The organism is Acidobacteriota bacterium, from assembly GCA_039028635.1.
Classification (GTDB): Bacteria; Acidobacteriota; Thermoanaerobaculia; order Multivoradales; family JBCCEF01; genus JBCCEF01.
This window is the reverse complement of record JBCCHV010000015.1, coordinates 57,046-102,253: the sequence shown is the minus strand read 5'-3', so window position 1 is coordinate 102,253 and position 45,208 is coordinate 57,046. Positions and strand designations below refer to the sequence as shown.

Here is a 45,208-nt window from a genome sequence, read left to right as displayed (position 1 = left end):
GGGCTCCCCCCCGTCCTGGGGGCCGATGCCGCCGCCTCGCGCTTACGCGCTCGGAGGCCGTCTGCTGAGTAGCAGACGGCCCGTGAAACGGACCGGAATCGGTGCTCGCCTGCTGAGTAGCGGTGGCCCCGTGAAGAAGACCGGATTCGGAGCATTTGACCGCCGCGCTCGCAGGTTGTCCGCCATACGACCGGCCTTCATACCCCCGGCCATGCGGCCAGCCATTGCCGAGCCGATCTCGGCTCCCGAACCGCCCGCTTCTATCGTCAGGCTCGCTCTTCGCAGGATGAGGCCGACCCCGAGGCTGGTCGCTACTGCAGGTAGCCCAGGGCGCGGAGCTGGTCGCGGGTTTCGCTGCGTACTTTCGCGACGCCGGTGGAGGGTGGCGGGGCGGCGCGGAGCTGGTCGTCCCAGTCGGCGAGGGCGCGGCGCATCAGGCTCAAGCGCCGCGGGTCGTCTTCCGGCAAGGGCTGGAGCTCGAGGGGATCGGCGCGGAAGTCGAAGAGCTCGGTGAGGGCGCCGCGGATGGTGTAGTGGAAGCGGAACCGGCCCCAGGCGACGGTGCGCTGACGGCCGAAGAGGCGTGATTCGCTGAAGGCCGGATACTCGCCCGTGTCGCGCCCCTCCATCAGCGGCACCAGGGAGCGCCCTTGAACTCCTTTGGGGATCGGAGCGTCGATCAGGTCGAGGAGGGTCGGCATGAGGTCGATGGACTGCACCGTCTGGGTGACCACCGCGGAGCGCTGCCAGCCGGGGAAGGACAGGATCAAGGGGATGTGGGTGACCGGCGTGTAGAGCTTCTCGTGCAGCACCGAGCCGTGCTCTTGGAACTCTTCGCCGTGGTCGGAGATCACCACCACCAGGGTGGAATCGCGCAGGCCGAGCTCTTCGAGGGTGTCGAGAAACCGCCCGACCCAATCGTCGACGTAGCGGATCCCGGCGTCGTAGAGCGCCAGGGAGTAGTGCACGTCGCGCTCCGGCAGGCGGGCCTCGGGATCCCACCAGACGGCTCGCCGAACCGCCTCCAGAGCTTCGCTGGTGGGCTCGAAGCCAGGGGTCGGCGCCTCCAGTCCATCGAGGAACAGGGAACGGTACTCCGGCGGCGGATCGTAGGGCGTGTGCACGTCATAGGTGTGCACCAGCATGAAGAACGGCTCGTCGCCGTTTTCTTCCAGCCAGCTCACCACCTGCGGGCCGATCTTCTCGAGACCGGTGCGCCGGTCGACGAAGGTCTGAAATCCCTGGGCAGTGCCGAAGCCGCGGTTCATGTAGCCGCCGTCGACGAAGCCGGCCGTGCGAAAGCCGCGCCAGCGGAAGGCCTCGGCGAGGGTGACGTGCTCGCCCGAGAGTCGACGGCCGCGCCCCACCACGCCGTGGGTGCTGGGGTACTTGCCGGTCAGAATCGAGGCCTGGGACGGCGGTGTCAGGGGGGCCTGGCTGAAGGCCCAGGCGAAACGGTAACCCTCGGCCGCCAGCGCGTCGATGGTGGGACTGGTGAGGCGCTGGTTGCCGTAGGCCCCGAGGCGGTCCGCCCGCAGGGTGTCGATATCGAGCACCAGGACCGAGCGCGGCGCCGCCAGCGGACTCGACCCGGCGCCATCGGCAACCACCGCCGCGGCGGCATGGGACGCCGATGGCCGGGATCTCCCCCACAGCAACAGCGCTACCGCGAGGCCGACCAAGGCGAGGACCGCCAGCACCCTGAGGGGATTTCCGTTCACCGCTCTCCTGCCGTTTTTCGGCGGTCTCTCAGCGTCCGCGGAAGGCTCGCGCCGACCTCCTCGAGAGCCCTGTCGCGTCATGCCGCGCCATCATATCCGCCCCTTGACCGACGCTCGCCATAAAGTCATGCTCAAGTCTCGATTCGGCGAATCCATCTGGAGATTTCATGGCCTTTCTCGCTACGGACCGCTTCCAGCGCATCGTCCAAGCCCTGAGTCCAGTGCGCCTTCGCAGCCTCGTCCTGATCTTCGCCGGTGCGGCTGCGATCAAGCTGCTGATTCTGGCCGTCGATCACACCCTGGCGTTCCATTCCGACTCCGGAAGCTATCTCCAGGACGCCGTCACCCTGCGCGCCTCGTGGCCTCGCCCCCTCGGCTACGGTCTCTTCATCCGGCTGGTCTTCCTGCTCACCGGTGGGGTCCACATCAAGGCCTTGATGCTGTTTCAGAGCCTCACCGGAGCCCTGCTGGCACCGATTGTTTACTTCGTCGGTCGCCGCTTCCTCACCGCCGGTCCGCGCCTCGCTCTGGTCGCCGCCCTCCTGGTCACCCTGTCGCCGGGCAACCTGGTCATCGAGCGCTTCATGCTGTCCGACGCGGTCACCTCGACGGTGCTCGCTCTCTCCCTCGTCGGTCTCCTTCTCTATCTCGAAAGGCCTTCGGCTCGACGCGGCCTGGTGCTCGGCATCGCGGCGGTGCTTCCCCTCCTGTTCCGCGCCATCTGGGCCTATCTGCCAGCCCTCTACCTGGTGATGGCGGCCCTTCTCTTGCTGCGCCGGGAAGGTCGCCGGCAGGCTCTGCGCGGCCTGGTGACGGCGACCGTGGTCACCGTCTGCGTCTACCTCGGGTACTCCGCCGTCTTCTCCCGCAGCAGCACCGGCGAGGTCGACCTCGGGGCCGGCACCAGCGGCTTCAGCGGTTGGGTCTTGTGGGGCTCGGTGGCGCGCTTCGCCGAGGCCGGTGACCTCGAGGGCTTCGCCGGCGGCGACGTCCTGCTCTCGGACCTCGAGTCCCTGCAGCGCAACGGCAGCTATCAGATCTGGGATTTCACCAGCACCGCCCACCAGCTCCGCGAGCAGCGCTACGGCGGCAGCTTCGTCGATACCAACAAGGCTCTGCTACATGCCTCGTGGCGCATTCTGTGCCGACACCCACTGCAGTTCGGGCTGCAGTTCCTGCAAGCCGTGGGACGCTTCTTCACCGGTGAGCCCGGCAACGCCGACCTCTCACGGCCGGTCGAGATCGACCCCAGCGTCGGCCGCGACTTCGCCACCTACGGCGGTATCGACTTCAGCACCCTGCCGCAGCGACCGCCCGAGGTCGGGCCCGCCTATCGCGCCTGGCGCGGCAGCCGCTGGCTGTTCGTCAGCGCTCTCTTCGTCGGCTTGCCGATCACCCTCTGGCGTCCCTACCGCCGACGCATGCTGCTGGCCCTGTCGCTGGTCGGCATCTCCTACCTCTTGGTGGTCAACGTAGCGATCGGCTTCATCTTCGTCGAGCGCTACTTCCTGCCGGTGGAGTACATCGGCACGCTCATCTTGATGGGCTCCCTCGCCGCCCTCTGGCGGCGGCGACCGAGGGCTCATCGCCAATCGGCGGCGCGCAACGAAAACGTGTCGGACTAGCCCGCCCTTCTCACCAGCTTTCCGCTGCGAGTCCGTACGTCCCCGAATCTGCTGCGTTTTCCGTCGCCTGCTCTCCTCGCAGTACGTCGAGTACGGCGGCGTCGTGGCAGCGCCGAATGCCTTGCATCTTCAAGAACCTACGGCCTCTCGCCAGGAAACCTCGTGAGAAGGGCGGACTAGGCCGAATCGACGATCTTGCGGTAGCCGCGGTTCCAGTAGACCAGCGGTGGCGACTCGGACTGGGGAGCCCCCATCGCCTGCACCTCGCCGATATAGAGCGTGTGGGTGCCAGCGGCATGGCGCGAGTGGATGCGGCAGTCGAGCCAGGCGAGGGAGTCGAGCAGGATCGGCGCGCCGGTCTCGGCCGCGCCCCAATCGCCTTCGGCGAAGCGGTCCTCGGATTTCACCCAGGCAAAGCGGTTCGACAGATCGACCTGCCCCTCGTGCAGGATATTGACCGCGAAGCAAGCATCATCCTGCTCGAGCAGGCTCGAGGCATGGTGACGCTGATCGATGATCACCGCCACCAGCGGTGGATCCGGCGACACGGAAGCGAACGCCGACACGGTGAGGCCGTGCACCTCTTCGCCGGCTCGGATGGTGACGATGGTGACCCCGGAGGGAAAGTTGCGTAGTGCGGTGCGGTAGTCCTCGGACGTTATGGCCATCTCATTCTCCCTGCCGAATCCAGCCGGCACCACCTTCGCTCCGATGCCGGACGGCAGAATGGTTTTTGTTGCCGCGAATCATAACCTTCCCCCGGCCTCCGGCTATGATCCCTGGCGGCCATGACCAAGCCCGCCCTCTCGATCGTCATCCCGACCCACCAGACCCGCGAGCTGACCCTCTGCTGCCTCGCCAGTCTGGCCGCCGCCGAGGACCGGGAAGGGCTCGGGGAGAGCGAGTGGATCGTGGTCGATGACGGCAGCCGCGATGGCACCGCCGAAGCCCTCGCGGCGCGCCACCCCAAGACCGAGGTGGTGCGCAACCAAAGCCCCCGGGGCTTCACCCGGGCCGCCAACCAAGGCATGGCGCGAGCCCGCGGCGAGCTGCTGCTGCTGCTCAACAGCGACACGGAGGTTCGCCCCGGCGCCCTGACCGCCCTGCTCGCCGCCTTCGCTCAAGACGCGCGGCTCGGCGTCGGCGGCGCCCACCTGTTCTATCCCGACGGCCGTCCCCAATGGAGCGCCGGCGAGCTCCCCGGCTTGCTCTGGTTCTTTTCTCAGGCCAGCGCCCTACCGGCCACCCTCGCCCGCCTGCCGGGCTATCGCCGCCTCAAGCCAGCCGGGCGGAACACCTCGTCCGGCGTCGTCGGCTGGGTGACCGGTGCCGCCCTCGCCATTCGTCGTCCCCTCTGGCAAGAGATCGGCCCCTTCGACGAGACCTTTCGCTTGTATGCCCAGGATCTCGACCTCTGCCACCTGGTCGGCAAGGCCGGCTGGAAGGTCGCCCTGGTGCCCGGTTTCGAGGTCGTCCACCACCACGGGGCCACCATCCAAGAGCATCGATCGCGTCAAACCATCGACCGCCAACACTCGGCGCTGCTCTGGCAGGATCTCCTGACCTGGGCCGCCAAACACCGTGGAGCCGGCTTCGCGGGCCGCGTCCGCCGCGCCCTGCGCTGGGGATCGGGGCTCCGTCTCCTGGCGCGAAACTGCCTGCGCCCGTGGCGCTCCGCCGCCGAGCGCCAGGCTTACGACCGCGACACCGAAGCCCTGCGCGCCGCGCGCCGGGAAATCTCTCCCTTGCCCTGAAGCGTCGGCCGTTGTAGAACAGGCCCTTCGCGCCATGAATGAGCTCCTGCGATACCGCGACCTCGTCTTCTACCTGGTGCAGCGCGACCTCAAGGTGCGCTACCGCCGGTCGATCATCGGCTTCCTGTGGACGATGCTCCAGCCGTTGCTGACGATGCTCGTCTTGCAGGTCGTGTTCAGCGCTGTCTTCCGCTTCGACGTCGCGAACTTTCCGGTCTATGCCCTCTCCGGCATCCTGTTCTGGAATTTCTTCTCGCAGAGCGTCGTCACCAGCATGAACAGCCTGCGCATCAACGCCACTCTGCTCACCAAGCTACCGGTGCCGAAGGCGGTCTTTCCGGTCGCCTCGGTGATCTCCGGAGTGCTCAATCTGCTGCTGGCGCTGCCACCGCTGCTGCTCCTGCTGCTGGTCACCGGCCACCCCCTGAAGCCGGCCCTATGGTTTCTTCCGGTGGCTATCCTGCTGGCCGGCCTGTTCACCCTCGGGGCCGGTCTGCTGCTCTCACCCCTGGCCGCCTTCTTCAGCGACGTCCTCGAGCTGGTCAATGTCGTGCTGACCTTGATGATGTACTTGACGCCGGTCTTCTACCCGATGGCGATCATTCCGGAGCGCTACCTGCCGCTGGTGCGCTTCAATCCTATCCGCTCCGTCCTCGAGGTCTTCCGGGATCCGATCTATCTCGGCAAGATCCCCCCGTTGAGCCACCTCGGTGTCACCGTGATCATCACCGCCGGGGCCCTGGCGGTCGGCATCATCGCCTTCAGGCGCTCCTCCGATCGCATCGCCTTTTACGTCTGATGAGCCAGGCCTCGGTTCGCATGGAGGGCGTGTCCCTCTGCTATCGCCTCGCCAAGCAGCGCATTCCTTCGATCAAGGAGTACGCCATCCACTGGGTCAAGGGAGCCCTCACCTACGAGAAGCTCTGGGCCCTCGACGGCATCGATCTGACCGTCGGAGTGGGAGAGCGGGTGGGCGTGATCGGACGCAACGGCGCCGGCAAGTCGACCCTTCTCAAGGTCATTTCCGGGGTCCTCAAGGCCACCCGAGGCCGGGTGATGACGCGCGGCAAGGTGGCCCCCATCCTCGAGCTCGGCACCGGCTTCGACCACGAGCTCACCGGCCTCGAGAACATCTACCTGAACGCTCTTCTGCTCGGCCGCAAGAAGTCCGAGATCCAGCCCAAGGTCGAGCAGATCGTCGAGTTCAGTGGCCTCGGCGACTTCATTCGCGCCCCGATTCGCAACTACTCCTCGGGCATGCTGGCCCGCCTCGGCTTCGCCGTCGCCACCGCCTGGGTTCCAGACGTCCTGATCCTCGACGAGGTCCTCGCCGTCGGCGATGCCCGCTTCGTGCAGAAGTGCGAGCGCCGGATCCACGAGCTCTCCGAGGCCAAGACCACCATCTTCCTGGTGTCCCACAACCCGGAGAACATCCGCGCTAGCTGCGACCGCTGTCTGTGGCTCGAACAGGGCCGCCTGCGCCTGGACGGACCGCCGGAAGAGGTGCTCGCGGCCTACGAAGAGACGGCCGTCGGCGGCCTGCCGCCGGTGGAAGCCAAGTCGCCCCCGAGCGCGGCTTCGGAAGAAGAAGAGTAGCTACCCCGGCCTTTGGCTCGCGTAGAGCTCGAGGAAGCGCCGCCCCAGAGCCAGCGGATCGTGGTGCTCGGCGAGCCGACGCCGGCCTTCGGCACACAGCTCCGCCGCCACCGCCGGATCCGCCAGGCGCTCGACGGCGGCGGCGAACTCGGCACCGTCTCGGGCCAGCAGGAGGCCTTCTCCATCGCGCCGCACCAGACCTTCGGCCCCCTGCGGTGTCGACACCACGGCTACTCCGCGAGCCCAGGCCTCGAGGATCTTGATCCGCACACCGGACCCCAGGCGCAAGGGCACGGCGAGCACCGAGCCAGCCGCAAAGGCGCGGGCGATGTCGGCCGGCGCAGGGTGGGCTTCGATCCCCAAGGCCGCCTTCTCCGGCGGCAGATCTCGCGCCCGCCACAGGCCGAAGAGATGAAGCCGCGCCGCCGGGCAGCGCTGGCGGACGGCCGGCCAGACGTGATGCACGAACCACTGCGCCGAATCGCGGTTGGGCAGCCAACCGCCGCTTCCCAGCACCACCACCGCCGGCGCCCCTGGCAGCGGCTCGCCGGCCGCCATGCCGCCGGGAAACGAGGGCGGCACCACGACCACCTCGCCGCGGCCGCCGGCGAGCTGCGAAAGGCGGTCGGCGTCGATCTGCGAAAGAGCCGCCGTCAGAGGCGCAGCGGCCACCGTCTCGCCTTCCCAGCGGGCCAGGCGGCCGGCATCGGCTCGGCTCAGCCAGCCGACGGGGCCGCCGCGATGGGCCGCCGTGCGACGCCAGATGTCACTCTCGACGTTGTGGGCTCGAAGGATCAGCGGCAGCCTCGCCTCGAGGGCCGGCCGGGCCTGCGGCATCGCCTGGATGTGCTCCACCTGAACACCGTCGAAGGGGCGGCCGGCGACCAGCTCCGCGACCCGCTTCTCGACCGCCCGCCAGCGGTGCCGGGCGATCGCCAACGGCAGTCCGCTCGCCGCCCGCAGCCCGGCGACCTGACGACCAAGGCCGCGCGCTACCGGAACCCAGTGGCACTCCCGCACCAGGTCGCCCAGGCCGTCCTCCGGCGGCGCGCCGAGGAGCGGAGCCACCAGGGTGATCTCGGCACCGGCGGCGACGATGCCTTCGAGGGTTCGGAGCTGGAGCAAACGGCCACCATCGACCGGCGGCAGGATGGGCTTGGTGGTGATCCAGAGCAGTTTCATGGAGTTCTTGGGCGCGTCGGGATTGTAGCCTCGTCCGCAGTCCGCCCAGGAGAATTCTCACCCGCCGCCCTCGGCCCGACTCACGCTTCGATGATTCACCTTATGCTGCAACCCCTGTAGCTGGCAGCGAAAAGTGCTTGAAGAGACGCACTTACGCTCCGATGCCGCCTTCTCGCAGCCCGTAGAACCGGCCTTCATGCCGCCGTCACATAACTGATCAACTGCACAGAAAACGAGGCTTGACAACCGAGCCAGCCCGGCTAAAATCTTCCGGTCCTTGACGTTAAGTCATCCTCTTGCAGTTAGTTGGGATTTTTCACCGAATCGTCTTTCTGGCGCTGCACTCACGGAGTTTCAAATCCGGCGAATGAGTAGGGAACACCACACACTGATCTTCGTTCCCCACGCGCGAGCCAAGCTTCGCAAGTGGAAAATCTCCAGCCTGCAGATTCGGCTGGCGGTCGCGACCCTCGCCCTTCTCATCTTCGGCACTGCCTTCATCACCTGGGCCTACCTGTCGAAGAGCGTCGACCGCAATGAGATCGTTCGCCTGCGGCAAGAAAACGTCGACCTCCGCGACGTCAACGAAAACTTCGAGGACAGCATCCTCGAGCTCGAGACCCGCCTTGCCGACTACGAAGAGCGCACCGTGCAGCTCGCCATCGTCGCCGGCCTCGATCCTGGCGCCGAAGGCAATGAGGCCGGCATCGGCGGTGCCCTCATCCCGCGCGGTGAGGTCGATCGCCTGTCGGCCCGCCTCGAAGGCCTCGGCGGCCAGCTCGACGTCATCGAGGGTCGCCTCGAAGAGCGCCTGCGCTGGATTTCGGCAACGCCGGCGATCGCTCCCGCCAACGGCATCCTGACCAGCGGCTACGGCCATCGCCGCGACCCGATCACCGGCCAGCGTGCCTTCCACCACGGCGTTGACATCTCGGCCGCTCCCGGAGCCCCGGTCCGCGCCTCGGCGGACGGCGTGGTGGCTCGCGCCGGCCGCATCGGCGCCCTCGGCAATGCCGTCTATCTCGCTCACGGATTCGGCCTGACCACCCGCTACGGCCACATGTCGCAGCTCGAGGTCGAGGCCGGCGAGGAGGTGCAGCGGGGCGACGTCATCGGCTACATCGGCAACACCGGCCGCGCCACCGGTTATCACCTGCACTACGAAGTCCACGTCGACGGCTCGGCCGTCGATCCGCGCGCTTACATCCTCGACCGGTTCTGAGTTTCAGGGGGGCTAGGCGCCCCCCTCAGGCGAACGCACATGTCGTTCGCCTTCACCCCCATCCCCGGCGGCTTCCGCCGCCGCCTCGGGCTTCGCCCTCGGAGCCGTCTGCTAATTAGCAGACGGCTTCTTCGTTCAGGTTCCGGAGTTCCCAGGAAAGTTCAGGCCGCCCGGTCAGGCCGCCCGGCCCCGCGCGCATTTTGTGCGGCTTGCGGCCGGCCAGGCATCCCCGTTCTCAGCGGCTGCACCGCTGCCTTGCTGTGACCGACTCTTTGCCGTTGACTCGGGTACGCCAATCTCGCTGCTGCCCCGGGCTCCCGCCCCGCTGGCGGCCGGTGGCAGAGGCCTTCTCGGGGGAATCTTTTTGCTAGACTGAAGGTTCTGGTCCGAGCGGTTTCTCAATCCCGGTGCAGGCGTCGTAAGCGCAGTCCACTCCGTCGATAGGAAGCCCCTGTGGCGGCGTCCACCGCTCCTCCGATGTTTCAACTTTCCGCGAGAACGCGATGATCAACAAAGTCCTCACCAAGCTGTTCGGCAGTCAGCATGCCCGCGACCTCAAGAAGATGGTCCCGGTGGTCGAAAGCGTCAATGCTCTCGAGCCCACCATGGAGGCTCTCTCGGATGCCGAGCTGATCGCCAAGACGGACGAGTTTCGCCAGCGCCTGGCCGACGGCGAGACCACCGACGACCTGCTGCCGGAAGCTTTCGCGGTGGCCCGCGAGGCCGCCAAGCGCACCGTCGGGATGCGTCCCTACGACGTCCAGCTGGTGGGCGGTGCGGTGCTTCACCGCGGTCGCATCGCGGAGATGAAGACCGGCGAGGGCAAGACTTTGATGGCCACCTTGCCGGTATATCTCAACGCCCTGACCGGCAAGGGTGTGCACGTGGTGACGGTGAACGACTACCTGGCGCGGCGCGATTCCGAGTGGATGGGCCAGATCTACCGCTTCCTGGGGCTCTCCGTCGGCGTCATCCAGAGCAACCTGACGGACGCCGAGCGCAAGGAAGCCTACGGCTCGGACATCACCTACGGCACCAACAACGAGTTCGGCTTCGACTACCTTCGGGACAACATGAAGTTCGATCTCGCCTCGATGGTGCAGCGCGATCACCACTACGCCATCGTCGACGAGGTCGACTCGATCCTGATCGACGAGGCGCGCACGCCGCTGATCATCTCCGGCCCGTCGGAGGAGTCGACGGACAAGTACTACCGCATCAACGCCATCATTCCGAAATTGGTACGCGGCGAAGAGATCGAGGAGGAGGACGGCAACAAGCTCACCACCGGCCACTTCCTGGTCGACGAGAAGTCTCAGTCGGTGGCCCTCACGGACGAAGGCGTCGGTCGCGTCGAAGAGCTCCTCGGCCTGAGCAATCTCTACGACCCGGCCAACATGGAGATGATTCACGCCGTCAACAGCGCCCTGCGTGCCCACCATCTCTACAAGAAGGATGTCGCCTACCTGATCAAGGACGGCGAGGTGGTGATCGTCGACGAGTTCACCGGCCGCATGATGCCCGGACGGCGCTGGTCCGACGGCCTGCACCAGGCGGTGGAAGCGAAGGAAGGGGTGCAGATCAAGCGCGAGAATCAGACCCTCGCCACGATCACCTTCCAGAACTACTTCCGCATGTACGAGAAGCTCGCCGGCATGACCGGTACGGCCGACACCGAGGCCACCGAGTTCGGGCAGATCTACAAGCTCGACGTCACCGTCGTGCCGACCAACAAGCCGATGGTGCGGGACGACCGGGCGGATCTGGTGTACCGCACCGAGGGTGAGAAGTGGAGCGCCGTCGTCGAAGACATCCGCGACGCCAACGGTCGCGGCCAGCCGACCCTCGTCGGCACCGTCTCGATCGAGAGTAGCGAGATGCTCTCGAAGCGCCTCAAGGCCAAGCGCGTGCCGCACGTCGTGCTCAACGCCAAGTTCCACGAGCGCGAGGCGGCGATCGTCGCCCAGGCGGGGCGGCGCGGTGCCGTCACCATCGCCACCAACATGGCGGGCCGAGGCACCGACATCGTCCTCGGCGGCAACCCCGAGGGCCTGGCCCGCGCCGAGGTCGATCCGGAGAAGGAGCCAGAAGCGTTCGCCGAGACCGTCGCACGCTTCGAGGAGAGCTGCGCTCGCGAGCGCGACGAGGTGCTTGCCGCCGGCGGCCTCCACATCCTCGGCACCGAGCGCCACGAGTCGCGCCGCATCGACAATCAGCTCCGCGGCCGCTCCGGCCGCCAGGGCGACGCCGGCTCGTCGCGCTTTTACCTGTCCCTCGAGGACGACCTGATGCGCATCTTCGCCGGCGACCGGGTCAAGGGCCTGATGGGCCGCCTCGGCATGGAGGAAGGCGAGCCGATCGAGGCCAACATGGTCAGCAAGGCCATCGAGCGGGCTCAGAAGCAGGTCGAGGGCCGCAACTTCGAGATTCGCAAGCACCTCCTCGAGTACGACGACGTGATGAACAAGCAGCGCGAGGAGGTCTACCGCCTGCGCCGCGACATCCTCGCCGGTACCGAAGGGCGCGAGTACCTGCTCGAGATCAGCTCCGGCGTGCTCGACTTCCTGATCGACGACTGCTGCCCGGAAAAGAGCGATCCCCTCGACTGGAAGCTCTCGGAGCTCGGCACGGAAGTGCTCGCCTACTTCGACATCAACGTCCACGAGCTCGAGGTCGACCTCGAAGAGCTCGGTACAGACGAGCTGCGCGAGCACCTCTGGAAGGCCATCGAGGCCAAGTACGAAGACAAGGAGCAGCGCCTCGAGGAGCTGCGTGAGGGCCTGACCCGGATGTTCGAACGCGACGTCATGCTGCGCGTCGTCGACCAGTCCTGGAAGGACCACCTGCTCGCCCTCGACCACCTCAAGGAGGGCATCGGCCTGCGGGGCTACGGCCAGCGCGACCCCCTCAACGAGTACAAGCGCGAGAGCTTCGAGCTCTTCCAGGCGATGAAGGAACGGATCGAGGACACCATCATCAAGACCCTCTTCCGCCTCGAGCCGGCGAGCGAGGAGCAGATGGACGAGCAGCGCCGGCGGCGCCAGCAGGCGCCCAAGCCGAAGTACCAGCTCAACGCCCCGCGCAAGTCGGCGGTCCCCGAGACCGGCCCCAAGACGGTCAAGCGGCAGGGCGAGAAGGTGGGGCGCAACGCACCGTGCCCCTGCGGCTCCGGCAAGAAGTACAAGAAGTGCCACGGCGCCAAGCAGAGCGTCGGATGATGCACCGCCGTCCGCGCCGTCGGCGATGAGCGGCTCTGCGGGGCCTCCCCCGAAGTCGGCCTCCAGCAAGGCCTCGCGCTGGCTGGTGGGCCTGGCCTTGGGCTGTGGCGGACTACTGGTCGTCGCCGGCATCGCCCTCGCCATCGCTGCCTTCTGGCTCTTCGGCAGCGGTCCCCAGGTGGCCTCCGAGAAGATCCTCGGTCCGCAGTCCCAGGGCTATGTCGCGCTCCCCGACCCGGCCGGTGATGCCGGCATCGCCGAGCTGCTGACGGTGTTCATCGGCGAGGTCCAGGCGGCCGAGGGCTCGCGCTCCGACCTGCCAGAGTTCCTGCGCGGCTTCGAGCAGATGCAGCAGAACCAGGGCGCCGCCAATCTTCAGATGTGGTTACCCCGCGAGGTCACCGTCGCCTTCGAGCAACCTGCCGGAGCCGAAGCTGCAGAGATCCTCGCCGCCATCAATCTGCGCAGCTTCCCTCGCCTGATCAAGACCATCGTCGAGAGCCAAGCCGAGGTTTCGGACGCCGTTTATCGCGACCACCGGGTACAAGATCTCGGCGAGATCGTGATGGCCTTCCACGGCACTACCCTGCTCGCCGCCGCCAGCCGCGAGACCCTCGAGATCGGCATCGATCGTTTGGAGGACGGTTCTTCGGATCGGGCACCGCCCGCCCTGGCGACGGACGAGTCCTTGACCCACGGCGATCTGTTCGGTCGCCTGCCGGCCGGCAGCGGCCTGCTCGAAGCGGCCCTCGGCAAGCTCCTCGAGATGTTTCCAGCGCGCGACGCGGCCGAGTCTCTCGAACAGGTGTCCGACGTCGTCGATGGTCAGTTCAGTCTCGACCTGGTCGATGCCGACGCGCTGACCGCCGAGCTCTGGCTGACCTGTCGCGGCGCCGGAGCGGCGCAGCGCTGGGCCCGAAGGCTGAGCGGGAGCGAGCGCCTCGATCACGGCCTGACGGTGACCTCCGAGGCGCGAGCCGAGGGAGCCCGGGTCGAGACCCGCCTCGAGCTGAGAGGCCTGCGCGAGGCGCTTCGTGCGATGGTCCACGACGAAGAATTCTGAGGTCCATTCGGGGCGACCGCGACCCGCCGTCGGAAGTGTGCCGACGGTCGCCGCGAACCTCCTCAGACCCGGGCTGGACCGACGACCAGAGGGGCGATTAGAATCCCGTATGCTCGACGAGGCCATCCCCATCGCCCTCACCTTCGACGACGTTTCGCTGGTGCCCGGGCTCTCCGAAGTCCACCCCAATCAGGTCGATCTGACCACCCGCCTGTGCCGCGGCATCAACCTCAACGTGCCCTTTGTGTCCGCCGCCATGGACACCGTCACCGAGGCACGCCTGGCGATCTCCATCGCCCAGGAGGGCGGCCTGGGCGTGATCCACAAGAATCTCTCCATCGACGACCAGGCCGCCGAGGTGGACAAGGTCAAGCGCAGCGAGTCGGGCATGATCGTCGATCCCGTCACCATCCATCCCGAGGCGCGCATCCGCGAAGCCTTGGCGTTGATGTCGCGCTACAAGATCTCCGGTGTTCCGGTGACCGACGGCAGCGGCCACCTGGTCGGCATTCTGACCAACCGCGACCTGCGCTTCGAGGACGACCTCGAGCGGCCCGTCGAAGAGCTGATGACGCACGAGAACCTGGTGACCGTGCCCGAAGGCACCACCCTCGCCCAGGCCAAGGCGTTGCTCCACAAGCACCGCATCGAGAAGCTGCTGGTGGTCGACGACGACAGCAACCTGACCGGCTTGATCACGGTCAAGGACATCCAGAAGATGATGGACTACCCGCGCGCCTGCAAGGACAACCTCGGGCGCTTGCGGGTCGGCGCCGCGATCGGCGCCTCGGGGGATTTCCTCGATCGGGCCGCCGCCCTGGTGGACGCCAAGGTGGACGTTCTGGTGCTCGACTCTTCCCACGCCCACAGCCGCGGCGTTCTCGAAGCCATCACCCAGGTGCGGGAGCGTTTCCCGGACGTCGCCCTGATCGCCGGCAACGTCGCCACCGCCGAAGGCACCAAGGCCCTGATCGAGCGCGGCGCCGACGCCGTCAAGATCGGCATCGGACCGGGCAGCATTTGCACTACCCGGGTCGTCACCGGCGCCGGCGTGCCGCAGATCACCGCCGTCCTGGAGTGCGCCCGTACCGCCGCCGAGCACGACATCCCGGCGATCTCCGATGGCGGCATCAAGTTCTCCGGCGATTGTTCGAAGGCGGTCGCCGCCGGCGCCGAGGCGGTGATGATCGGCTCGCTCCTCGCCGGCACCGAAGAAAGCCCCGGCGAGACCATCCTCTACCAGGGCCGCCAGTTCAAGGCCTATCGGGGCATGGGCAGCTTGGGTGCGATGGCCCAGGGCAGCGCCGACCGCTACTTCCAGCAGGCCTCCGACATCAACGGCAAGATGGTGCCCGAAGGGATCGAGGGCATGGTGCCCTACAAGGGCAGCGTCCACCAGATGCTGCTGCAGCTGATCGGCGGCCTACGCGCCGGCATGGGCCTGTCCGGCTGCGCCTCGATCCAGGAGATGCGCACCCAGGCGCGCTTCGTGCGGGTCACCGCCGCCGGCCTCAAGGAAAGCCACGCCCACGACGTGACGATCACCAAGGAAGCTCCCAACTACTGGGTCGACCGCTAGCAGGCTGCTGAGAAGACAACCTGGAACCGAGCTTGGCGGCGAAGCCGGCTCGCGGCATTTCTTGGTTCCTCAAGAGCTCCCGAGCCCAGCGGGCGAGGCAGCGGCAAAGCCGCTGAGGACGGGGGTGAAGGCGCACGACATGCGCGTGCGCCTGAGGGGGGCGCCTTTAGCCCTCCTGGAAGGACAGTAGATGCTGATAATTTGCTACGCAAATTATCAGCATCTACTAGGGAGCGAAGCGGCCGAGCCAGGCCCGTAGCTCCGGGCGCCGCTGACGCCAGGCAATCCCGAGATAGCTGCCGCCGTAGAGCCCCACCACCAGAGCCGCCGCCAGCGCCAGCGGCCACGATGGCGGCAAGAAATACCACAGCAGGGCCGGCAGGACGGCGGCGAGCAAAGCCGCCAGCACCATACCCCCAGCCCCGCTCCAGGGCAGGCGAAAGTCCGGCATGGTGGCCTGCAAGCGGCGACGCAACAGCCCGAGCTCTCCCCAGGCCCCGGCGGCCGACCCCAAAGCCAGTCCGGCGACGCCCAGAAACAGCGGTCCCTGAGAGCCCTCGCCGAGGGCGATGCGGTCGAGCAGGAGCATGGCCGGAATGCCGACAGCCAGCGAGATCAGCAGGCGAGCGCCGGCAATGCGCGCCGGCGTCTTGGTGTCGCCGAGGGCGAAAAAGGAGTTCTGGAACAGGCGCGAAGTCGCCGTCGCCGGCAGGCCCAGGGTGTAGGCGCAGAGCACCAGGTAGACCTGCTGCTGGCTGACGGCGTCGAACTCACCGGTGCGAAACAGGCCCCCCACCAACAGCAGGCCGAAACACCAGTAGCCGAGGACCGTGGGCAGCACCAGGAAGAGCATCTGGCGCAGCGAGCCGTCGAGACGCTCGACGAAGCGCTTTCGCCCGGCCTCGCCGAGGCGGGCGAGCTCCGGTAGCTCGGAGGCGGCAACGGCCATGCCGAAGAGGCTGATCGGCAGCAAGTAGAGAAACTGCGCGTAGCGCTGCCCGGACAGGGCGCCGGCGACTAGAAAAGAAGCCAGAAAATTGTCGAGGTAGCTCGATAGCTGGTAGACGCCGCGTCCGGCCACCGCCGGCCCGAAGGCGCGCAACACCGCCGGCAGGCCCGGCACGCCAGGCGATAGCGACAAGCGGAAGCCGCGCAGCAAGCCGACTACGAAGGGCAGCTGGACGGCGAGCTGCAGAGCGCCACCGACCAACGCACCAGCGCAGGCCGCCAATAGCAGGCGGTCGCTCGGGGCCTCGCCCCCGGCCACCTGACGAGCACCGTACACCAAGCCGGCGATGATCGCCGCGCTCCACGCCACCGGCGCCAGGTAGGGCACCAGAAAGCGCCGATGGCTGTTGAGCACGCCGAGGCACCAGGCGGCGAGCACCAGAAGCCCGGCCATCGGGAAGATCCAGCGCACTGCCGCCACCGCCAAGGGAAAACGATCGACACTCATCTCGCCGGCCGCCACCCGCGCCGCGTCGCCGCTGAAGCCCGGCGTCAACAGGGCCACCAGCGGCTCGGCGAACAGGAAACCGAGGAGAGCGATCCCTCCCGCGACGCACACCAGGAGTGAGAAGACGGCGCCGGCGAGGCGTCCCGCCTCGTCGCGGCGCCCGGCCTCGAGGAGACGGCTGTAGACCGGGATGAAGGAGGCCGAGAGGGTGCCCTCGCCGAGGAGATTCTGCAGCAGATTCGGCCCCCGCAGAGCCGCCTGCAGGACGTCCGAGAGGGCTCCGACGCCGAGATAGTGGGCGATGATCCGCTCGCGCACGAAGCCCGCCATGCGGCTGGCGAAGATGCCCAGCGCCACCGTGCCGGCAGCGCTCTTGCGAGTCACCACCGCCGGGCCTCAGTCGGGCAGGTCATTCCAGTGCAAGATGAGGTTGAAGAGGAAGCGGAAGTCGGACGGATTGAGATGCCGATGGAGCGGGTTGAAGGCGTAGAGGACGACCCGCCCCTGCCCCACCGGCAGGTCGGCGATGGCCGGCTTGCCGGCCACCCGGTCCGGATGATCGACGAAGCCCGACAGCACCAAGGGGCGATCCTCGACTTCCGGTTCGGCGACCTCCTCGGGCACCGGCAGCTCCTCGACTTCGAGCTCGTTCTCGCCGACCAGGATCTCCTCCTCGACCAACAGCTCGTCGTCGAGGATCTCCTCTTCGACCACCTCCTCGGCGGCCAGAGAGGGCTTCTCCTCTTCCTCGAGGGCATCGCCGAACTGCAGCACGATGCGCGCCTCCTCACGCTCGTCGACCTCGAACAGAAGACCGTTGCCGCGGAAGACGCTGGTGCGCTCCTGATATCCGTAGGTCAGAGGATGATCCGGCCTCACCACCCGTGCCGCGAGCTCCGATCCCGGCGTCCGAACCGCCTGCCGGGCGCGCCCAACCCGCGGCACCAGCCCGCCCTCGACGGGCAGCACGGTGCCGTTGCCGAAGGCCGCCAGCACTCCCCCGTCCTCGACGAAGCGCTGCAGCTCGAGCAGGCCGGCGAAGCCCATGCCGCCGGTGATGTCCGGCGAAGAATTGGGCAGCCCATGGGAGGGAAACTCGGTGGTCTGGGTGTAGGCCAGCGGGCTCCAGCGGCGGTCGATGCCGTGGATCATGCGGCGCAGGCTCGAAACCGCCGGCGGGAAGAGCAACACGTCGAACCGGCTGCGCAGTCCGCCGCGGCGCAGATCGTCGGGGCTGACCAGCTCGTACTGCAGACCCTGCCGGTCAAGGCTGTAGCGCGCCCAGCCAGCATCCTGAGTGCGCACCCAGGTGTGGACGACGCCGACGCGCGGCAGGTCGACCACGTGCCGGCGCACCGACGGCACCGCCAGCGCCGGGCGCACCTCGAGGCCGAGCTCGGCGGCGACCTGCTCCACCAGGGCGCGCGGCGCCTGAATCAACCAGCTCCCCACCGGGTAGTCGACGCCACCGTCGGAGAAGGCCTCCTCGGCGGCATCGACCTGGTAGTCGGCGAGGTAGAGACGGGCTCTCAGCAGGGAGGTCTGACCGCGGTCGGCGAGCAGGAAGAGACCGGTGCCGAAGTCGCTGCCCTGCACTCCCCCGGCCCGCGGCAGGGGCGCCGCGACCGCCGCCATGGGAGCCTTCAACAACGCCGGATCGTCGATCAACCGGCCGCTGACGCCGTGCAGCAGAGGCCAGGTCCAGGCGACGTCGTCATAGGGCGGATTGGGCTCGTCCTTGGGAAACTCCTGTCGCGAGAGGAAGTTGAGAGCGCCGTTGCGGGCCGGTTGATCGAAGCGCACGACGTAGGAGTCGGCGGCGACCTCCTCCTCCCCGAGGGTCACCGAGTCGACCAGGCGATGGACCTCGATGCGGTGCTCGAGGAGCAGTTCGACGAGGCTCGCCAGCCGCCCGGGATCGCGCTGCTCGCGATCGAAGACCCAGCCGTGGGGAGCCTCGTCGCGGCCGTTTTCGATCGCTCGCGAGGCTTTGCGCCAGAGGTTCTCCTGCAGCTGGTCGGCGTGGAGGGCGGCATAGTCGAGGCCCGCCAACACGCCGGCCTGCATGAAGTTGGTGTTGTTGCGCATCGACCAGGTGACTTTCTCCGCCGGCGGCCAGGGGCGGTACCACTCGACCTCGGTGACCTTCTCGCCGAGGAAGCGCACCTCCGAGAGGTCGCGCTCGAAGGTTCCCGGGTGGACGTTGCCGAAAGTCTCGTAAAACCGTCCGACGGCGTTGTGGTTGTGGGCCACGGATACCAGATAGCCGGGCCACCAGCCGTCCCAGAAGCCCCACACCCAAACCCCGGGAAGACCCTGCGCCTGCAGGGTCGACGCCTCATGGTGGGCCATCTGGGTCCACTCGTTGATGGTCACCGGATCGACCGCCGGGCTGTAGGGGCCGTGGCCGGTCGAGATGTAGAGCAGAGGCAACGACTCATGGAGGTCGTGCATCACCTGCGGCCGGTAATCGAAGAAGACCCCCTGAACGGCGCGCGTCAGGGCCTGGGTGCGCTGCATGCCGTCGCGGTTGTTGTCGTGGAAGATGTAGCGCCCCCAGTAGGGCGGCGAAGCGATCTCCTGAATGTCCCGCCACTCGAGAGCGCTGCCGTCCGCCTTCGTCCGGCCGGCGAGGTGGCGGCGATACCATTCCACCACCCGGTCCCGGCCATCGGGCTCGACCACCGGCGTGATCAAGACCACCAGCCGCTGGCGCATGCGCTGGATCTCCGGGCGCTCGCTGACCGCCAGCCGGTAGGCCAGCTCCATCAGCATCTCCGGCGATCCGGTTTCGCGCGAGTGCAGCCCGCCGAGCAGGTAGTAGACCGCCGGCGTCTCGGCGACCAGGCTGCCCATTTCGACCTCGCTGGTACGGCGGGGGTCGGCCAGGCGCCGACTCTGGCCCTTGATCGCATCGAGGTTGGCCAGCTGACCCTCGGAGGAGATCGCCACCAGCACCATCTCGCGGCCGCCTTCACTCTTCCCCAGCACCTCGAGGGAAACCCGTGGGCTGGCTTCCGCGAGGCGCCGGAAGTAGCCGTGCACCTCGGCCGTCGTGCTCAGCACGTCGGGAGCGCCGGCGATGTGGCCCAAGACATCCGCCGGCGAAGGGACCGAATCCGACTCCGGTACCGACGCCACCGAGTCCGGCAGGTAGCGCTCCGCGGTGGTGGCGGCCCGAATCGCCTCCGCACTGCCGGCTTCCGGCGTGTCCACCGACTGAGCCGACAGGGGCGCGATTGCCAGAACCAGAACGAAAACCGGAAGGACCCCGATGGGGGCCATCATGTTGCGCAGCTTCATGACCGCTCTCCTCACGTCTCGATACGGGCCGGCTGCAGACGGCACGCCGGTGTCATCGCTCCGGCGCGCCCCGCGGCAGGGCACCTGATCGCACAATAGCTCTGCAATCTATCCCGAGGCTCCGCCTTCTCCAAACCTCGCCCGCCGCTTCCGTCGCCTGTCCCTCCTGCTCTATGCTGCTGCCATGGACCCAGCGATTCGGGAGCTCACCGACGCCCTGCGCCGAGCCCGCGGCCGGCCCATCGTGATCGTCACCGGCGCCGGCATCAGCGCCGCCAGCGGCATTTCCACCTTCCGCGGCAGCGACCCCGATGCGGTGTGGAATCAATACGACATCGAGATGGCGACTTTCGGGTTTTTCGAAAGGGATCCGGTGGCACAGTGGCGCTGGTACCTGGAGCGCTTCCGCCGCGCCCTCGCCGCTGAGCCCAATCCCGCTCACCACGCCCTGGTCGCCCTCGAGGGCTGGGCCGAGGGTCGATTCGATCTGGTGACCCAGAACATCGACACTCTGCACGAGCGCGCCGGTTCTCAGGCCCTGATCAAAGTCCACGGCAGCGCCGACCGGGTGCGCTGCTCGCGCGCCGGCTGCTCCCTTGGCGAGCCCATCGGCTCCCTGCCGCGACACGAGAAAGACTTCGCGCCCTTCCTCGCCGAGCCGCGGCGCGACAACCTGCCCACTTGCCCTGAGTGCGGTTCCCTGCTGCGTGCCCACGTCTTGTTCTTCGACGAGTACTACACCGCCCACCGCGACTATCGCTACCGGGAAGTGGCCGATGCCGCCGAGCGCGCCGAGCTCTTGATCTTCATTGGCACCTCGATGGCGGTCGGCGTCACCGAGATGTTCCTGCAGGCGGCGGCCCGGCGGGGAGTTCCCGCCTACTCCCTCGATCCCGCCGCCGAGCGCGTGCCACGCGGCGTCCGCCCCCTCGCCGCCAAGGCGGAAGAGCTCCTGCCGGCCGTGGCGGTCGAGCTCGCCTCCTCACGGATCGACTGACCTCGCCGTTCCCCCACCGGCCAGCTGGGGGGTGAGTACTTTCTGCTCGCCATTCGTCAGACCAGTAGTTTCTTTCCTGGTTCTTCAATGGCGATTCAAAGCAGATCGTAGGGAGGCAGTCATGAAGTCAGCATGGAGCATGTCATCGAACCGGTGGGTAACCTTCGGCCTCTCTCCACCCTGTCGGAGGGGCCTCGGGTCGATCCTGGCCATTCTCCTCTGGGGGCAGGTCGCACTGGCAGCACCTGCTCTGTCAGACACGCAGAGGCTAGGCACTGCGATGTCGCCGAATCCACCGCCGCGGGCGGAGTCTTCCAACGAGGACGTCAGGATTCGCGTTTCGCTTCAGGGATCGACGGATCAGCAGGCGGAGCTCGAGGCTGAGGCCGAGTGCCTTTCGCAGGTTTTATTGGCCGATTCTCGGGTGGTGGATCGCTTCGAGTTCACCCATGCCGTCCTGATCTTCCCCAAGGGTTCCTCGACTGTCGGACCAAGCCCGTTCAACTATCCTGTGCCGGCACCTGACACGAAACAGGAAAGGCAACGCTTCGGGGTCTTGATTCAGTGCCAAGGCAAGGCTGCCTGGCTCGGCGCCTTCGAGCTGCAGATCGTCCCCCGACCGCCGGACGATCCGAGACCACCGAGCCCGTCCCCCGAGTTGGTGATCAACGATCTCGGTCCACCAGTTCCCCCGAGCGGGAACGGCTTTCTCGACATCGAGGCCGGAGTGGAGTTCTCTCGCAACGAGAGCGGCCTTGCTATCGCCGAGTACCTATCCGCCGAGCTCGGCATCAACCTCGGCCGCGCCTCGATCTCATTGCGGTTGCAACAGCAAGATGCCGAAACCGAGTCCTCTTCCGACGAGCTTTCCGACGTGGGGTTCCGTTCCGACAGCGCGACGGGCTCGACGCTGACCACCGGAGAAATCGTCTTCGCCATGGAGCCGATGCGCCATCGTCTGGTGAGACCGCGATTCCAAGGCGCCCTGGGCTATGGAAAGATCTTAGGAAACAGTGATCGAAGGAGCGACCGCGAGGGATTCAGCCCGGCGATTTCTGCCGGATTCGTCGCCGACCTGACCTACCGCGTCTCGGCCACGGCGGATGCAACGCTGCGCTATCGCGCCAAGGCCGAAGAGCTCTCCGGAGACTTTCGGCTCGGACTGAGGTTGCGATTCTGATGGCCCGCGAGCCGGCACTCGATGAGAGTCCACCAAGCCGAGTCGAATCACGAACCCTTCGACGCCAACGCTCCCAACGTCGGGAGCGGAGCTTGACCGCCATGCAACCATCCGACTCCCGAGCGGCCGCAGAAAGTCCTGCCCCGAATTCGCAGCGTGGCGCGGACCAGGCGAAGCTCGAACGGCTGCGCAAAAACCTATTGCAGACGGTTCATCGCCTGCTCGGTTCCCGCCATCGCCAGATGGCGGAGGACATCGTGCAGGAGGCTCTCACCAGAGTCCTCGAGAAGCTCGGTCCCGATGGGCTCGTCGAAGCCTCCCCCGGCCTTCTGTACAAGACCGCCTACCACGTCTTCATCGATGATCGCCGCCGCTCCGGCAGAGTTCAGTTTCATGGCCTCGACATGATCGCAGCACCTCCGCTTCAGAGTCCCGGGCAAGAACGCAGACTCTCGGACCAACGGTTCAGCGGCATGGTGGTGTCCTGCCTGAAGCTTCTAGCCTCGGCGCGACGGCAGGCTGTGTTTCTCAAGGTCTTGGGTTTCTCGGCCAAGGACTCGGCCAGAATCTTGGGACGCACCGCGCGCCAGATTCGCAACCACATCTTTCGCGGGATCACCAACCTCAGAAGCTGCCTCGACGAGAAAGGAGTCCACGATTGAATTCCTTCGAAGCCGAGATTCAACGCCTTCGATCGGCGGTCCTGACGCACCAAGCGAACGAGCCAGGCCCCGAGTGCCCGAGCAGCGAAGAGATCTGGCGAGCCACCAGCGGTGAGTTGGCGCCGGCTCGGGGACGTGCCATCGTCGAGCATGCCCTCGGCTGCCGGGCTTGCTCGGTCGCGCTGGAAGTCGCCAACGATCTCGTCAATGGCGCCAACGCAAGCGACCGGCCAGCCGCCACGAACCGCCACCGTTCGCGACTCGCTCCTCTGGTGGCGGCCGCCGCCCTCGCGCTGATGGTCGTCCTTCTGCCTCGTCCCTGGCATGAAGAGTCGGCGTCCCGCCGCGGCACTCCTCTCCTCGAGGAGTCCCAGCGGCACAGCGAGCGGCTGCCGCGCAACCAGGCAGTGCTGCGATGGCGCGGCGATCGCAGCCTCGGTACCTACGGCCTACGAGCTCGCTGGCTCTCCAACGACTCCGCCGGAGAGCTCTGGAACGGTGAGGCGATCGCGGTGCAGTCCGACGAAGTCGAGGTTTTCTATCGCGTCGCGCCGCAGGAACTTTCACCGGTACCCGATGGCGCTCGACTGTACTGGACGGTCGAGGTCATGGTGCGCGGAACACCGGTCCGCAAGACCTTCTCCGCGGTGCTCGTCGAGTAGGGTGCGATCACTTTTCGGAGGAAAAACGTAGGTCGGAGTCTCCGATCAAGACGAAGGTCGCCCAGTCATCGGGCGGGGCTTGGGACGACCTCATCTCGACCCTCGCCCGATGCAGCGCCTCCCCCGCCGACACCCCCTTCGCGAGCTGATCGTAGAAGCTCAGCACGAGCCGCGACGCGTTGCGATCGGAGACCGGGCGATGACTCGCGATGACGCTGCGGGCGCCGGCCTGCAAGAAGGCCCGCGCCAGGCTCATGATGCCCTCACCCTCGACCAGGGAACCGTTGGCGCCCTCGCAGACTCCCAGCACCACCAGCGGCGGCACTCGCCGCAACTGGACGATCTCGTGGGGTTGCAGCAAGCCATCTTGATCCAAGCTGCCCGGTGCCAGGCAAACCGCCGAGCGGCGAGGCTTCCCGGGAACGGCCTGAGCATGGGCGGCGAAGTGCAAGATCGAGAAGCGCCCCAGATCCAGGCTCATCAGGGACTGCTCGCTGGCCTGCCGGCGCGCCAGCACGCTGCCCACGCCCAGCAGGCTCTTGACCTCACGGCCCTCGGACCTGCCGTACCGAAGCGGTTTGAGAGCGAGGCAAGGCTCCGTGATGGCGACCTCCGAAGGCGACCACTCGCCCTCTGCCAGCGGCTCGGGATCCACCAAGGCGAGAACCGAAGCCGGGGGAAGAGGGGTCCGCTCCTCCACCCGCTGGAGGAAGAGCCGGGCTGACGGCGTATAGGAGAAGCGCAGACCCTCGAAACGAGGTCGATCTTCTTCCGCCAGCAGCAGAAGATTGAAGGGAAGATGGTGCAGCGCACCATGAGGACTGATCACCAAGTGACCGATGCCAGGGGGCAGAAGCTCCAACACTGGAGCCAGGACCGCCCTCCGAATCGGTTCGACGAGGATGCCGAGCTGCCCGGCCCACTGCTCGGGCTCATTGCCCTGCGTCAGGACGTTCAAGGTCGACAAGAAATCGATCCGCCGACTCGCTTCTTCGCAGCCCTCGAGGGCGAGACCTCGACTGCCCTGCGGGGTGACCAGGATCGCCCAACAGCCGGCTCCCAGGCCCCGCAGGACAGTCTCCCCGCTGGCGAAGAGGTAGGAAACGTAAGCCTGGTCGCTTTCGAGGGCACCCTCGATCTTCTTCAGCAAGGGCGTGTCGAGGCGCAACGCCACCGCCGCTCCCCGATCCGGTCCTTGGCTGTAGACCTCCTGGTCGATCAACCGTTCCACGGTGACCCGATCTGCCGCCAGCTCGTCGAAGGAGCGTCGCGAATAATCGCGCTGGGCGATTCGGCGATTGATCTGGCTCAGTTGAGAAGACCAAGTCGCAACCTTGTCGAGCCGTCGAGTCGTTCCGCGAGAGCCCTCCGTACGGAGGCCCTGGAGCGCTTCGAGGAGAGACCGGCTGCGCATCGTCTCGACGAGAGCGAAGGCCTGCCCGAGAAGCGCGCCGCTGTCGCCCGCGAGAGACTCACGGAGCACCAGTCCAGCAACCCACTGATAGTGCTCGCCCCAGGCCGAGACGACCCCCGTACGTCCGGCGGAGCCAGCCTGGGAAGCCCGCAGACCTTCGACCTCATGGAGCAAATCGATGCCGGCAGCCATCGCCTCCTGGCGGCGCCCGAGGGCCCAAAGGACCTCGCTGCGAGCCCGCCGGACCACCAGCCTCGACCACGAGGAGTCAGCCCCAGCCACCAACTCCTCGGCCTCGCCGATCAGGTCCAAGGCTCGCCCCCGGGAACCATCGGGGTTCTCATTGGCGAGCTGAACTGCCAGGGCGGAAAGGCACTTCACCCGCTGCCGGGCATACCTGCCGCCATCCCGCGCGGTCACCGAGAGGCAGCGTTCGAGACTCTGCCGCTCGCCGAGGAGCTGCCCCTTGAGCCACAGGGAGTCGAGCACGGCACTGCGGTTCGGATGGCAGATGTCGACCTCTCCGAGGTGCCCCAGGGCCTCCTGACGGGTCGCCGAGGACCAGAACTCCCGGTCGGCGATCTCAATCCCTGCCAGCAGATTGCGAATCGTCGGCGCCGCATGGAGCTGCTCGCCGTAGTGAGAGACGATCTCTCGGCCGTAGAGCCTCGCCTGGTCATACTGGCCAAGAGCGTAGAGGGTCGTGGTCATCAGGTGGAGCCACTGTGGCCGCAGCGGCTCCAGCGCCTCGGCATCTTCCTCCACCTTGAAGAGAGACTCGGCGGCCAACAGGAGCGAGTAGGTCTTGGAGAGAAGCTGACCGGCATTCAAGTGCTCGGCTTCGGCCAGATAGGTTCTCAGCCTGGTCGCGGCGTCGAGATCCTGCTCCCGGAGGGCCACGATCGCCGCGATATCCCGATCCGCCTCGCGACGTTTTCCGATCACGATGTGGTATCTCGCCGCTCCACTCAGGGCAACGACCTCGAGGCTGGTGGCGCCTTGCCGCGAAAACGCGTCCGCCGCTTCACGAAAGAGCGCGCCCACGTCCCTGCCACTCGCGAACCAGCGAAGCTCCGCCAGCTTGTAGGGAATCCAACCGTTGTCGGCCCCCTCGGACCTGACGCTCTCGAGTCGATCGATGGTGTAAGTGCGATGGCAGCGATCGGCGGCGATGGTCAGATCTTTCGCGGCCGCCGCCGTCGGGTTGTCCCGAAGCCCGTCGATCAGCTGATCGATCCGCAACCTGGCCGCCGGCTCGTTCTCGCACCGCGGCGGCGCAGGGCAATCCATCGTCTCGCCGTCGAGCGCCACCGCAGCAAGGAAGAAAAGGGCAACAATAAGAACCCTTATTTTCGACCTTTTGAGCATTTTTCAATGCTAGCACGGCAATCCGACCCCTGACGCACGAGGCATCTCGACCGACTGCGAGCAAGTGCAGACGGTGGAAGAAGCCGTAGGTTCTTGAAGATGCAAGGCAGCCGTCGCTGCCACGACGCAGCCGTACTCGGCGTACTGCGAGGAGAGCAAGCGACGGATAGCGCCGCAGATTCGGGGACCTACGGACGCGCAGCGGAAAGCTGGTGAGAAAGGTCGGGCTAGCCCGCCCTTCTCACGAGGTTTCCTCGCGAGAGGCCGAAGGTTCTTGAAGATGCAAGGCAGCCGTCGCTGCCACGACGCAGCCGTACTCGACGTACTGCGAGGAGAGCAAGCGACGGATAACGCAGCAGATTCGGGGACCTACGGACTCGCAGCGGAAAGCTGGTGAGAAGGACGGGCTAGATGCGGCCGGCGATCAGCATCGCCATCTCGAGGGCCTGCTCGTAGTTGAGGCGAGGATCGACGAAGGAGCGATAGGCGCGCTCGAGGTCGTCGTCAGCGAGACCGCGGGCGCCACCGGTGCACTCGGTGACGTCTTCGCCGGTGAGCTCGATATGCACCCCACCGAGGTAGCTGCCCGCCGCCTGGTGGATGTCGAAGGCGGTCTCGAGCTCCGCCAGGATGGCCTCGAAGCGCCGCGTCTTGCGGCCGCGGGAGGTTTTCTCGGTGTTGCCGTGCATCGGATCGCAGCACCACAGCACGGTCTTGCCGCTCTCGCGCACCGCCTCGATCAGGGGTGGCAGCCCATCGGCGATGGCGCCGGCGCCGAATCGATGGATCAAGGTTAGACGGCCGGGCTCGTCCTGCGGATGCAGCCGGTCGAGCAGCCGAAGCAGACGATCACGGGTCATCGCCGGCCCGACCTTGACCGCGATCGGATTGCGCACGCCGCGGAAGAACTCGACGTGGGCACCGTCCGGATCCGCCGTCCGCATGCCGATCCACGGCAGATGGGTCGACAGGTCGTACCAACCCTCGCGGCGCGGCACGCGCCGCGTCTGGGCCTCTTCATAGCCCAGATGGAGCCCTTCATGGCTGGTGAAGAAGTCGACCCGCTTGAGCTGCCCGACGGTGCGCCCGGCCAAGGTCTCCATGAAGCTCACCGCTTCCCCGATGGTCTGCACCATGCGCTGGTAGTCGGTCGCCCGCGGCGAGTGCTCGACGAAGTCGAGCTGCCAGTACTCGGGGTGATGGAGGTCGGCGAAGCCGCCTTCGATCAGGCCACGGATGAAGTTGAGGGTCAGCGCCGAGCGCTCGTAGCCGCGCAGCAGGCGATCCGGCGAAGGCATCCGGTCCTCGGCGGTGAAGGCCGCCCCATTGACCAGGTCGCCGCGGTAGCTCGGTAGGGTGACGCCATCGATGGTCTCGAGATCCGAGGACCGCGGCTTGGCATACTGGCCGGCGAAGCGGCCGACGCGAGTCACCCGCTTCTTGCCGCCGTGCAGCAGCACCAGGCTCATCTGCAGCAGGATCTTGAGCTTGCTGGTGATCGAGTCCGCCCGGCAGTCGTCGAAGATTTCGGCACAGTCTCCACCCTGTAGGAGAAAGCGCTCGCCGCGCGCCGCCTCACCGAGCTGCTCCTTGAGGGAGGCGATCTCCCAGGAGGTCACCAACGGCGGCAGCGAACGCAGCTCCGCGAGGGCCTTCTCGAGAGCGGCGGAGTCCGGGTAATTGGGCTGTTGCAGGGCTTCTTTGGAGCGCCAGGATTCGGGAGTCCAGTCGAGCATCGTCATTCCCCTTCGAAGCTCGACATCCTACACCGCCGACCGGCACGGCGGAACCGCTCACCGTCGCAAGTCAATCACCCAATCGACGGCCCAGGAGATGGCCTCCACCAGCAGGGGCCTCTGGTACCTGCCGAAGGACTCCATCGGCACTGCCGCCACCGGCGGCCGTTGGCGCTGGGCCTCGCGGGCGGCGGCCACCGTCTGGCGCTCGGCGCGGTCGAGCCCCCCATCCTTGATCCAGCCCAGAATGCGGTCGAGCTCGTCGGCATCGAACCACAGGCCATGCTCCTTGCACAGGTCGACGATCACCCCGCTGCGCCGACCGTAGTTCTGCCGGTTCATCAGCTTGCCGCAGATCGGGCAGGGCCGGTACATGGGAACATCCTCCGGGCGCGCATCGACCGGGCTGGTGACGGTCCCGGAGGCAGAGCCGACGGAAGTGTCCGAAATACTGGTCGGCACGTGGCCGCCGCGCGCCTGCCGTCCGAGGCGCTCGAAGACATCGCGCTCGAGCCAGATACCGGCACAGCGGGCACACTCGAGGATCGCCAGGCGGCCGACCCGACGACTGCGCAGGCGGCGCCCGTCCTCTTCCGACGGGCAGCTCGGACACGGCACCTCGGTGGGCGTCGACTCGGCCCGCGTCGCGGTCATCGGATGGGCGCAGGAGTGGCAGTACTTGGCGCGCCGGCTGAGGCGAGTCATGCAGTGCGGACAGAGGGCCGACAGGTCGAGCTCGTGGATGGTGAAGTCGGCACCGCAAAAGGCGCAGCTCTCGGCACCGTCCTGGCGCGGCCCGCCGCACGAGCTGCAGTGGATCGCGGCCGACTCGTGGGGCTGCGGCGTCGGCACCGTCACGATCGCTCCGCAGGAGCAATGGAACCGATTGCCCGGCAATTGCCCGGTGACGTCGTATTGTCGCGCGCACTCGGCACAGCCAGCCACCAGCTTGAACTCGGTCATGGTCATCAGTCTACCTCCGCCAATCCCTTGACAGATCCTCGGGGGGACCGTAAAAAAGATTCACATCACGTTCGAAATCCGCCGCCCCGCCCACGCGGTGCGGCGCATACTGCGGAGGATCCGTCTTGCTCAAGCGCCTTGCCACCCTGTCGCTACTCGCCATCGTCGCCTTCACCTTTGACTTCCGACCGGCCACCGAAGCGGCGGTGACGGTGCGCGACGAGATCGAGGGCCTCGCCGGCCAGGCACGGGTCGAGCGCGACCGCTGGGGCGTTCCCCACATCACCGCCCAGAGTGAAACGGACCTCTACTTCATGCAGGGCTGGATCCACGCCGCCGACCGCTTCTTCCAGATGGACGTCACCCGACGCCAGGCCAGCGGCACCCTCGCGGAGATCCTCGGACCGCCGGCGATGGGCAACGACGTGCAGCTCCGCACCCTCGGCTTGCGGCGCGCCGCCGAGCGCTCCTGGGGCGTCCTCACGCCGGTTTCCCAGGCCCACTTGGAGGCCTACGCCCGCGGCGTCAACACGTGGCTCGCGACTCATCCCCTGCCCATCGAATACGGCGCCCTCGAGCTCACCCAGACGGCCCCCTGGACTCCCGTCGACAGCCTGGTGATCGCCAAGGCCATCGCCTTCAACCTGTCCTTCGATCTCGACATCGAAGCCTCCCTCACCCTGGCGGCCTATCAGCAGGGCCTCGGCGCCGCCGGTGCCGCCCTCTACTTCGAGGACCTCTTCCGCAGCGCGCCCTTCGACCCCGCCTCGACGGTGCCCGACGCCGCCCGCGCCGCGCTGCCGGAGGCCGATGCCGCGATCGCCCCGGCGACCATCGAAAGCACCTGGAAGGCGGCGGTGGCGGCTGCGCCTCCGATGTCCGCCATTACGGCCGACCTGGCGCAGAAATTCCTCGACCGGGCGAGCCGAGTCCCCATGCTCGAGAGCGCCCTGCGCCCGCTGGAGCGCATCGAGGGCTCCAACGAATGGGGGGTGAGCGCCGGACGGACGCGCAATCGCATGCCGCTGCTCGCCAACGACCCCCATCTCGCCCTCGATTCGCCGGCCACCTTCTACCCGGTCCACCTGCGCACCGCCGACGGCCGCCTCGACGCCCAGGGCAGCAGCTTCGCCGGCGTCCCCTTCCTGGTCCAGGGACAGAACCGCTTCATCTCCTGGGGCTCGACCACCAACCCGATGGACGTCACCGACACCTTCCAGGAGACGCTGGTTCCGGACGCCACCTCGCCGAGCGGTCTGAGCACCGTCTACATGGGCAACCTCGAGCCGGTGATTCCGCTGCCGCAGGTCTTCATCTACAACCAGATCGGCGACAGCGTGCCCGACAACGGCGTCCCGGCGACACCCGGCAGCGAGGTCGGTGGGGTCACCATTCCGCCGGCGGTGCTGATCGTGCCACGGCGCAACAACGGCCCCATCGTGGAGCTCGACACCGCCGCCGGCAGCGCCCTGTCGGTCCAGTACACCGGCTTCTCCGCCACCCGCGAGATCGACGCCTTCCGGTTCTGGATCCGGGCCCGCAGCGTCTCCGATTTCCAGAGCGCCTTGCGCTTCTTCGATGTCGGCTCCCAGAACTGGATCGTGGGTGACATCCGCGGCAACATCGCCTACTTCACCAGCGCCGAAATGCCGATCCGCGAGGATCTGCAGCAGAGTCGGGTCGAAGGCCTGCCGCCCTATTTCATCCGCAACGGCAGCGGCGGCAACGAGTGGTTGCCGGTGGCCAACCCCCAGCCTGGCCAGGCGATTCCCTACGAGATCCTGAGCGCCGAGGAGATGCCCCAGCTGATCAACCCGGCGTCCGGCTACTTCGTCAACGCCAACAACGATCCCGCCGGCACCACCCTCGACAACGACCCCCTCAACCAGCTCCGTTCCGGCGGCGGCATCTATTACCTCAACGCCGGCTACGCCCAGGGCACACGCGCCGGCCGCATCACCCAGGCCCTGAAGGCCAAGCTCTCCCAGGGTAGGGTGACCGCCGCCGACATGCGGGAGATCCAGGGCGACACGGTGCTGCTCGACGCCCAGGCGCTGGTGCCCTACATCTTGACCGCCTACGAGAACGCTCACCGCCAGGGCGCCGATCCCGCCCTCGTGGCTCTCGCCGACAATGCCGGAGTGGCCGAAGCCGTCAACCGATTGGCCCATTGGGACTTCAGCACCCCGACGGGCATCGCCGCAGGCTACGACGCCGGCGACCGCGCCGGCCTGGCGGCGCCGTCTGCGGACGAGGTCGCTTACAGCGTCGCCGCCACCATCTACTCGGTCTGGCGGGGCCAAGCACTGCGCAACACCATCGACAGCGCCCTCGGCACCCTCGGCCTGCCGGGTCCCGGCAGCGGCCGCTCGATGATCGCCCTACGCCACCTCCTCGACGTCTTCGCCACCCAGCAGGGTCGTGGCGCCTCGGGGATCGACTTCTTCCCAGTCGACGGCGTCGAGGACGCCGCCACGCGCCGCGACATCGTGCTCCTCGACAGCCTGCGGGACGCCCTCGATCTCCTCGCCGGCCCCGCCTTCGAAACTGCCTTCCACGGCTCGACGCAGCAGGACGATTACCGCTGGGGCTACCTCCATCGGATCGTCTTCGACCACCCCCTGGGCGGTCCCTTCTCGGTGCCGATGACCGATCCGCTGCCGGGTCTGCGCGGTATTCCCGTCGACGGCGGCTTCGGAGTCGTCGACGCCTCGAGCCATTCGGCCCGCGCCGACTCCGTCGACGACTTCATGTTCGGCGCCGGACCGGTGCGCCGCTATGTTGGCGAGTTGGGAGGCGCCCCGGGGCAGATCTACGGCGAGACCAGCCTGCCCGGCGGCTCTAGCGGCGTGCTGACCAGCCGCTGGTTCGGCTCGATCCTCGATCTCTGGCTGCGCAACGCCACCTACCCGATCCTGCAGCGCCACGACGAGCTGCAGCCGCTGGTGACGGTGCGTACGGTCTACGAGCCCAAGGGCTAGCCCGCCCTTCTCACCAGCTTTCCGCTGCGAGTCCGTATGTCCCCGAATCTGCTGCGTTATCCGTCGCCTGCTCTCCTCGCAGTACGTCGCGTACGGCGGCGTCGTGGCAGCGGCGGATGTCTTGCATCTTCAAGAACCTACGGCCTCTCGCAAGAAAACCTCGAGAGAAGGGTGGGCTAGACGCCCTCTCGGCGAGCCGGCGTCGGCCGGCTCGCCCTGCGGGCCGCTGGGCCCGATCGATCCAGAATCTCAGCTCCGCTGCGGGGTGCGCGAGCGTTCGACCACCACCAGGCTGACGTCGTCCGCCAGGTCGGCACCGCCGAGGTGGCGCTCGAAGGCCACCAAGACCCCGTCGTGGACCCGCTGGGCGCCCCCGCCGGCGGCCACCAGGTCGCGCAGCCGTTCGAAGCCAAAGGCCTCACCGCGGCGATCGAGGGCTTCCGGTAGGCCGTCCGTGTAGAGCACTAGGTGATCCCCGGCCTCGAGGTCGGCGCGGGCGGCGGTGATTTCGAGCCCGGTCCGCAGGCCGAGGGGCAATCCTCCCTTGCCGAGCTCGATCACCTGCCGCCCGGGACGGACCAACAGCGGAAACGGGTGACCGGCGCAGACATAGTCGAGGCGACCGCTGGCGGGGTCGAGGAGACCATAGAAGAGGGTCATGAAGGCGCGCTGACCGCCGGTACAGCAGAGGGTGCGGTTGAGGGCGAGGGCCACCGAACGGGGCTCCGGATCGGTCGCGACGGCGGTTTGGATGGTGGCGTTGGCGATCGCCATCAACAGCCCGGCGGCCATACCGTGACCACTGGCGTCGCCGGAGAGCAGCACCAGGCGGCCATCCGGCAAAGGAATCAAATCGTAGTAGTCGCCACCAACCTCGCGGGCGGTGCGATAGGAGTGGGCGAAGGCGTAGCCGGCCACTCCGGGAAAGGCCTCCGGCAGCAGATCCCGCTGCACCAGGCGAGCCACCTCGAGCTCGTCTCGGACCCGCACCCGATCGACCTGCTCGACGATGAACAAGAAGAGCAGCGCACCGAAGGCGGTCAACCACCACAACGGCGAGGCTTCGACGAGCAGACGACCGCCCTCGGTCGAGCTGCCGACGTCGAGCCGACACTCGGCGAGGGCGAGGACCACGCACAGCAGGGAGAGGGCGAACAGAATGCGCCGCGCCGGTGCCAGCTTCTCCGAGATTCCGAGAAACAGGATGCGGGCACGATAGAAGAAGCGCCGCACGCGCCCCGCGGGCTCGTCGGCATCCTCCCGGTCGCGGGTGAGAACGGCATAGGCCTCCACCGCGTCCTCGCGGAACAGACGGCGGAACTCCTCGCGCCGCAGGCCCGCCGTGTAGTCACGAACGAAGCCTTGAATCGCCGATCTCTTCTTTCCCATCAGACTCCCCCGGGTCTCCTACGCAGCGGGCGCAGCGAGGTTCCAGGCATCGGCGGCGGGAGCTGAGTCCACGGTGGCAAGCTCTGCCGAGCCCGCAGGACCTTCGCCGAGCGCGTCAGGCGGCGTAGTGCTCGTGGATGCGACCCTGGCCGAGAATCGCCGCCACCGAATCGACCAAGCTGGGCTCGAAGCGCACCTTGAAGTTGTCTCCAGGCGCAATGCGAACCCGCTTGCCGTCGAGCCTCAGGCTCAATCGCAAGGGGGTTTCTCCGGCGTGCTCCGTCAAGACCTCGCGCAGACGCAGCATGTCCTTCTGCGACAGACCGCTGCCGAGATCGACCTCGACGGCTAGCAGCAGCTTGCGGGTGGCCTGCTCGAGAGAGGTCATCTCCTCGACATTCAGCTCCATGTCGCTGCCCCGCTCCCGCACCTGTCCCTTGACCAGCACCACCGCTTCGTCCACCAGCAGGTGGCCGAACTGCTGGAACTGATTGGCGAACAGCACCACCGGGATGCGGCCTTCGAGATCTTCGAGGGAAAAGCGCCCCATCAGGCGGCCGGCGTTGGGACCCGACTTGATCTTGGTATTGCGCACCCCGGTGACGACGCCGCCGACGGTGACGAAGTCCTCGACCGCCTCCGCCAGGCCGCCGAGGGTGTGGGTGGTGAGCGTCGCCAGGCTCTCCTCGTGCTCCGACAGCGGGTTGCCGGTGAGATAGAACCCGAGGGTCTCCTTCTCCAGGCTGAGGCGCTCCCGCTCCGGCCATTCCGAGCCCTGAGGATCGCGCGAGGCTTCTTCCTGCGCCTCGGCGGCGAACAGACCGACTTGGCCGACGGCGCGGTCCTTCCACTGCCGCTGAGCGTCCGTCAGGATGCCGTCGAGAGCGTCGAAAAGCGGCTTGCGCTCCCCCGAAGTGGTATCGAAACAGCCGGCCTTGATCAGGCACTCGAAGACCTTGCGGTTGAGCTGCGAGCCGTCGACCTCGCAGGCCATGTGGATCAGCCCGCTGAACGGTCCGACCTCGCCGCGAGCCCGCAGAATCTCCTCGACGGCGCCCTCGCCGACTCCCTTGACGGCGCCCAGGCCGAAGCGGATCTGGTCATCGATGACGGTGAACCACCAGTCGCTCTGGTTGATCTCCGGCGGCAGCACCTCGATTCCCATGTCGCCGCACTCGCGGATGTACTTGGCGATGGCGTCCGAGTTCGAGAACTCGGAGTTGAGCATCGCCGCCATGAAGGCCACCGGATAGTGAGCCTTGAGGTAGGCGGTCTTGTAGGCCAGCATGGCGTAGGCGACGCTGTGGCTCTTGTTGAATCCGTAGCCGGCGAAGGGCTCGATGTACTCCCACAGCTCCTTGGCCTTGGCGCCGTCGACGCCGCGCGACTCGGCACCGGCGACGAACTTGGCCTTCTGCTCGGTCATCACCTCGAGCTTCTTCTTGCCCATCGCCTTGCGCAGGATGTCGGCTTCGCCGAGGGTGAAGCCGGCGACCTCCACCGCCACCTGCATCACCTGCTCCTGGTAGACGATGACGCCGTAAGTCTCCTCCAGGATGGAGCGCGTCTCGGGCAGGATGTAGCGCACCTTCTTCTTGCCCTGCTTGCGGTGGATGTACTCGTCGACCATGCCGACCGACAGGGCGCCCGGACGATAGAGGGCGTTGAAGGCCGCCAGGTCCTCGAACTTCGAGGGCTCGGCCCGCCGCAGCAGGTCCTTCATGCCGCGCGACTCGAACTGGAACACGCCGTTGGTGCGGCCGTCGCAGAACAGCTCGTAAACCTTGGCGTCGTCGAGAGGCACCGCCTCGAGGTCGAGGTCGATGCCCTGCTGGCGAACGATTTTGACGGCATCGTCGATCACCGTCAGAGTGCGCAGGCCGAGGAAATCCATCTTGAGCAGCCCGAGGCCCTCGACCACGTCCTTGTCCCACTGGGTGACGATCTCGTCGCGGCTGGTCTTGTAGAGGGGGACCAGCTCTTCGATCGCCTGCGGCGTGATCACCACTCCGGCGGCGTGCACCGAGGCGTGGCGAGTCAAGCCCTCGAGGCGCGACCCGACGTCGACGATCTGACGCACCTCGGGGTCGCGCGCCACTTCCGTCTTGAGGGCCTCGACCTCTTTGGAGGCCTCCGCCAGGGAGCGGGTCATGTCCGGCACCAGCTTCGACAGACGATCGACCTTGGCATAGGGCAAGCCCATCACGCGCCCGACATCGCGAATCACGGCCTTAGCGGCGAGGGTTCCGAAGGTGATGATCTGGGCGACTTTGTCGCGGCCGTACTTCTCGTTGACGTAGCCGATCACCTCGCCGCGCCGGCGCATGCAGAAGTCGATGTCGATGTCCGGCATGCTGATGCGCTCGGGGTTGAGGAAGCGCTCGAACAGCAGGTCGTAGCGCAACGGGTCGATATCGGTGATGCGCAGCGCGTAGGACACCAGCGAGCCCGCCGCCGAGCCGCGTCCGGGGCCCACCGGGATGTCGTTTTCGCGGGCGTGACGGATGAAGTCCCAGACCACCAGGAAGTAGCCCGGAAAACCCATCGTCTTGATGATGTCGATCTCGCGCTGCAGGCGCTCGCGGTAAACGTCGACGCCGAAGCGGTCGAGGCGATCGGAGAGCTTGCGCATCTCGTCGAAGCGTTCCTGCAGGCCATCGCGGGTCACCTTCTCGAAGTAGGAATCGAGGGTGAAGCCGTCGGGCACCGGAAACTCGGGCAGGTGGAAGGTGCCGGTGGGGATCTCGAGGTTGCAGGACTCGGCCACCCGCAGGGTGTTCTCGATCGCCTGGGGATCATCCGGGAAGACCCGCCGCAGCTCGTCGACGCCCTTCATGTAGAACTGATCCGAGGCGTACTTCATGCGATTGGTGTCGGCGACGTTCTTCTGGGTGCCGATACACAGCAGGACATCGTGGGCGAAGGAGTCGTCCTGGCGCAGGTAGTGGCAATCGTTGGTGATCACCAGGGGAATGCCGAGCTTGCGGGAGATGCGCCGCAGGGCGACGTTGCAGAGGCGCTGCTCCTCGATGCCGTGATCCTGCAGCTCGAGGTAGAAGTTGCCTTCGCCAAAGATCTCGAGGTACTCGCGGGCCAGCGCCTCGGCCTCGGCCTCGCGGTTCTGCATGAGCTGCTCGTTGATCTCGCCCTTCAGGCAGGCGGACAGCGCGATCACCCCTTCGCTGTGCTGACGCAGCAGCTTCTTGTCCATCCGGGGCTTGTAGTAGAAGCCCTCGAGAAAGGCCCGCGACGACAGCTTGATCAGGTTGCGGTAGCCGGTCTCGTTCTTGGCCAGCAACACCAGGTGATTGGCCCCGCCGCCGCCGCGCCGCGGCGTGCGGTCGTGCATGTCGTGGGTGACATAGGCCTCGATGCCGACGATCGGATTGATCCCCGCCTTGCGGCAGCGATCGTAGAACTCGATGGCTCCGAACATGTTGCCGTGGTCGGTGAGGGCGACCGCCGGCATGCCCGCCGACACCGCCTCCCCGATGACGTCGTCGAGACGGTTGGCACCGTCGAGCAAGCTGTATTGGCTGTGCAGGTGGAGATGTACGAAGTCGGACACGGCAGCGCTCTACTCCTTGCGGGAATCGGACATGCGATTGGCCAGGATGATGTAGTTGAGACCGGATGCCACGGTCAGCAGGGCGGTGCTGTAGATCGCCACCGTCGACGCCCAGCGCAGCCCTTCCCAGTGCGGCAGGACTCCGGTCACCAGCACCAGCACGACGGTGGTCACCTGCGCCGCCGTGGTCACCTTGCCGAGCAGGGCCGGTGGAAACTTCTTGACATTGGCGGCCAGGTACAGGGCCCCTGCCATCACCACGATCACCACGTCTCGAGCCAGCACCAGCACCGTCACCCAAATCGGAATCGGCATCTCGGGATTGAGGCGGGGGATCGCCAGCACCACGTAGGCCGAAGTCAGCAACAGCTTGTCGGCGATCGGGTCGAGGTAGGTGCCGAGAAGCGTCTGCTGCTCCCAGAAGCGGGCGATGAAGCCATCGAGAGCATCGGTGACGCCGGCGATGGTGAAGATCAAGAGGGCCTTAAAGGCGTCACCGTCGATCACCGCGATGATGAACAGCGGCACCAATCCCATCCGCAGGATGGACAGGAGATTGGGAATGGTGAACATCAGGGCCTCGGGTCGCCGGCGAGGAACCTCAAGAGCCCAAGAGCTCCGATCCGAGGCGGATCAGGTCGAGGGCCTCGCTGCCGGAGATGCCGGTCCGCGGCAGACAGTCGGCTTCCGAAGGCACCAGGCCACAGCGTGTCGCCACCTCACAGACGAAGGCCATCGACGGCCGACGACTGGCTTCGAAACCGGCCACGCAGGACGGCTGAGGAGCCTTCGAGGAGACCAGCCGAAGCAGGCTTTCGAACACTTCCGCCCGCGACACCTCGCGCTCCGGCGAAAAGCGATGGACGCTCTGCTCGACCCGCATCAAACCCAGGTTGACCACCCGCGCGATGGCCTCGCGCTGGGGATGATCGAGGATGTCGGTGGCGATGCGCGCTTCTCCACCGCGACCGTAGCGAACCGCCGGCAGCGCCCAGTAGAGGAGCTGGGCGTGGTCGGCGCGATCGAGGGCAGCCTTGGCGGCGATCTCGGTGACCTCCCGGGGAAGCTGCGAGAAGCGCCAGCGGAACTTGGCGCGTCGCACCTTGGCGGCGAGCCCGGGATCGCCCGGATGACGGCCGGCGAGACTTTCGAAGACGGCCAGACCGCGCCCCGGATCGCCAACCTCGAGCTCGAGATCACCGCGCCGTTCGGCCAAGGCTCGATCCTCCGGCCAACGCTCCTGCAGGCGGATCAAGGAGGCCAGCTCGGCGACCGGATCGTCCGTCGCCACGGCGAGCGCACGGCGCCCTTCGAGGGTGACCAGGGAATCCGGCGACCAGCGCGAGAGGCGCTCCAGAACCTCTTCGGCGAGGTCCAGCCGTTGCCGAGCGATGGCGTCTTCGAGACGGCGCCCGAGGATGTCCTCGACGGCCGGCAGCAGGTCGCGAAAGCGATCCGCCGCGAGGCCGGAAACATCGCCGATGGCGCCATAGGCTTCGGCTGCCGCCACCAGGTCGCCCAGACCCTCGGCGGCCCGCCCACGCAGAAGCTGAGCGGCGGTATATCGCGGCAGCTCGGTGACCGCCGGCGTCAGGCGTTCGAAGGCCGCCTCGCGGTTCCCCGCGGCCAGCTCCCCCTGAGCCGCCAGCACCCGGGCGGGATGGAAGGTGTCGTCGACTGCCAGGAACTCATCGGCAGCACTCACCAGCGCTGCGCCCGGAGCCCCCGCCTCGAGCTGGGCGAAGAGGGAGCGCAGACGTCCCTTGCGGTCCTCGTCGACCAGCAGCTCATAGCCATCGAGGGGGTCGACGACGAAGGGCCGATCCGCCGCCGGGACGGCAGCCATCGGCTCCTTCTCCACGATCGGCGTCGGCGGCGCCGAGGTGCCCGCCGAGCCACAGGCCAAGGCCAGGGGCATCAGCGCCCAAAACGAGCTCGCCGCGAGAAAACGCCGGACTCGATCAGCCCTCGGTGCCACCGATGGAGATGGTCGCAATAGCATGCTTGTAGACCAGGACCTCCTCGTTGGAGGTCTCGAGGACCACGGCGAAGCGATCGAACCGCTTGAGGCGTCCCACCAGATCCTTGCCGGTGGTCAAGCTCACCTCCATCAGGTGACCTTCTTTGAGATTCTGAAAAAGAAATCCATCTTGGATATTAATGTTGTGCTTGGCCATCGAGTCTCCCGAATCCGCGGCACCGAAGGTGTTTCAGGATGTTAGAAATCTGCCCCTCGAGGTCGCGAGCATCCCACCACAGGATGTCCGCCTCCTTTCGGAACCAGGTAAGCTGCCGCTTCGCGAACCGCCGGGTGGCAGTCACCGTCTCTCGAATCGCGGTGTCCAGCGACCACTCCCCCTGGACATGTCGGGCCAATTGGCGATAACCGATGGCTTGAAAGGCTGGGCTCTCTGGGGAAAATCCCCGTTCCAGCAACCCTACAACCTCCTCTACCCAGCCACCGTCGACCATCCGAGCGACCCGTTCGAAGATGCGATCGTACAGGATATTTCGCGGTAGCGTCAATCCGAGCCGAACGGCCGGAAGCCGCGATTCTCCAAAGGGTTGGCTCGCGATCCAGCGAGAGAGAGGACGCCCGCTGACGAGCCCCACCTCGAGGGCCCTCAAGACCCTCTGAGTGTCCCCCGGAGCGAGCTTCGCGGCGGTCGCCGGATCGCTCTCTCGCAACTCCTCGTAGAGCTTCGGCAAACCTTGCTCTTGCAAGCGCTCACGCAATCGCCGGCGCACTTCGGGATCGCCCGGAGGAACCGGGCTGATGCCCTCGAGAAGAGCCCTCACGTAGAGGCCGCTCCCCCCGACCACCGCCCCCCAACGACCGCGCCGATGGATGTCGGAGATCGCCAGCCGAGCCCGGCGAGCGAACTCGCCGGCCGAGTAGGTTTCCGTCGGCGCCAGGATGTCGACCAGATGGTGGCGCACCCGGGCCTGCTCCTCGGGGGTCGACTTGGCGGTCCCGAGGTCGAGACTGCGATAGACCTGCAGGGCATCGGCATTGATGATCTCGAGCTCGATCTCCTCGGCCAGCCGCAGGGCGAGGGAGGTCTTGCCGACGGCGGTCGGACCCACGATGGCGACGACGGGCCTCATGGCGAAGAGTCTACTGCGAGTGGCTCAATCGCCCCGCGGCGAAAACGGCACCGCCACCTGGACCGCTCCATCGGCGCGCCAAAACAACGTGATGCGGCCATCGCGGTGGGTGCTCAGGGTGGCGATACGGCGCTGGCGGAAGCGCTCCAGGGTGGCCGGCGAGGGATGACCGTAGGAGTTTCCGACCCCCGCCGAGACCAGGGCCCAACGCGGTCCGGTCCGCGCCAGCCAGGGCTGGCCCGAAGAGCTCCGCGAGCCGTGATGGGCGACCTTCAACCGGTCGCAAGCCAGGTCGTCGTCGCCCTTCAGGAGCCGCGCCTCGGCGCGACGACCGATATCCCCCGTCAACAGCAGGCAGCGCCCTTCGGCCAGCGCCACCATCACCAGCGAGCGATCGTTCCGCTGGCGCCCGGATGCCGCCGCGGCAGGGTCGACGGCGGCCCCCCGTCCACCGACCAGCGCCGCCAGGCGCCAACGACCGACCGCCGGCGGCGGCCTCCCTGGAGCGATCAGTCGCCAGCGCCCACCGGCCAGCGATCGCAAGCGATCAGCGCAGGGATCTCCGCTCCACTCCTCCCCGACCCAGACCTCTCGCACCGGCAGGTAGGCCAGCAGGTCGGCCAAGCCACCGCAATGATCGAGATCCGGATGGCTCAGCACCACCGCCTCGAGGCGATGAACTCCGAGCCGCGCCAAGGCCGGCACCAGCACCCGGCCACCGAAATCGCCGTCCGGCCAGCCGGGGGCGTCCACCAAGACCGCCCGCGGGCCGTCCTGCAGTAGAACCGCGTCGCCTTGACCGACGTCGAGGAGGGTCACCGAGACGGGTCCATCGAAGGCCGCTCCAGGCCCCCCCTGAAGGAGCAGCGGCAGCAGCCACAGCAGCCGCCGCGGCCGGCGCCAAACCCAGCAAGCAACCGCCGCGAGGACGACGGCCCAGATGGCGGGAATCGCCACCGGTAGCCCCTGCCAAGGCTGCGGGCCGATACCGGAGGGTAGAGCGAAAGGCCAGGCGAGCACATCGAGCAGGGCGGTGCCGCCGGGCCCCCCGATGAGGCTCCAAAGGAGGCTGGTCGCCAGGGTGATGGCGGTCCAAGGGACGGCGATCAGATTGAGCAGCGGTGCCGCCGGATGGATCAGACCGAAGGTCGGCAGGGTCACCGGCCAGGTCGCAACCTGCGCCGCCACACTCGCCGCCAAGGCGCGGCGCAGGGCCGAGGCACCCTGGCTCGCCAAGACCGGTGCCAAGATCACCATCCCCGCCGTCGCCAAGACGGTGAGCTGAAAGCCCACCTGCTCGATCAAAGAGGGGCGGTCGACGATCAGAGCCACCGCCACCCAAGCGAGGGCGTTGCCGCTGACCGCCGGTCGGCGCAGCCAGCGGGCGCCGCAGGCCATCAAGACCATGCCGAGGGCGCGCATCAGGGAAGGCCGAGGACCGACCACCGCACCGAAGGCCAAGCACAGGGCGACGACCAGAAGGCTGCGCAGAGAGCGCGGCAACGGTAAGCAGATCGCTGCCGCCAGGCCGGCGACGATTCCCAGATGGAGCCCCGAAACGGCCATCAAATGGGCCAGACCGAGGCGGGTCAGGGCCTGGCGCCAGGGCAACGGCAGGGCGTAGGCCTCGCCGAGCAGCAGGGCGCGCGCCAGGGCGACGCCGGGCGAGCCCGGATAGCGATCGAAGAGGGCCTCGAAGCGCTGTCGCCCACCAGCCGCGGCGACTTCCCAGAGGGCCGGCGGCGCCAGCTCCTGCAGCAGGGCGGCGGCCTTGATCACCAGCCGTGGTTGCGGTCGTCGCGGCGACCGACCGTTGAGGAAGGTCGCCGGCTGGCGCAGATGAGCCAGCGCCCGCACCCGACTACCGGCCAGCGGCAAGTCACCGGCGCCGTAGACGGTCAGCGCCAGACGCCCGCTCCCGGACCACAGGCGGTCGCCCCGGCGCAGGCTCTCGATCTCCAGCCAGCAGCCCCGCCCGTCGCCACGCGGTTGCCACGGACCGACCAAACGGCCGGTCACCTCCACCGGCACCGGCCGAGCCGCCGCCACCTGCAAAGCCTGCCGGCGCTCGCCCTCGAAGACCCCCAGCAAGAGACCGCAGGCCAGCGCAAAAAGCCAGCACCGAGCGCGGCCGTCGAGGGCCAGGCTGAGAGCGGCGAGGGCGCAAATCCCAGGCACCGGGAGAGCGGACGCCGCCGCCCCGGCGGCAACGCCGCTCCACAGGGCGACCAGCATCGGTACGGCGGGTAGACGGTCGAGATAGCGCATCCCGTCCGGAAGACGGAATTGCCCGGCTCGGACCTTGCGCTATGTGAGCTTAAGGTTTGGAAACTTCGGCCGCCGACTCCGCCTCGGGAGCGAACAGAGAGAGCACCGGGACTCCTCGCTGGCGCCGGATCCAGCGCGAGGTCAGTCGCCGCCGGGCTTCCTCCAGCTCGCCCTTCGGCAGGCGCTGGGCGAGGGATTCGAAGCTGCCGGCGATCTGCACCTCGACCTCCTGCCGCTGGCTCGCCGACAGGGCGTCGAGGAGCTCCGCATCGAGCTCGACATCGAGCTCGGCGAGGCGCGCCTCGACGATCTCGGCCTCCCCCTGCAGGGGGAGCAAGCGGTGACGCCAGGCCGCCAGATCTGCCGGCAGCGCCGCCGCCAGGGCCGCCAGACGAAGCTCGACATCGAAGCTCGGGGACGCCGTTTCCCGGCGCCCCGGTGCCTGCAGCTCCTCGATTTCCTCCCAGGCCGACTCGACCGCCGGGGCGCAGTAGCCGAGGCTCTGGACCCGGCCCCGGGCGCCGCGATCACGGCGCCGCGAGAACAGCTCTTCGAGGGCGTTCTCGACCACGCTGAGGGGAATCCCCCGGCGATGCCATTCACGCGCCACCATCCAGTCCTTCGGCGACAGCAGCAGCGGCGCTCCGCGTAGACGAACGAAGACTTCCTCGACCGCCTGGAAGTAGGCGTGATCTTCCGCGCCCATCAGCTTTCCCGATTGCGCGCGTAGATCTGCTGCAGGCCGAGCAACGTGAGGCGCTGATCCACCGTTTCGATGTAGCGCGAGCCGCCGGCAATGAGCTCCGCCTGCCCGCCGGTGGCGACGATCTTGGGCGGTCCCGGGACCTCCCGCAGAAGGCGCTCGAGAATGCCGTCGACGAGGCCGATGTAGCCGTAGTAAATGCCGGACTGCATGGCGCCGGCGGTGGTTCGTCCCACCAGTTGGTCCGGCCGCCGGACGTCGACCCGATAGAGGCGCGAAGCCTGGGCGAAGAGAGCCTCGGCCGAGATCGAGATCCCCGGCGTGATGATGCCGCCGGTGTACTCGCCGGCCTGATTGATGACGTCGAAGGTGGTGGCGGTTCCGAAGTCCACCACCACCACCGGCGAGCCGTAGAGCTCGCGAGCGGCCACCGCATTGACGATGCGATCGGCCCCGACCTCGGCGGGATTGTCGTAGCGAATCGGCAAGCCGGTCTTCACCCCCGGCTCGACGAACAGCGGCTCCTGACCGAAGAAGCGTCGCGCCAGCCGATCGAGGGTCGGCTGGAGCGGTGGCACCACCGACGACACCACCACCGCCTCGGCATCGCCAGGATCGACTCCGAAGCGATCGAACAGCGGGAGCAACAGCGCGCCGTACTCGTCCGCCGTGCGCTCCGTGTCGGTGGAGAGACGAAAGCTCTCGAGCAGGTCTTCGCCACGATCGATGCCGAAGACGGTGTTGGTATTGCCGACATCGACCAGAATGAGGGGGCGCTTGGCGGCAGGGTTCATGACGGCTCCGTGACCTCGGCAGCGGCCAACGCCCGTTCCTGGCCGGTGGTCGAGTCTTCGAGACGCAGGAAACCGCGCTCGTCGAATCCCAGGAAACGCCCGGTTCCGCTGTCTTCGCCGTGACGCCAGGCAATTTCGTCACCTTTCCGGTGCAGGGAATGCTGAACGTAGTCGGCGCTCACGGTGGCCCCATCGAGGGGCTGCGAAACCGCCCGCCAGACATCCGCCGCCAGCTTTCCAGCGACTCGAGGGAGCGGCGGGACGGCAGCGCCGAGCTGGCTCAAGGCCGCCGCCGGCAGCCCTGCCGGAGCGAGATAGTTGACGCCGAAGCCAATCAGAGCCGAGGGACCGTCGTCACCGACCTTGCTCTCGATCAAGATTCCCCCCAGCTTGGCACCGCGCCAAAAGAGATCGTTGGGCCATTTGAGGCGACAGGGCTCGTCACCGCACCACTCGGCGAGACTCCGGCAGAGGGCCGTTCCCACCACCATGGGCAGCAACGGCAGAGCCTGCCGAGAAACCGGCGACAGCACCAAGGTGACATAGACTCCACCCCCCGCCGGACTCTCCCAGCGGTTGCCTCGACGGCCCCGGCCGCCGGTCTGCTCGAGGGCCGAGATCAGCATCGCGGGGGGCTCGCTGCACTCCTGGTGATACTCGTCGACGATGCGGCGGGCCAGCCGCTGGGTCGAATCGAGACGCGGCAGGATCACCCAGCTGGGTAAGCCGGCCTGCGCCGCGAAGGCCGCCTCGAAGGCCGCCAGATCGACCTGCGAGCTCATTCCCGAGCCCCGCGTCGATTCATCCCTCGCTCCCCAAAGTGGCGGAGATCTGATCGCGGCGCTCGCACAGCTCGGCCAAGCGCTGACGGTTCCCGGCGACCACCGCGGGTGGTGCCTTGGCCAGGAACTGCTCGTTGGAGAGACGCTTCTCGGCGCCGGCGATCTCGCCTTCGAGCTTGGCCAGCTCCCGACCCAGGCGCTCGCGCTCGTCGTCCCCGAGGGTGCGCTCCGGAATCTCCAACGCCACCTGGGCTCCGGCCACCCGATCGCCGACGGCGCCCTCCGGGGGCGTTCCCAGAACCACCTCGTCGACCCGCGCCAGAGAGCGCACCAGCGGTGCCTGGGCGCTCAAGAACTCCTCCAGCGCCGCGTCGTCGCAGCTCAGGTAAGCGCGTACGCCGTCCTTCGGCTGATCGGCCCGCAGGGTGCGCAGGCGGGTGACGATCTCCATCAGGGAATCCATGCGGGCTTCGGTCTCGACATCGCGCCAGTCGGGCCGGCCTTCGGGATAGGGCGCCAGGGCGAGGGAGACCGGGTGCACCTCCTGGTGTCCCGGCAGGCGGTGCCAGAGCTCCTCGGTGAGGTGTGGCATCACCGGGTGGAGCAATCGCAGACTGCGATCGAGCACTGTCAGCAGGACGTCGCCCACCGCTGGCCGCACCGCTTCGCCGAAGAAGGACGGCTTGCAGAGCTCGATGTACCAGTCGCACAGCTCACCCCAGAAGAAGTGGTAGAGGCGATGGCAGGCTTCGTCGAAGCGGAAGATCTCGAGCTTGCCATTGACCACCTCGGACGCCTCCGCCAGGCGCGACAGGATCCAGCGCTCCGGCGCCGCCAGGTCGTCACCGGAAAAGTCGTCCCGCAGTCGCGCTCCTTCGACCCGCGTCAGCACGAAGCGGGTGGCGTTCCAGATC

32 protein-coding genes (1 of these 32 cut by a window edge) are annotated in these 45,208 nt (G+C 67.4%); 13 read left to right on the top strand and 19 right to left on the bottom strand.

Going from position 1 to position 45,208, the window contains the following annotated elements; translation table 11 throughout:
* Positions 1 to 311: 311 nt before the first annotated feature.
* Complete coding sequence (locus AAF604_08825; GenBank protein MEM7049750.1) at positions 312 to 1,721, bottom strand: sulfatase; 1,410 nt, start codon at positions 1,719 to 1,721, stop codon at positions 312 to 314.
* A 167-nt stretch (positions 1,722 to 1,888) separates the two neighbouring features.
* Here AAF604_08825 and AAF604_08820 point away from each other — a divergent pair, with 167 nt between their 5' ends.
* Positions 1,889 to 3,346, top strand: a complete 1,458-nt coding sequence (locus AAF604_08820; protein ID MEM7049749.1) for a glycosyltransferase family 39 protein — start codon at positions 1,889 to 1,891, stop codon at positions 3,344 to 3,346.
* 176 nt (positions 3,347 to 3,522) lie between these two features.
* On the opposite strand, the gene AAF604_08815 is transcribed toward AAF604_08820, so the two are convergent.
* A complete protein-coding gene (locus AAF604_08815) occupies positions 3,523 to 4,014 on the bottom strand; it encodes a flavin reductase family protein (protein MEM7049748.1) in 492 nt (163 codons plus the stop codon).
* Between the two features lie 120 nt (positions 4,015 to 4,134).
* Here AAF604_08815 and AAF604_08810 point away from each other — a divergent pair, with 120 nt between their 5' ends.
* From AAF604_08810 to AAF604_08800, 3 genes are read left to right on the top strand one after another with little or no spacing between them, the layout of a single operon-like run.
* Positions 4,135 to 5,100: a glycosyltransferase family 2 protein gene (locus tag AAF604_08810; GenBank protein MEM7049747.1), complete on the top strand. Its 966-nt coding sequence runs from the start codon at positions 4,135 to 4,137 to the stop codon at positions 5,098 to 5,100.
* Positions 5,101 to 5,134: 34 nt separating this feature from the next.
* Complete coding sequence (locus tag AAF604_08805) at positions 5,135 to 5,899, top strand: ABC transporter permease (GenBank protein MEM7049746.1); 765 nt, start codon at positions 5,135 to 5,137, stop codon at positions 5,897 to 5,899.
* A complete protein-coding gene (locus AAF604_08800) occupies positions 5,899 to 6,696 on the top strand; it encodes an ABC transporter ATP-binding protein (GenBank protein MEM7049745.1) in 798 nt (265 codons plus the stop codon). The genes AAF604_08805 and AAF604_08800 overlap by 1 nt, the downstream gene beginning before the upstream one ends.
* Here AAF604_08800 and AAF604_08795 read toward each other — a convergent pair whose 3' ends face one another.
* Complete coding sequence (locus AAF604_08795) at positions 6,697 to 7,878, bottom strand: glycosyltransferase family 4 protein (protein MEM7049744.1); 1,182 nt, start codon at positions 7,876 to 7,878, stop codon at positions 6,697 to 6,699.
* A 367-nt stretch (positions 7,879 to 8,245) separates the two neighbouring features.
* Between AAF604_08795 and AAF604_08790 the strand changes: the two genes are divergently transcribed.
* The 4 genes from AAF604_08790 (at position 8,246) to guaB (ending at position 14,960) form a co-directional block, all read left to right on the top strand.
* Positions 8,246 to 9,100 (top strand): M23 family metallopeptidase, encoded by an 855-nt coding sequence (locus AAF604_08790; protein MEM7049743.1) that lies wholly within the window; start codon positions 8,246 to 8,248, stop codon positions 9,098 to 9,100.
* 503 nt (positions 9,101 to 9,603) lie between these two features.
* Entirely contained in the window at positions 9,604 to 12,318 is a 2,715-nt protein-coding gene (secA, locus tag AAF604_08785) for a preprotein translocase subunit SecA (GenBank protein MEM7049742.1), read from the top strand.
* 25 nt (positions 12,319 to 12,343) lie between these two features.
* Entirely contained in the window at positions 12,344 to 13,381 is a 1,038-nt protein-coding gene (locus tag AAF604_08780) for a hypothetical protein (GenBank protein ID MEM7049741.1), read from the top strand.
* 109 nt (positions 13,382 to 13,490) lie between these two features.
* Positions 13,491 to 14,960: an IMP dehydrogenase gene (guaB, locus tag AAF604_08775; protein MEM7049740.1), complete on the top strand. Its 1,470-nt coding sequence runs from the start codon at positions 13,491 to 13,493 to the stop codon at positions 14,958 to 14,960.
* A gap of 226 nt (positions 14,961 to 15,186) precedes the next feature.
* Here guaB and murJ read toward each other — a convergent pair whose 3' ends face one another.
* Positions 15,187 to 16,803 (bottom strand): murein biosynthesis integral membrane protein MurJ, encoded by a 1,617-nt coding sequence (murJ, locus tag AAF604_08770; GenBank protein ID MEM7049739.1) that lies wholly within the window; start codon positions 16,801 to 16,803, stop codon positions 15,187 to 15,189.
* A 9-nt stretch (positions 16,804 to 16,812) separates the two neighbouring features.
* Positions 16,813 to 19,719, bottom strand: coding sequence for a M14 family zinc carboxypeptidase (locus AAF604_08765; GenBank protein ID MEM7049738.1), 2,907 nt, complete (start codon positions 19,717 to 19,719; stop codon positions 16,813 to 16,815).
* A 184-nt stretch (positions 19,720 to 19,903) separates the two neighbouring features.
* Between AAF604_08765 and AAF604_08760 the strand changes: the two genes are divergently transcribed.
* From AAF604_08760 to AAF604_08745, 4 genes are all read left to right on the top strand, one after another.
* Positions 19,904 to 20,716 carry a Sir2 family NAD-dependent protein deacetylase gene (locus AAF604_08760; GenBank protein ID MEM7049737.1) on the top strand — a complete coding sequence of 271 codons (813 nt, stop codon included), beginning with the start codon at positions 19,904 to 19,906 and terminating at the stop codon, positions 20,714 to 20,716.
* Between the two features lie 280 nt (positions 20,717 to 20,996).
* Entirely contained in the window at positions 20,997 to 21,896 is a 900-nt protein-coding gene (locus AAF604_08755; GenBank protein ID MEM7049736.1) for a hypothetical protein, read from the top strand.
* 101 nt (positions 21,897 to 21,997) lie between these two features.
* Entirely contained in the window at positions 21,998 to 22,558 is a 561-nt protein-coding gene (locus tag AAF604_08750; protein ID MEM7049735.1) for an RNA polymerase sigma factor, read from the top strand.
* Complete coding sequence (locus AAF604_08745; protein MEM7049734.1) at positions 22,555 to 23,220, top strand: hypothetical protein; 666 nt, start codon at positions 22,555 to 22,557, stop codon at positions 23,218 to 23,220. Before AAF604_08750 ends, AAF604_08745 begins: the two co-directional genes overlap by 4 nt.
* Before the next feature lie 7 nt (positions 23,221 to 23,227).
* On the opposite strand, the gene AAF604_08740 is transcribed toward AAF604_08745, so the two are convergent.
* From AAF604_08740 to AAF604_08730, 3 genes are all read right to left on the bottom strand, one after another.
* A complete protein-coding gene (locus AAF604_08740; GenBank protein MEM7049733.1) occupies positions 23,228 to 25,876 on the bottom strand; it encodes a CHAT domain-containing protein in 2,649 nt (882 codons plus the stop codon).
* A gap of 533 nt (positions 25,877 to 26,409) precedes the next feature.
* Complete coding sequence (locus tag AAF604_08735; protein MEM7049732.1) at positions 26,410 to 27,744, bottom strand: 3-deoxy-7-phosphoheptulonate synthase class II; 1,335 nt, start codon at positions 27,742 to 27,744, stop codon at positions 26,410 to 26,412.
* Between the two features lie 51 nt (positions 27,745 to 27,795).
* On the bottom strand, positions 27,796 to 28,707 hold the full coding sequence (locus AAF604_08730) for a zinc ribbon domain-containing protein (GenBank protein ID MEM7049731.1): 912 nt from the start codon (positions 28,705 to 28,707) through the stop codon (positions 27,796 to 27,798).
* A 119-nt stretch (positions 28,708 to 28,826) separates the two neighbouring features.
* On the opposite strand from AAF604_08730, the gene AAF604_08725 reads away from it, so the two are divergent.
* On the top strand, positions 28,827 to 31,682 hold the full coding sequence (locus AAF604_08725; protein MEM7049730.1) for a penicillin acylase family protein: 2,856 nt from the start codon (positions 28,827 to 28,829) through the stop codon (positions 31,680 to 31,682).
* A gap of 249 nt (positions 31,683 to 31,931) precedes the next feature.
* Here AAF604_08725 and AAF604_08720 read toward each other — a convergent pair whose 3' ends face one another.
* The 11 genes from AAF604_08720 to AAF604_08670 form a co-directional block, all read right to left on the bottom strand.
* The gene (locus AAF604_08720; GenBank protein ID MEM7049729.1) at positions 31,932 to 33,071 is read right to left on the bottom strand and encodes a PP2C family protein-serine/threonine phosphatase; all 1,140 of its coding nucleotides are present in this window, start codon (positions 33,069 to 33,071) and stop codon (positions 31,932 to 31,934) included.
* Between the two features lie 115 nt (positions 33,072 to 33,186).
* A complete protein-coding gene (gene dnaE / locus AAF604_08715) occupies positions 33,187 to 36,639 on the bottom strand; it encodes a DNA polymerase III subunit alpha (GenBank protein ID MEM7049728.1) in 3,453 nt (1,150 codons plus the stop codon).
* A 9-nt stretch (positions 36,640 to 36,648) separates the two neighbouring features.
* Positions 36,649 to 37,212, bottom strand: coding sequence for a CDP-alcohol phosphatidyltransferase family protein (locus AAF604_08710; GenBank protein ID MEM7049727.1), 564 nt, complete (start codon positions 37,210 to 37,212; stop codon positions 36,649 to 36,651).
* A gap of 28 nt (positions 37,213 to 37,240) precedes the next feature.
* Entirely contained in the window at positions 37,241 to 38,485 is a 1,245-nt protein-coding gene (locus AAF604_08705; GenBank protein ID MEM7049726.1) for a hypothetical protein, read from the bottom strand.
* A gap of 115 nt (positions 38,486 to 38,600) precedes the next feature.
* Entirely contained in the window at positions 38,601 to 38,816 is a 216-nt protein-coding gene (locus AAF604_08700; GenBank protein MEM7049725.1) for an RNA chaperone Hfq, read from the bottom strand.
* The gene (miaA, locus tag AAF604_08695) at positions 38,797 to 39,747 is read right to left on the bottom strand and encodes a tRNA (adenosine(37)-N6)-dimethylallyltransferase MiaA (GenBank protein MEM7049724.1); all 951 of its coding nucleotides are present in this window, start codon (positions 39,745 to 39,747) and stop codon (positions 38,797 to 38,799) included. The genes AAF604_08700 and miaA overlap by 20 nt, the downstream gene beginning before the upstream one ends.
* A 24-nt stretch (positions 39,748 to 39,771) precedes the next feature.
* The gene (locus AAF604_08690) at positions 39,772 to 42,015 is read right to left on the bottom strand and encodes a ComEC/Rec2 family competence protein (protein MEM7049723.1); all 2,244 of its coding nucleotides are present in this window, start codon (positions 42,013 to 42,015) and stop codon (positions 39,772 to 39,774) included.
* Positions 42,016 to 42,064: 49 nt separating this feature from the next.
* Positions 42,065 to 42,721, bottom strand: coding sequence for a hypothetical protein (locus tag AAF604_08685; GenBank protein ID MEM7049722.1), 657 nt, complete (start codon positions 42,719 to 42,721; stop codon positions 42,065 to 42,067).
* Entirely contained in the window at positions 42,721 to 43,512 is a 792-nt protein-coding gene (locus AAF604_08680; protein MEM7049721.1) for a type III pantothenate kinase, read from the bottom strand. The genes AAF604_08685 and AAF604_08680 overlap by 1 nt, the downstream gene beginning before the upstream one ends.
* Positions 43,509 to 44,294, bottom strand: coding sequence for a biotin--[acetyl-CoA-carboxylase] ligase (locus AAF604_08675; protein ID MEM7049720.1), 786 nt, complete (start codon positions 44,292 to 44,294; stop codon positions 43,509 to 43,511). Before AAF604_08675 ends, AAF604_08680 begins: the two co-directional genes overlap by 4 nt.
* A gap of 19 nt (positions 44,295 to 44,313) precedes the next feature.
* Positions 44,314 to 45,208, bottom strand: the end of a protein-coding gene (locus tag AAF604_08670) for a valine--tRNA ligase (GenBank protein MEM7049719.1). The gene runs 1,745 nt beyond the window's last position; 895 of the gene's 2,640 nt are visible here — the last part of the coding sequence; its start codon lies beyond the right edge, outside the window; its stop codon occupies positions 44,314 to 44,316.

Coding starts and splice junctions, on each gene's coding strand:
- AAF604_08805 (MEM7049746.1), top strand. CDS start 5,135: ATGAATGAGCTCCTGCGATACCGCGACCTCGTCTTCTACCTGGTGCAG.
- AAF604_08750 (MEM7049735.1), top strand. CDS start 21,998: ATGCAACCATCCGACTCCCGAGCGGCCGCAGAAAGTCCTGCCCCGAAT.
- miaA (MEM7049724.1), bottom strand. CDS start 39,747: ATGAGGCCCGTCGTCGCCATCGTGGGTCCGACCGCCGTCGGCAAGACC.
- AAF604_08800 (MEM7049745.1), top strand. CDS start 5,899: ATGAGCCAGGCCTCGGTTCGCATGGAGGGCGTGTCCCTCTGCTATCGC.
- AAF604_08820 (MEM7049749.1), top strand. CDS start 1,889: ATGGCCTTTCTCGCTACGGACCGCTTCCAGCGCATCGTCCAAGCCCTG.
- AAF604_08685 (MEM7049722.1), bottom strand. CDS start 42,721: ATGGGCGCGGAAGATCACGCCTACTTCCAGGCGGTCGAGGAAGTCTTC.
- AAF604_08780 (MEM7049741.1), top strand. CDS start 12,344: ATGAGCGGCTCTGCGGGGCCTCCCCCGAAGTCGGCCTCCAGCAAGGCC.
- AAF604_08760 (MEM7049737.1), top strand. CDS start 19,904: ATGGACCCAGCGATTCGGGAGCTCACCGACGCCCTGCGCCGAGCCCGC.
- AAF604_08720 (MEM7049729.1), bottom strand. CDS start 33,071: ATGGGAAAGAAGAGATCGGCGATTCAAGGCTTCGTTCGTGACTACACG.
- AAF604_08705 (MEM7049726.1), bottom strand. CDS start 38,485: ATGGCTGCCGTCCCGGCGGCGGATCGGCCCTTCGTCGTCGACCCCCTC.
- AAF604_08680 (MEM7049721.1), bottom strand. CDS start 43,512: ATGAACCCTGCCGCCAAGCGCCCCCTCATTCTGGTCGATGTCGGCAAT.
- AAF604_08795 (MEM7049744.1), bottom strand. CDS start 7,878: ATGAAACTGCTCTGGATCACCACCAAGCCCATCCTGCCGCCGGTCGAT.
- AAF604_08815 (MEM7049748.1), bottom strand. CDS start 4,014: ATGGCCATAACGTCCGAGGACTACCGCACCGCACTACGCAACTTTCCC.
- AAF604_08675 (MEM7049720.1), bottom strand. CDS start 44,294: ATGAGCTCGCAGGTCGATCTGGCGGCCTTCGAGGCGGCCTTCGCGGCG.
- AAF604_08790 (MEM7049743.1), top strand. CDS start 8,246: ATGAGTAGGGAACACCACACACTGATCTTCGTTCCCCACGCGCGAGCC.
- AAF604_08735 (MEM7049732.1), bottom strand. CDS start 27,744: ATGACGATGCTCGACTGGACTCCCGAATCCTGGCGCTCCAAAGAAGCC.
- guaB (MEM7049740.1), top strand. CDS start 13,491: ATGCTCGACGAGGCCATCCCCATCGCCCTCACCTTCGACGACGTTTCG.
- AAF604_08755 (MEM7049736.1), top strand. CDS start 20,997: ATGTCGCCGAATCCACCGCCGCGGGCGGAGTCTTCCAACGAGGACGTC.
- secA (MEM7049742.1), top strand. CDS start 9,604: ATGATCAACAAAGTCCTCACCAAGCTGTTCGGCAGTCAGCATGCCCGC.
- AAF604_08700 (MEM7049725.1), bottom strand. CDS start 38,816: ATGGCCAAGCACAACATTAATATCCAAGATGGATTTCTTTTTCAGAAT.
- AAF604_08810 (MEM7049747.1), top strand. CDS start 4,135: ATGACCAAGCCCGCCCTCTCGATCGTCATCCCGACCCACCAGACCCGC.
- AAF604_08690 (MEM7049723.1), bottom strand. CDS start 42,015: ATGCGCTATCTCGACCGTCTACCCGCCGTACCGATGCTGGTCGCCCTG.
- AAF604_08765 (MEM7049738.1), bottom strand. CDS start 19,719: ATGAAGCTGCGCAACATGATGGCCCCCATCGGGGTCCTTCCGGTTTTC.
- AAF604_08710 (MEM7049727.1), bottom strand. CDS start 37,212: ATGTTCACCATTCCCAATCTCCTGTCCATCCTGCGGATGGGATTGGTG.
- AAF604_08730 (MEM7049731.1), bottom strand. CDS start 28,707: ATGACCATGACCGAGTTCAAGCTGGTGGCTGGCTGTGCCGAGTGCGCG.